The organism is Serratia ureilytica, assembly GCF_013375155.1.
GTDB lineage: Bacteria > Pseudomonadota > Gammaproteobacteria > Enterobacterales > Enterobacteriaceae > Serratia > Serratia ureilytica.
In genome coordinates this window covers 281,008-327,470 of record NZ_JABXOF010000006.1, presented here as the reverse complement: position 1 = coordinate 327,470, position 46,463 = coordinate 281,008, and the positions used below count along the sequence as shown (strand labels likewise).

Sequence of the window (46,463 nt, the reverse complement as noted above, 5' to 3'; positions counted from 1 at the left end):
CCTGACCCCATGCCGAACTCAGAAGTGAAACGCCGTAGCGCCGATGGTAGTGTGGGGTCTCCCCATGCGAGAGTAGGACACTGCCAGGCATCAAACAAAGCCGAAAGCCCTGAACTGACGTTCAGGGCTTTTTGCTGTGCGTAAAACGCAAAAAAGCGCAGCTACGCTGCACTGCTTTCCCCTCCTTATTCTCCATTCTCCGTCAGCGAGCCAGAGAAAAGGCCCCGAAGGGCCTTTGATTAGGGTGTGTTTGCTTTTTTCACTTATTATTCGGTCAATGCGAGCTGCCCTGAGAAATGCCCAGCCCGGTTTGCGAACGAACAAACTGCGCCCGGAAGCGTTCCCGCTCTTGCTGCCCGGCCAGTGAGCTGTCGGTGATCGAGAACAGCCAGGTGCCGACAAAGGCCACGATCATCGAGAACAGCGCCGGGTATTCGTACGGGTAAATCGGTTTCTCATGGCCGAGGATCTGCACCCAGATCGTCGGGCCGAGGATCATCAGAATCACTGCCGTCAGCAGGCCTAACCAGCCGCCAATCATCGCGCCGCGGGTCGTCAAACGCGACCAGTACATCGACAGGATGATGATAGGGAAGTTACAGCTGGCGGCGATGGAGAACGCCAGCCCGACCATAAAGGCGATATTCTGCTTCTCGAACAAAATCCCCAGGGCAATGGCGACCAGGCCTAATACCACGACGGTGATCTTGGAGACCTTCAGCTCATCGCGCTCGGTCGCCTTGCCGTTTTTAATCACGCTGGCGTACAGATCGTGGGACACGGCCGAGGCGCCGGCCAGCGTCAGGCCTGCAACCACCGCCAGAATGGTGGCGAACGCCACCGCCGAGATAAAGCCGAGGAAGAAGTTGCCGCCAACGGCATTGGCCAGATGCACTGCCGCCATGTTGGTGCCGCCCAGCAACGCGCCGGTGGCATCTTTGAACGCCGGATTGGCGCTGACCAGCAGGATGGCGCCGAAGCCGATGATAAAGGTCAGAATATAGAAGTAACCGATAAAGCCGGTGGCGTAGAACACGCTCTTGCGCGCTTCCTTGGCGTCACTCACGGTGAAGAAACGCATCAAGATGTGCGGCAGACCGGCGGTGCCGAACATCAGCGCCAGGCCAAGCGACAGCGCGGAAATCGGATCGGACACCAGCCCGCCGGGGCTCATGATGGCGATGCCTTTCGGATGCACCTTCACCGCTTCGGCGAACAGGGTATTGAAGTCGAAGTTAACCGACTTCATCACCATCAGCGCCATAAAGCTGGCGCCGGCCAGCAGCAGCACCGCTTTGATGATCTGCACCCAGGTGGTGGCCAGCATGCCGCCGAACAGCACGTACAGCACCATCAGGATACCGACCAGGATCACCGCCACATGGTAGTTGAGCCCGAACAGCAGCTGGATCAGCTTGCCGGCGCCGACCATCTGCGCGATCAGATACAACGCCACCACCACCAACGAGCCGCAGGCCGAGAGGGTGCGGATCGGTTTCTGCTGCAGACGGTAAGAGGCGACATCGGCGAAGGTATAGCGGCCGAGATTGCGCAGGCGTTCCGCGATCAGGAACAGAATGATCGGCCAGCCGATGAGGAAGCCGATGGAGTAGATCAGGCCGTCATAGCCCGAGGTATAGACCAGTGCGGAGATGCCGAGGAACGAGGCGGCGGACATGAAGTCGCCGGCGATCGCCAGCCCGTTTTGCAGACCGGTGATGCGCCCGCCCGCGGTGTAGTAGTCCTGACGGGAACGGGTGCGTTTGGAGGCCCAATAGGTGATGTAGAGCGTGGCGCCGACAAACAGGATAAACATCACGATCGCCTGGATGTTCAGCGGCTGACGATGCACCTCGCCGCCAATGGCGTCGGCGCAGGCCAGGCCCGGCAGCAACAGCAGCGCGGCGGCGGACAATAAGCGCTTCATTGTTTCACCTCGCGCAGAATCTCTGCGGTGAGGCGATCGAATTCGCCGTTGGCGCGGAAGACATAGATCCCGGTCAAGACGAAAGAGATCACGATCAGCCCGACGCCGACCGGGATCCCGCGGGTAATGGTCGATCCGGCGGCGATCGGCGTGCCGAGCCATTGGGGATCGAAGGCGATCAACAAGATAAAGCCGACGTACAGCGCCAGCGTAATCAGCGAAAGCAGCCAGGCGAACCGGCCGCGTTTTCTCACCAGCTCTTTAAAGCGCGGGTTTTCTTCAATCCCTTGATAAATGGTGTCATTCATCAGAGTGTCTCCAGTAGGTATTGATAGAGTACGCCGCGCCAGGGCCGCTCAACGGCGCGTTATCCGAATGAGCGGCCTGAAGCGGCGTAAATTATGACGGCACTTTCATTGATTGTTTTTCTTCCAACAGCTTGTCGACTACAGCCGGATCCGCCAGCGTGGAGGTATCCCCCAGGTTGCTGGTGTCGCCGGCGGCAATTTTGCGCAGGATACGCCGCATGATCTTGCCGGAGCGCGTTTTGGGCAGCGAGTCTGTCCAGTGCAGCACGTCCGGCGTGGCGATCGGCCCTATCTCTTTGCGCACCCAGTTGCGCACTTCGGCATAGAGCTCCGGCGTCGGTTCTTCGCCGTGGTTCAGCGTGATATAGGCGTAGATCGCCTGGCCTTTGATGTTATGAGGAATGCCGACCACCGCCGCTTCGGCGATTTTCGGGTGAGATACCAGCGCGGACTCGATCTCGGCGGTGCCCAAACGGTGGCCGGAGACGTTCAGCACGTCATCGACGCGGCCGGTGATCCAGTAGTAACCGTCCTCGTCGCGGCGGGCGCCGTCGCCGCTGAAATACATGCCTTTGAAGGTCGAGAAGTAGGTTTGCTCGAAGCGGTCATGATCGCCGAACAGGGTGCGCGCCTGGCCCGGCCAGGAATCGACGATCACCAGGTTGCCTTCGCAGGCGCCTTCCTGCGGCGTGCCGACATTATCAACCAGCGCCGGCTGTACGCCGAAGAAAGGCCGCGTGGCGGAACCGGCCTTCAGCTCGGTGGCGCCCGGCAGCGGGGTAATCATGAAGCCGCCGGTTTCAGTTTGCCACCAGGTGTCGACGATCGGGCATTTGGCGTTGCCTATCTTGTTGTAGTACCACTCCCAGGCTTCCGGGTTGATCGGTTCGCCGACCGAGCCCATGATGCGCAGCGAATCGCGTCGGGTGCCTTCGATCGCCTTGTCGCCTTCGGCCATCAGGGCACGAATGGCGGTCGGCGCGGTATACAGAATGTTGACCTGGTGTTTGTCGATCACCTGAGACAGACGATTGACGCCCGGATAGTTAGGTACGCCTTCGAACATCAGCGTGGTGGCGCCGCAGGCCAGCGGGCCGTACAGCAGATAGCTGTGACCGGTGACCCAGCCGACGTCGGCGGTGCACCAGTAAATGTCGCCGTCGTGATAGTCGAACACATACTTAAAGGTCATCGCGGCGTACACCAGGTAGCCGCCAGTGGTGTGCAGCACGCCTTTTGGCTTGCCGGTCGAGCCGGAGGTGTACAGGATAAACAGCGGATCTTCCGCGTTCATTTCTTCCGGCGGGCAATCGGCGGAAACGCCCTGGGTCAGCTCATGCCACCACAGATCGCGCCCTTCCTGCCAGTAACCCGGTTTGCCGGTGCGCTGGAACACCACGACGTTGGCCACGCTGACCACGCCGGGGTTTTTCAGCGCATCGTCGACGTTCTTTTTCAGCGGCACGGCGCGGCCGGCGCGCAGGCCTTCATCGGCGGTGATCACCAGTTTGGCGTTGGAGTCGATAATGCGCCCGGCGACCGCTTCCGGTGAGAAGCCGCCGAAGATCACCGAATGTACGGCGCCGATGCGGGCGCAGGCCAGCATCGCGACCGCCGCTTCCGGCACCATCGGCATATAGATAGCCACCACGTCGCCTTTTTTCACGCCGAGCTTTTTCAGCACGTTGGCGAATTGGCAGACATCATGGTGCAGCTGTTTGTAGGTCACTTTCTTGGATTGGGTCGGGTCATCGCCTTCCCAGATAATGGCGGTCTGGTCGCCGCGCTCGGCCAAATGACGGTCCAGGCAGTTGGCCGCCAGGTTCAACGTGCCGTCTTCAAACCAACGGATGCTGACGTGGCCCGGATCGAACGAGGTGTTTTTGACTTTGGTATAGGGTTTGATCCAGTCCAGGATTTTGCCATGCTCACCCCAGAAAGCTTCTGGGTCTTGAACCGACTGTTGATAATACTGTTGGTATTGTGCCGGATTAATCAGGGCGCGTTCTGCAATTGCAGAAGGAATAGCGTGTTTATGCAGTTGGCTCATAGCTTTTCTCCTTGAAGTTGTTAATGATATGTCAACTGAAGGTTAAGTATAGTTTGCTACGATTCTTTGTTTCTTTTTTGCGCGGCAGATCACGCAACAAAGATATTGATTTGTAATAGTTCTGTCGTATTTGCAGTACGTATCTATCTATTTGGCGTTTAAATCATCATAAACCCGCTTTTTTAGCCAAAAACACTTATCTAAAGAACAAAAAAGAATAAACAAAGGCGAGGGTGTTTGCCTCGCGCTTAATAAGGGGGGGAGAGACCGACATTATTTCGCGCTATAAATCTTTTTTGATTATTTTTCGCTATTAATATTCGAAGTTGGTATTAACGCGATATAACGATGGACGGCACATCGTGAAATAACGTTCTATTAACGCTTAATTCCTGATGAAAACTCGGGAAATACCGTGTGGCATTCATCATGCCGAATTGTTCGATTTTTAATCGGAATATAAAACGGCGCTGCATTTATGGGTGAAAATGTCACTCGGTCAATTCCCATTTATTTGACTTTTGAGTAACAAAATATAAACATTTGATGCGGACTAAATATGCAGAATGGACGAAAAATAACGCATTTTAATCGCGTTCAAAAAAACGTCGCTGGCGCGGTTATGTGCTTCATTATATGAAAAATTATGTTTTTAATAACAAGCAATTATGCCATTTGAAATAGTTGCGCGAATTTTTTGTGATTCGATTCAGCGCTCAACCCTGACAAATCAAGGCTTGCAGAGCATGCCGCCCGGATGATACAGATTTATACTGCGTCGCACCCAGGGCAGGTGAACGCTTCCACTGAATTAACATAAGCCTGTAATAAATGATTAAGTATTCTTTTCGCCGTGTTGCGACTTTGTACGGCGCAAAGAGTCTTTGAGGACTTTTTGGGTATGAAAAGTGTAAAAATTAGCCTGGCTTGGCAAATCCTGATCGCGTTGGTGCTGGGTATTATTGTTGGCGCGGTATTGCACAACCAGACCGAATCTCGTGAGTGGCTGGTGAGCAATATTCTCAGCCCGGCGGGTGATATCTTTATTCGTCTGATTAAGATGATTGTGGTGCCGATCGTTATTTCCACGCTGATCGTCGGTATTGCCGGCGTGGGGGATGCGAAAAAGCTGGGCCGCATCGGATTGAAAACCATTATTTACTTCGAAGTGATCACCACGATCGCCATCGTGGTGGGGCTCACCTTGGCCAACGTCTTCCAACCGGGTCACGGCATCGATATGTCGACGCTGACCACGGTGGACATTTCGCAGTATGAGAAAACCACCGAACAGGTGCAAAGCGGTTCGCACAGCCTGGTGGCGACCATTCTGTCGCTGATCCCGTCGAACGTCTTCTCGTCGATGGCCAAGGGCGACATGCTGCCGATTATCTTCTTCTCGGTGCTGTTTGGTCTGGGGCTGTCGTCGTTGCCGAAAGAGACCAAAGAGCCGCTGCTGAAGGTCTTCAAGGCAGTGTCCGAGAGCATGTTCAAAGTCACCCACATGATCATGCGTTATGCGCCGATCGGGGTGTTTGGTCTGATTTCGGTCACGGTGGCGAACTTCGGTTTCGCTTCGCTGCTGCCGTTGGCCAAGCTGGTGGTGCTGGTGTACTTCGCCATCGCGTTCTTCGCCCTGGTGGTGCTGGGGGCGGTCGCTCGGCTGTGCAACCTGCGCATCTGGACGCTGATCCGCATCCTGAAAGACGAACTGATCCTGGCTTATTCCACCGCCAGTTCGGAAACGGTGCTGCCGCGCATCATCGAAAAGATGGAGGCTTACGGCGCGCCCAAGTCGATCACCAGTTTCGTGGTGCCGACCGGTTACTCCTTTAATTTGGATGGTTCGACGCTGTACCAGAGCATCGCCGCCATCTTTATCGCCCAGCTGTACGGCATTGAGCTATCGTTGGGGCAGGAGATCGTGCTGGTGCTGACGCTGATGGTGACCTCGAAAGGGATCGCCGGCGTGCCGGGTGTCTCGTTCGTGGTGCTGCTGGCGACGTTGGGCAGCGTCGGCATTCCGCTGGAAGGCCTGGCGTTTATCGCCGGCGTGGACCGTATCCTGGATATGGCGCGCACCGCGCTGAACGTCGTGGGCAACGCGCTGGCGGTACTGGTTATCGCCAAGTGGGAGCACCAGTTCGATCGCAAGAAGGCGCTGGCCTACGAAACGGAGTTCCTGGCGCAGAAGGTGAAGCCGGCCAATCAAGGCTAATCACCGGCTAGCGGGATATGAAAACCGCCCCGGGCATCCGTGCCCGGGGCGTTTTGTTTTTATGCCCTTTCAGCCTGCCACTTTCTTTTCTCTGCCCCCGCTGCGTCGCTTGCATCCCCGCTTAACAGAATCTAAAGTGTTACCAAATTATTGGAAATGATAATAGATGTTATTATCATTTTCATTTGATGATGTATGGAGACACACAAAAGCCGTTGAACGGCGGGGTATCGCCCGTTCGGCGCTTTTATTCAGGCTTATCAAAGGTAGGTAACATGTCGGACACCGCTTTGGCCTCTGAATGGTTGCCGCTGGCGCCAGCGCAGCTTGATTTCTGGGAAGAATACACCTTGCACCCTGGGCAGACCTTATCCACCGTCGCCCATTGCACCGAACTGTGCGGCGCAATAGAGGAAGCGGCGCTCTGCCGGGCGATCGCCACCACCCTCGCCGAGACGCAGGCGTTTGCCCTGCGCTTTGGCGAACGGCGTGGCGACCATCCTCCGTCGCTACGGCACGAGCCACAGCGCATACCGTCATTGCAACGTATCGATCTGCAAACGCATCGCGATCCCTGGCAGGCGGCGCAAAACCTGATGCACGAGGATATCGCGCAGCACCGGGCGCTGCACCGCGAACCGTTAGCCGCCGCCTGGCTGCTGAAGCTGGGACCGGAGCGTTACCTCTGGTACGTGCGTGCGCACCATATTCTGGTCGACGGTTTCGGCATGGCGCTAATCGAGCACCGCTGCGCCGCGCTCTATGCGCACTACCTCGGCCAGGGGAGCGCGGGCATCCCTTTGGGCGCCTTCGCCCCCTTTCAACAGGCCGAGTTGGCCTATGTCGATTCTGAACGCTGCGAGCGCGATCGGCGCTTTTGGCAGGCCTATCTGCCGCCGTCGCAGGCGCTGCCGACGGTGCGTAAGGGCGGCGGTGAGTATGGCGTGCGACGCCTGAGCGTCAACCGTCGGTTGCCGACAGAAGTCGCGCAACGTCTGGCGCAGCAGTCGGAATGCAGTGGCATCAATTGGCCCGACTTGCTGGTGGCGCTGTCGGCGGTCTGGCTGTTTCAGGTCATGCCGCGCCACGCCCGGCAGGGCGATGCGTTGCCGATGTGGATGCCGGCGATGAATCGCCGCGGGCAAGCCGCCACCAACGTCCCTTCGCTGGCGGTTAATACCCTGCCGCTGCTGGTATCGCCGGCGCCAATGGAGACGCTGGGGAGCTTTCTGACCACCCTGACGCAGCAGCTGCGCGAGCTGCGCAGCCACGCCGGCTATCGTCTGCGTCAACTGGCCGCCGATCGCGGCGTGGATCCGAACTCGCGCTTCTTTATTTCTCCCTTCATCAACGTGCAACCCTTCGATGCGCCCCGTTTTGTCGGCTGTCGCGGCGCCCGGCGCGTATTGGCCGGGGGCTCGGGCGACGGTTTCAACCTGACGTATCGCGGCCGCACCGACGCCCGCGATCTGCAGGTGGATATCGACATTTATCTGGAACAGTTCCCGATGGAGGATGCGCTGGACTATGGCGAGGCGCTGCAAGAATTTCTGCTGCGCGCGCTGCAGCGGGAAGCCTGGGAACAACCGCTCGCGGCCCTGACGGCATTGCCCGCCTGATAACCTGCGGGCGGGGGATATCCCCGCCCGAGTGATGTGGCTTCAGCTGGTCAGTAACGCCGCCACTTCGCGCGCATTCTTGCACGGCAAGAGCGCACTGCTCACCAGCCGGGTGCCGAAAGCGTCATTGAGGCGCTCCGCCACCTGTTTGATATGCGGCAGCTTCAGCCCCATGGCGATAAATGCCGTCTCTTCTCCCCATTCCGGGCGCGGCGTCACGCCGATCGCCTGCCAATAGATGGTCAGGATCTCTGCGCTGCGCGCCAAAGGCGCGTTCGGCGGCGGGGCTGCGCAGGCGTTCAGCGCCGGCGCGGTTTGCCGCTGGCTCAGGTCGGCGCGGATGCGATGGCGGTCGGTTTTGCCGTTGGCAGACAGCGGCAGCGCCTCGGCGTGGATAAAGCGCGTGGGAATATGGGTACAGGGCAGATAGCCGGTGGCGAAGGCGCGGATCTCGGACAGCGGCAGCGGCTTGCCGTCGCGGGTCAGATACAGGGCGCCGAGCGCCGCCTCGTTGTTCTCTCCGCTGGGATAATCCACCACCACCATATCCCGGATCGCCGGATGGCGGCGCAGCACGTCTTCGATTTCCGGCAGCGAGACGCGCACGCCGCGGATCTTCACATAGCCGTTCACCCGGGTGGCGAACATGATGTTGCCGTCCGGACGGTAATAGCCCTGATCGCCGGTACGGAAAGCGCGCAGCGGCTGCCCGTCCGGCCCTGCGAGGGTGACGAAGTCGTGCTGCTTCAGCTCCCCCTGCTCCAGGTAGCCCAACGCCAGGTTGACCCCGGCGGTATGGATGCGGCCGACCACGCCGGCCGGGCAGTGGCTGCCGTCGTCATGGCAGATGAAATAGCGGTTGGCCGGCAGCGGGCGGCCGTAAGGCACGGTGCCGCTCTCCTGCGGGGCGATCGGGTGCCAGATGCTCCAGATGGTGGTTTCGGTCGGCCCGCCGAGTGAGAACAGAGTGAGATCCGGGCGCAGAGTGCGCAGGGTTTGCACCGTCGCTGGCTTTATGTAGTCGCCACCCTGCGCCACCAAGCGCAGCGAGCGCAGGCTGTCGGCCGTTTTACAGGTGAGCAGCATCTCCAGAATGGCGGGCACCGAGCACCACAGGCTGACCCGATGTTTTTCCACCAACTGGTTCCAACTGATGGCGTCTTTTTCCTGATGCGGCGCCGGCAGTACCAGCGTGGCGCCGGCGCACAGCGAACCGAACAGATCGAACATCGACATGTCATGGTGCGGCGGCGTCACGGAAATAAAGACGTCGTCGGCGGTGACTCTCCAGCGCTGTTGGGTTTGGTGCACGACGTTGGCGGTAGCGCGGTTGTTGAGCACCACGCACTTGGGTTTACCGGTGGTGCCGGAGGTATACAGGTAATAGCTCGCGGCCTGGCTGGCGCTGCGTTCCGCCAACGCCTGTTCATCCGGCAGCGCGGGCGCGCGATCTGTCGGCGTCAGCAGGGTAGCCGGCGTCACGCCGATCGGCGTCTCCAGATCGCCGCCGTGCACCACCAGCGTCGGCCGGCAGTTCTCCAGCAGGTAGGCGGTGCGCTCCGGCGGCGAGTTGATGTCGATAGGCACCCAGATCACCCCCTGCAGGGCGCAGGCGAGGCTGAAGATGATCTGTTCCGGGCTGCGCGGCAAATACAGCGCCACCACGTTGCCCGGCTGTACGCCGCGGCTCTGCAGGTTGGCGATCGCCGTGGCGATCTGCTGACCCAGCTCGCGATAGGTCAGCGTCTGCTCGCCACAGATAAGCGCGTTGCCGCCGTTATGCGCGCCGAACAGCCGCTCGGTCAGCTGCGCCAGATAAGGATAAGGCGCGTAATTCGCTTCGCTGTCGTTGTGGCGGTAATGCGCCAGATCGATGAAATCTCGCGGGGCGATCGCCAGATCGGCGCGTTGGCAACTGTGCAGGATGCGCCGCTGCAAGGCCGCCAGTATGGCCGCTACCTGCTCGCCGTGCAGCGCCTGCTCGGCGTAATCCACGCACAGCTGCAGGTTTTTTTCGCTGTCCAGCGTCAGACGGATATCAATGGCGACCTGCGGCGTTTGGGTCAGGCCATCGTGGAAGCGCACCGGCGCCTCGGCCGGCAGCGTTTCCCAACCCAAACAGTTGGTCAGGATCACCGGCAGCGCCGGGCCGCCCTGGCTTTGGCCGAGCAACTGACGCGCCAGATCGACGCCGGAAAACGCCAGGTGATCGAGCGCGCCGAGCACATCGTCCTGCAAGGCTTGCGCGCGCTGGATAAAGTCTTCGCCGTAGCGCGAATAGCGCACCGCCACGAAGCTGGAGGCGTTGCCCAGCGCGCCGTCGGCGGCGGGGAACGCCACCGGCACCCCGACGCACAGCTCCCCGTCGGTGGTCCAGTGGGCCAGCGTATCAAGGATCAGCGCCGAGAGCAGGCTGTTGCGCAGCAGCGCATGCGGCGATCCCAGGCGGCCGAGTTGTTTGACCGTGTCGTGCGGCAGCGTCAGGGTGGCGCGGCGATAGCGTGATGCGGTGAGATTGGCGAGCGGGGCGCGCCACGGCAACGCCGACGGGGTGGTGACATCCTGCAGCTTCTCGCGCCAATAGGCGGCATCGGCCTGGCGTTGCGCCGCCGATGCCGCAGGGGGCGGCAGCGCGGCGGCGGTCGGCGTCAGAGGGCGATCGTCGAACAGGCGCGCGATCACGGCGGAGATCCCCTGGCCGTCGAGAATCAAGGCATCAAAGCTGGTAAAGATCAGCGTATCGTACGGCGATCCCGTCGGATCCTGCTGTTCGGCAAGTTGGATCACGGCGATGCGCCACAGCGGTTGGCTCGGATCGTGGCGCTGGTGGGAGTAACGCTCGCGCAGTTGTTCCGTCTGGCGCTGCGCCGCTTCGTCATCCAGCGAGCGCAGGTCGTGGCGATCCAGATGCAGCGTGATTTCCGGGCGCACGTGCTGCGTGCCGCGCTGCACATCGATGCAGGTGCGCAACGCCGGGTAGTGCTGTACCAGCTCGGCCAGGCGCGCTTCAAGGCGCGGCACATCCCGCTGCCGGGCGCGGTATTCGCGGAAGTCGTGCATCGCCACGCCGCCGAGCGGCCATCGATCGCTGCGGCCGAGAAGATAGGCCTGCTGCAGTGCGGTTAATGGTGTCTCCATGGTGCTTCCCTATAGTCGCTAACCGATTAAAACGTGCCGGACGTCGCGCGCCCGGAAACCGATCTCAGTGCTGCGGCGCCAGCGCGGCGAGCAGCGTTTTCGCATGCCGTCCTGCCTCGGGCGAGCGTTGGCAGATCAATGCCGCCAGCGCCGCCGGAGAGGGATGCGCCGCCAGATCCTGCACCGTCAGCGCCGCCGCCAGATACCTGTTGAGCACCGTTAGCAGCGCGTTCACCCCAGCATCCGGCAGGGCCAAGCGGTGGATATCGTCGTGGTCGTGCAAGCCGGCCTCGGGAGCCACCCGCTCCAGCAGCCGGTGCAGCACCTGGCGCACCGGCGCCTGCTGCGCCAGCGCGTCGGGGGTACACTGCGCCAGCAGTTGCGACAGCGGGCGATCGAACGCCCCCGCTTGCCGCGCGGCCAGGTGCAGCAGCGCCCGGTAACAGGCCAGCAGGCGTGGCAACACGTGCTCGGGAAACGCGTCCAGCCGCACGTCCCAGTTGATCAGAATGCCGTCGTCGACGTGGGCGACCTGCGCATCCAGCGCGACCTGCGGCCCCTGAGAGATGACCCAGCCGAGAGGGCCGAAGGTGTCGGCGACCCGTTCGGAAAACAGCGTCTTGCCGCGGATGCCGAAACCGGCGGTAAACACCACCGGCGAAGGCTGCAGGCTGCCGTGCAGGCGTGACAGATCGCGCATCACGCTGACGCCGGGATAATCCGCATGCTCGATCAGCTCCGCCAGCTGCGCCATCAGGCGTTGGCAGAAGGCGTTCAGGTTTTCCGTCGGGTTCAATTCCACGCCGAGCAATACCAGATTAGAGAAGTCGCCGACGAGGCGATGCGCGTCTTCCCGTTCGCTCTCGCGGTGGAACAGCGGCACGTTGAGCCGGAAGCGCGTCATGTTCCAACCCTGGCCGACGGCCAGCGCGAACAGCGCCAGAAATAGCGTCGAGAGGGAGGTGTGGTGCCGCTTGGCCACGCTCTCCAGCGCGCGGCTTTCTTCTGCATTCAACTGGATGGCCAAACGATCGCTGCGGCAGCGGTCCGGCGTGCGCAGCAGGCGCGGCGCCGGCGGCACCTGCGCCAGGCGAGCACGCCACCAACGCTGGCTGCGTTCGCGCCGCTGGTGCAGCGCCTCGTCGGCGTTGCGTCGTTCGAGGTGATCGAAGTAGGCCGGCGGCGCGTCATGGGAGGGCGCCGCCGGACACTGGTGATAAAACGCCGCCAGATCCTCCATCAGCAGGCGAAAGCTCATGGCATCGCCGGCGATCATGTCGAGATCGACGTGCAAGCGGCTGCGCCCTTCCGGCAGCAGGCTCAGGCTGATATCGCAGGGAACGCCCTGTTCCAGCGGCAGCAGCTGGGTGCTTTTCGCCTGGCGTTTGGCGGCGAGCGCGGCCGCCAGCGTCGCTTCATCGGCGTGTCGCCAGTCGTCGAGATGCAAGGTATGCCGGGGACTGGGGGGCGCGATCGTCTGTTGGCCATCGTCGGTAATGCGCAGGCGCAGCAGCGGATGATGCAGGTACAACATCTCTACGGCCTGGCGCAGACGAGCGGCATCCAGCTCGCCGCCGTCGAACTCCGCATACAGGTGGGCGGCCATGCCGCCCAGAGGGGGAGCGGACTGTCGGCCTACCCAATAGGCGGCCTGCATCGTGGTTAACGCTTTCATCGGGTATCCATTTTGATTAAGCCAACGAGACTGCAAGAATATATCCAAATGTTAATAGGAATGAAAATTATTATTATTTGATCCATTTGGCGCACGGGTGCTATCTATAAGGCGTTTTAGCAATACCGAGCAGAGAGGGCGTTGGGCGTGAATAATTTATCTATATTATTCTTAGCATTGAAATGATTGCTTGTTATTACAGCGCTCGTTTTTCCTGCGAAAGTATAAGGGTTTCTGGCAGTTATCTTGTCAGGCCTCACACCTTTATTGATAATGATTTGCATTAGAAAATGCAAAATATTATCATTCTTAACATTATTTTACGTTTTTATACAAGCTGCCGGCCGGCTCCGCCGGCGGCTTGGCCGTGGACGGGGCCGCGCCCGTTCGGCCGCGAAAGACATGGGTTTGCCGCAGGGATAAGCAACAGCAAGGCCGGGAAGGCCGCAGCGTCATGATCTGTGTGAGTGTCGATGTAGGTTGTGTAAAAAAAAATCAAATTTTGTGCACCTCTGGGATGAAAGGAGAAGACATCTATGGGCAAGCATTTTGCGGCTCAACGGCATGAAAGCGTAGGAAACGGGGAAAAGGCGGGGTTGAAAGCCATTGGGGCATTTTCCTCCGTATTTTTAGGGGTTTGTTCACTGGCGATCGGTAACGTCAACGCGGCGGAAACGAAGAGCAACGAAACCTACCAGGACGCGGAAACGCTGCTGGTCACCGGTGAGAAGATCAAACGGTCCATTTTCGACACCGGCTCCAGCGTGCAGGTGTTCGACAGCAACCGCATCGCCTCGATGCCCGATGCGGTGCAGATCCCCGATCTGCTGCGCATGACCCCCAACGTGGTGGATCTGGGCATCGGCAACGAACTGCCGACCGTGCGCGGCATCGACGGTTCCGGCCCGAACGTCGGCGCCAACGCTTTCCTTAGCGGCACCCGCCCGCGCCTCAATCTGTCATTGGACGGCCGTTCGCTGACTTATAACGAACAGGCGTTCGGTCCGCAGTCGCTGTGGGATCTGGATCGCGTCGAAGTGTTCCTCGGCCCGCAAAGCTACATCCAGGGGCGCAACGCCATCGCCGGCGCCATCGTCATGGCCAGTAAGGATCCGACCTTCGAGTGGGAAAGCGCCTTCAAGGGCGGGGCCGGCAACCAGCACTCTTCACAGTTGGCGGCCATGGCGTCCGGCCCGCTGGTGGAAGATCAGCTGGCGTTCCGCGTCAGCGTCGATCGCCAGCGCCGCCGCAGCGAAGCCGATCTGCCGGCCTATGCGCCGGTGGGCGATCCGCGCGAAGTGGAAGCCACCACCGCCCGCGCCAAGCTGTTGTTCAACCCGGCCGGCCTGCGCGATCTGACCACCAAGCTGACCTTCAACCACTTCGGCAGCACCGCGCCGCAGAACGAAAGCCTCAACCCGCAGCCACATCCGACCAATCCGCGCCACGATCCGCGCCGCGCCGTGTTCAAAAGCAACATGAACAGCACCATCTGGGATCTGGCCTGGGAGCAGTCCGACGCACTGACGTTGGAAAACCGCGTTATCTACACCGATTTCAACATCAACCGTCCGACCGCTTACAACATCCAATACGCCGAGATCGACGGCCAGGAAGTTCACGTGGAGCCGGTAGTGCGCTTCGGCGGCGCGGACAGCCGCCTGCACGGGCTGGCGGGGCTGCGTTACTTCCACGGCACGCAGGATGAGTTCGTCAACATCTTCGGCGGCTCGACCTTCAAGGATAAGACCGATACCCATTCGGCGTTCGCCGAGCTGACCTATGCGCTGACGCCGCAGGTGGACGTGACCGCCGCCAGCCGTCTGGAGCGCGAACATCGTCGCCGCGACGGCGGCAGCCAGGCGGTGCGCATCGATTTCGATGAAACCTACACCGTGTTTCTGCCGAAGCTGGACGTGGCCTGGAAACCGACGGATACCCAAACCTACGGCGCCAAGATCGCACGCGGCTATAACGCCGGCGGCGGCGGCATCACGATCGGCACGCCGGTGGTCAGCTACACCTACGGTTCCGAGTATGTCTGGAACTACGAGCTGTACACCCGCCATCACCTGAAAGACGCCAATGTGGTGCTGACGGGTAACATCTTCTACAACGATTACAAGGATATGCAGCTGCCGTACTCGCTGGGCGAGAACTCCAGCGTGATCCGCAACGCCGACAAGGTGGAAACCTACGGCGCGGAAATCGGCGCTACCTGGCAGCCGCGCTGGGATTTCGAACTGTTCGGCAACCTCGGCCTGTTGAAAACCGACATCAAGAAGTTCTCGGGCAGCGGCGTGGAAGGGCATGAGCTGGCGCGCGCGCCGGCTTACACCGCCAACATGGGCGCCAAATATCAGTTCCTGAAAGGGTGGGAGCTGAGCAGCAATGTGGCGTTTACCGACTCCTACTATTCGCAATACGACAACGACTCGCGCGGGCGCATCGGCTCCTATTGGACGGCCAACGCCCAGCTGGCTTACACCTTCGACTACGGTCGCGCCACGCTGTATGCGAAAAACCTGTTTGATTCCGACCGCCGCGAGATGGTCAGAAGCAATGACATTTACACGGCGACGCTCCAGCGAGGCCGCCTGGTCGGCGCAGCGGTTGAGCTGACTTTCTAACGCTATCGCGGTGACGGGGGACGAATGTCCCCCGTTTTATGCGCTATCCCGGCACGGCCGGGCAAAGGAGATAACGCAGTGATCGGTGATTTTGACAGCATTCTGAGCGATGAAGAGGCCCAGCGGCTGGAGAGCGCGTTTCAGGCGCTGGGCGCGGGGGCGGCGAACGGCGAGCGGCCGGTAAGCGAAGCCGAAGAACGGGCATGGTTTGCCCATCTGCAGCAGGGTGACGCGCGCGGGCAGCGGGCGCTGGCCTGGCGCCTGACGGGAGAGGTGGATATCGCCCAACTGACGGCGGCGCTGCAGGCGCTGGTGCGGGAAACGCCGGGCGTGAACGTGCATTACGTTTTTGATGACGAAAACGGTCTGATTAAACGCGCCGCCGATTCGGCGCCGTTGTCGGTGAGCCTGCGTCAGGTGGCGGATGAACAACACGCCATGGATTGCCTGCTCCAGGCGCAGGCGGCGCCGTTTGAACTGGAAAGCGAAGCGCCGCTGCGCTTCCTGCTGTTGCTCACGCCGGGCGGTGACGTGATGTTGGGCGCGGTCTTGCATGACATCCTGGCGGAAACGCTGCCGTGGCGCCACCTGCCGGCGATGTTGTCCGCCCGTTATAACGGAGATGCGATGCCTCTGCCTTTCGCGGCGGAGCCGGTCGAGCCGCCGGAAATCCCTGAGCCACAGCTGCCCTGGGCGCGCCAGGCGGTTTCGCTGCAGGATTACCGCAGCCCGGCGCAGCGTGCTGAAGCCTTGCCGTCGGTGGGCGCGCGCGTGGTCACGCGCATTGCGCGCTCGCTGTTGCCCGCCAACGACACGCCGCGGGCCTTGCTGGCGGCGGTGGCGGCGCGGTTTGCCGAGTTCGTCGCCGCGCAGGCCGGTGGCCAAGCGGTCCAGCTGTGCGTGCCGGCCGCAGAAACGGCGGAGTGCGTCGGTCTGGAGCTGGGCCTGACGGCGGCGCCGCTGATGCGCCTGACCGTGCAGCATGGCGAGGGCGACATCGGGCAGCGGCTGCTGGCGCAGGCCGTGGCTGAACAGCCGGATCCGCAACGGGCGCAGCTGCTGGTGGCCTGGCGCGACGAGCTGGCCGCAGAGTGGCGGCTGGAAGGCGTTCATGCCGAGCGCCTGTTGCTGCCGCCGCTGCATACGCCGTTTGAACTGGCGCTGCTGCTGGGCTTGCCCGAGGCGGAAGCGCTGACGCTGGAGCTGGTCACCGACCCGCGCCTGTCTCCGCACGCGGCGCCTTTCCTGCTGGAGCAGTTCAGCGCTTTCCTGGCCGGGCAGCGAATTGCCGTCGCATTGCCGGTGGCTGAGTCCGCTTCCCCGGCGATGGCCGCGCCGGTGGCGAACGGCGACGCCGACGAAAGCGTTGCGCCGCTGATTTTGCAGGAGTTCCGTGAGGCGCTGGTGGCCCCGGAAATGACCCTGGATGAAGACTTCTTCGATCGCGGCGGCCATTCGCTGGTCGCTACCCGGGTGATTGGCCGCTTGCTGAGCCTGCATCAGATCGAAATCAACATTAACGATCTGTTCAGCCATCCGACGGCGCGCGGGCTGGCGGGCTACGCCAAACGCCTGAACGTCGCGCAGCCGAATGCCTCGGTAGCCATCGCTGACGATCATGATCGGGCGCAGGCGCCGCTGTCGCTGGCGCAGGAATCGCTGTGGAAGGTGTATGAAGCCTTCGGCCATGACGAGATTTTCAACCTGCCGTTCTCTCTGCGCTTCTTCGATGCGGTGGACGAAACGGCGCTGCACCAGGCGTTTATCGACGTCATGACTCGCCATACCGTGCTGCGTTCACGCTTTGTCGAGCAGCAGGGGGAGGTGGTACAGGTGGTGGTGCCGGCCGCAGAACTGCCGGATTATCAGTGGTTCCGCTTCTCTCACGAGACGCCAGCGGGTAATGCCGCCGCCCTGTTGGCCGACGCCGGCCAGCACCGGTTCGATCTGGCCGCCGAGCTGCCGCTGCGCGCCACGCTGCTGCGCGATGCGGACAACGGCCAACAGCTGCTGTCGTTGCTGTTCCACCATGTGGTGCTGGATGAATGGTCGCTCAACCTGATGATGGACGAGTTGGGCATCGCCTATCGCCATCGCGTCGTCGGCCAGGCGCCGCAGTGGAGCGGGCAGCCGCCGCAGTTCCACACTTTCGCCCGGCAGCAGCGGGCCTCCGGGGTGCAGCAGCAACATCTGGACTACTGGCTCGATGCGCTGCGCGGCGCGCCGGTCGGCCAGCCGATCTTCCGGCAAGAAGCGTCCACCCATCCGGCGGTGCCGGCACCGGCGGACGTCAACGGCGGCTGGCTGGAGTTCGAGGTCGATCCTGCCGTGGCGGAAGGCTTGTATCAGCTTGCCCGCCGCAACAACGCGTCGCTGTTCAACGTGGTGTATGCCGGGATTACCTCGGCGCTGCGTCTGCTGGGCGGCCCGGCGGATCTGCTGGTGGGCACCTCAACCTCTGGCCGTAACGACGCCGAGTTCTTCGATACCGTCGGCTATTTCACCACCGTGGTGGTGCACCGCGTGCGCTTTGACGAAGGGCTGACGGTGGCCGGGTTGGTCAGCCAGGTGAAAAACACCATCAATGGCTCGCTGCCGTACACCGACATTCCGATCGATCTGGTGGAAGAAGGGCTGTTCGGCGTGGACGCCGACCGCAAGAACCACATGTTCGAAGTGTTCATCCAGATCCACAGCCGCATCAAGCTGAACGGCGAGTTCCGGCTGCAGGACGGCAGTGCGATCGCCTACCGTCAGGTGGAGCCGGAGAAAGCCGAATCGCTGCTCGGCCTGCAGTTTGAGGTGATGGAAGACGATCTGGCCGGGAAGAAATCCCTGCGGGTGATGATGACCTACCGTCAGGACCACTACAGCCGGGAGCAGGCCACTCTGATCGCCGACGGCGTTCAGCATGTCTTTACCCAGTTTGCGCAGCACATCGCTGGTGATATCGCTCTGGCGGCGCTGCCGCCCGGGCCGCAGGCATGACGTTGTTTCACTCTAACCGAAAGCATGATTTTCAAGGAGATAAAAGGATGTCTGGAACCCTAGCAACCCCGCGCGCGTTACTGTCGCTGCTGGTGGCGGCCTCTCTGGTGGTCGCCGGCGCCGCGCAGGCGGACGATGCCGGCATCAAACCGCAGGACATCAAGCGCCAGGCGCTGTCGTCGGCGGTGGTGGAGATGGCCTACAGCACCTCGCAGCAGGCGCTGTTCGTCAGCGCGCCGGACTGGAAGGAAGAAGCGCGCTCCCGCGTGCTGCGGCTGGATCCCAACACCCTGGCGATCAAGGCGGAGATCCCGCTGAAGGTGAAAGGCTTCGGCGTGGCGCTGAACGATGCGGGCAACCGTTTGTACCTGACGCAGGCCTTCAACGGCGAAGTCGGGGTGGTGGACACCACCACCAACCATGCGCTCGACAGCATCAAGCTGCTGGATAAAGCGGTGCTGGAGCAGGCCTACAAGCAGGCGGGCATCAGCGGCAAGCGCCTGGATTTCCTGCTGGCGGAGCTGAAGAAGTTCAAGATCACTGAGGACTACCTGTACCGCATCCGCGAGATTAAATATGACGCGCAAAGCGGCCGCCTGTTCCTGCCGGGGCTGGGCTTCGGCGTCGACAGCGTGCTGTACGTGGTCGATACCAAGGCCGGCAAGCTGGAGAAAGTGATCCCGGGCTTCGGTTACAACGCGGTGGGCATCACGCTGGATGAGAAGGGCCGCAGAGTGTTCGTCTCCAACATGCAGGGGCAGGTGATCACCCTGAACGCCGACACGTTGGCGATCGCCGCCACGCACGAGGTGCAGGCCGATCAGTTGCTGAACCTGGTGTATGACCCGGCGAGCAACCGCCTGTTGGGCGTCGATCAGGGCATCGACCGCGACGACTACCGCAACCATCATCTGGGGCGCGACTACGTGAAGCGCAGCAGCGGCCACCGGGTGTTCGCGCTGGATGCGGACAGCGGCAAGGTGCTGGCCAGCGAACTGACGGATGAAGTGCCGATCGGTCTGCTGCTCGACGAGCGCAGCCAGCGGCTGTATGTCGCCAACCGCAAGGGCGTGCGCGTGGATCACGGCGCCGGGACGCTGACGGTGTTCGACGCCAAGACCCTCAAGCGCCTGCAAACCGTAGACCTGCCACCGCACCCTAACAGCCTGGCGTTGGATCCGAAAGGCGATGCGCTGTTCGTAACGGTGAAAAACGACGGCGCTGCCACCAAGGCCGGCAAAGCTGAAAGCGTGGTGCGCATTCAGCTACACACCAAATAACCGAATGGAAAGATAAAAAAAGGGCGCCGCGGCGCCCTTTCTCGTGGCTGACAAAGGAGGAAAAAGCGTGGTTTTTCCTCCTTTGTGGTTATCAGCCGAAAATCAATGAATTGATTTTCCTTGTTTTCTATCTGTCGCCTAATGAAAGCCCGGCAACGTCATCCGCTTTGTCATTTACCTCAAGGGGGGCTGAGCACCCCTTTGTCGTTGGTTCATGTCATCAGAAGTGGGTGTTGATGCTCATGTAGTAGGTGCGGCCCGGTTCGTTGTAGGTGGCCGCGCCCGCACCGGCGATGTTGATCGCACCGGTGTTCGGATCGCCGACGTTCTGCGCGTTGCCGGCGCGGAACTGGCGTTTATCGAACAGGTTGTCGATGCCGGCGGTGAGGCTGACGTTTTTGGTCAGATCATAGGTCGCACTGGCGCCGACGACGGCGTAAGGGCTAACCTCGCGGGTTTCGCCGCCGGTGGCCGGTTTACCCTGGTAGTTGTACTTCTTCGGCTTCTGCCGGCCGTACCAGGTCAGGGTGGACTGCATCGACAGATCCTGCGTGGCCTGCCAGCTGAGGGTCGAGTTGACGGTGAACTTCGGGATCACCGACAGGTAATCGCCGGTGGTCTTGTTCTTGTTCTCGATCATGTAGGTGGCGTTGTTGCTCCAGGTGACGGTCTCGCTGACCGGCACGTTCAGCGAGCCTTCCAGCCCTTGCACCACCGCCTTCGGCACGTTTTCCCACTGATAGACCGCCGTGCCGGTGCTGCTGGTGGCGATGCGGGAGTTACCCGCTTCAATCTTGTTGTGGTAATCGTTGCGGAAGTAGGTCACGCCGGCCAGCCAGCCGTCGTTATGGAACTCCAACCCGATCTCTTTGTTGACGCTGGTTTCCGCCTTCAGATCGTCGTTGCCGAGCAGGTAGCAGCCGTTTCTGGTATCGCTACCGGCGCATCCCTGGCCTTTGCTGTACAGCAGATAGTTGCCGTTGGTCTGGAACAGGGTCGGGGCTTTATAGGAACGCGCGATGCCCATCTTCAGCGTGAAGTAGTCGCCCAGTTCCTGCGACAGGTTCAGCGCCGGGCTCCAGTTGTTGCCGGATTCCGAATGCAGATCGTAGCGCAGACCCGGCGTCAGCATGGTGGTGTCGGTCAGTTCAATGTTGTCTTCGGCGAACAGCGAGAAAATATGCGCGGAAGCGTAAGGGCTGCGCGTACCGGTCGTCATGCCGGGAATGGTGCCGCCCATCAGCGTTTGGCTGGTGGAGGTGCCGTCCTTCATGCGTTGTTGGCTCCACTCGGTACCCAGCGTAGCGGTTTGCGCGACGCCCAGCTCGAACGGCACGCTGACTTCGCTGTGCGCCAGGAAGTCATCCAGCTTGGTGGTGCCGAAACCGGTGTTCTTGGTATCGAAGATGCCTTCGGTGCCGCCGGCCAACCCTTCGTTTATACGGGTGTTGCGGGTGCGTTCGAACTGCACGTAGTTGTTGGTGCTCACGCCGTTGTCCCAGGCGCCGCGGTGGGTCAGGCCGAAGGTTTCACGGTAGATGCGGTTGGTCTCTTTGCCGTAGTTGCTCTGCACCAGGGCGTTGGTGTTGGTGTTCTGAGTATCGCCGGCGTACAGGTTGCCCTGGCGGCCATAGGCGTATTCGAACTCCAGCGACTGCAGATGGGCGAAATCCCAGTGCAGCAAGGCGTCGATGTTTTTATCGACCACCCCTTCGCGCCCGGCGGGCACGCTGTTGGCGTAGGCGCCGACGCGTTCGGATTTGTGCGATTCGTTAATGTCCCAGGCGTCGGCCTGCGTTTTGCTGTAGCCGCCGAACAGGCGGAAGCTCAGGGAATCGCTCAGCGGGCCGGACAGGCTGAAATCGGTACGCTTGGTGGCGCCTTCCTGCTTGTGCTGCGGCACGTTGAAGTAGCCGTTCAGCGAGCCGTGCAGCGCATCGCCGGCCTTCTTGGTGATGATGTTGACCACGCCGCCCGCGGCGCCGTTGCCATAGCGCGCCGCAGCCGGGCCGCGCAGCACTTCGATGCGTTCGATCATTTCCGGCGGCACCCAGGCGGTATCGCCGCGTGAGTCACGTTCGCCGCGCCAGCCCTGACGCACCGAGTTGCGGCTGGAGGCCGGTTTGCCGTCGATCAGAATCAGGGTATTTTCCGGGCCCATGCCGCGGATATCGATCTGGCGGTTGTTGCCGCGCTGGCCGCTGGTGGAGTTGCCGGTCAGGTTAACCCCGGGCATGGTGCGGATCAGTTCGCTGATGTCGCGCGCCGGCGGGCGTTTCTTGATCTCGTCGGCGGTGATGGTGGATACCCCCGGCGCCTGCAGGTTCTGCCGGGCGGCGGTCACGACGATGGTGTCTTCGCCGCGCGGCTTTTTATCCGCTGTGCCGCTGTTTTCTTCCGTGGTGGGGGTGTCGGTCTGCTGCGCGGCGTTGGCGAACGCGGACGCGCCCAATCCCAAGCCGATAAGAGTGGCCAAAGAATAACGTGATAGCTTGCTTTTCATTTGAGTGTCCTACCTTGCTGCCCTCCCTCGCCGAATGGGGGAAAGGCGGTTGTAGTTTTTGTGTAGTCGGAATAGAAAATCGGCTGCGGCAAGGGATGCCATTGATGTATCCCCGATCCCTGTCCGTTGCGCGCAATACCAGCACGATCTCCAAGCCTTACACACTATTGCAAATGCAAATTATTATCAATAGTATTTGGCCTACAGTGTGTTCGGGCGGTGGCCGGCGATAGGGAAAAGTCGACGTTCCCGGTGCCGCCAACTACAAAATGGGTAGGCGTTGTGAATACAGAACTAGAGTCAGAAAGCAGCAGATTATTGGCCAGCAGCAATGCGGGCAGTCCAGGGTGGTGGTTGACGGTGGCACGACGCGGTACGCCATGGGTAGAACCGGCGGGTAACGGCCGGTGGCGAACCACCTTTTTCTGGCGCGATCCGCAGGGATGCGAATTGACTTCCGCCTACCGCCGGGTGTGGATCAACATCAACTGCCTGACCGACCACCATCAGCCGAATCCGCCGCAAAGCCTGCTGCGTTTGGCCGGTACCGACGTATGGTACTGGCAGACCGAGCTGAACGGCGCCTGGCGCGGCAGCTACTGCTTTATTCCTTGTTTTGACGAGCGGCCGCCGGCGTTCAGCGACGACGACGCGCACGCCAACATGCACAACCTGCGTCACTGGTGGCACCAGGTGTTCGCCTGCGCCACTCCCGATCTGCTCAACCCCTATCGCTCCTGGCAAAGCACCAGCGGCCACAGCGTTTCCGGTCTGCACATGCCGGATGCGCCGCCGCAGCCGGTGTGGCGCTCGTTCGATGAGTATGAGATCGCCAGCGGGCGCTGCACGCCACCGCTGCCGGCGCGTTTGCAGCGCCATACCTGGCAGAGCGAGCGTCTGGGCAACAGCCGCGATGTCTGGGTCTACACCACCGGCGACAGCAAGCCGGCCGAACGCCCGCTCGCGATCCTGCTCGACGGCCAGTTCTGGGCGAAGCAAATGCCGGTCTGGGCGCCGTTGATGCAACTGACCCGCGAGGGGGCGTTGCCGGAAGCGGTGTATGTGCTGATCGACATCATCGATCTGCCGCACCGGGCGCGTGAGCTGACCTGCAAGGACGATTTCTGGCTGGCGGTGCAGGAAGAACTGATGCCGCAACTGGCCGAATGGGCGCCGCACAGCGACAATCCGGCCGAGACTGTGGTGGCGGGGCAAAGCTTTGGCGGCCTGGCCTCTCTGTACGCCGGGCTGCGCTGGCCGCAGCGCTTCGGCGCGGTGATCACCCAGTCCGGCTCCTATTGGTGGCCGCGGCGCGACATGCTGCAGCTGCCGAGTATTCCCGACGACGCCTGCTGGCTGATGCAACAGGTCGAACGCCACGGCCTGGGCAACCACGGCGCGCTGAAGGTATTTATGGAAGCCGGTACGCAGGAAAAGCTGGTGCATCAGGTCAGCGGGCAAATGGCGGCGCGCCTGAGCGAAGCCGGCCATCGGGTGCACTACCGGGTGGTGGAAGGCGGGCACGACGCGCTGTGCTGGCGCAGCGGCCTGACCGACGGGCTGCAGGCGGTGTGGGCTTCCGCTTTCGCCACCGCTTATCCGGCATCGGTAACGACGGCGGCACAAGGAACGCAGGATGGAAAGCCTGAATCCGTTCGATGATCAACAGCAGCGCAGCCTGGTGCTGCGCAACGTACAACAACAATACAGTTTGTGGCCGGATTTCCGCGCCATTCCACCCGATTGGACGATCGTATTTGGCCCGGCGGCGCGCACCGAGTGCGCCGAGTGGCTGGAACAGCATTGGCAAGATATTCTGCCGGTCGCAGCACGCAAGGCGTGACCGGCGCCTGGTAATCACGGGAGCAATAAGCAGTGTCACACACCCCTAACTCTCTCAGCGGCCCGGCGCTTGCGGGCGAATGGCCGCTGGTCGCGGCGCAACCCGGCATTTGGGTCGCCGATCAAATCTCCCCGCATCGCAATGCTTACGCGGTGGCGCATGCCATCGAACTCAACGGCCCCGTCGCCGTGGAGCCCCTGCTGCAGGCCATCACCCAGGGCCTCGGCGAGGTGGACATGCTGCGGCTGCGTTTTGCGGAACGCGACGGCGTGCCGGTGCAATGGCTGGATGACTCGCTGGCGGTGCACGCGCCGGAACTTGTCGATCTGACGACGTCGCCGGATCCCGAAGCCGCCGCGCGCGCGCTGATGGATATCGATCTGGCGAGCGATCTGCGCGCCGGCAGCGGCGCACCGCTGTATCGCCATGTGGTGATGCGCCTGGCGGACGATCGCTGGTTCTGGTATCAGCGTTATCACCATCTGCTGGTGGATGGTTTCAGCTTCACCGCCATCGCTCGCCGCGTGGCGGCGATTTATACCCATCTTTGCCGCGGCGACGCGCTGGAGCCGACGCCTTTCACGGCGTTCAGCGACGTGGTGGCGGAATACCAGGCTTACCGGCAGGCGCCGGCCTGGCAACGCGACGCCGATTTCTGGCGCGAAAAAGCGCGGCAGCTGCCGCCGCCGGCCACGATCTGCCCGCAGCCGCTGGCCGGGCAAACGCCCACGCCGCGCATCCACCGGCTGGAACAGCGCTGCGAGCCGCAGGCCTTCGCCGAACTGGTGCAGCGTGGCGCGCAGCAGAAGCTGAACGCCGCCGATATGGCGGTGGCGCTGGTGGCGCTGTGGGTGTCGCGCCTGAGCGGCCAACCGAGCTTCAGCGCCGGTTTTATCTTCATGCGCCGTACCGGCTCGGCCGCCCTGTGCGCCGCCGGCCCGGTGATCAACGTGCTGCCGATGGAGATGCATCTCGAGCCGCAGGCCACGCTGTATGAGGCCGCCGCACGCATCAGCCGCGAGCTGAAAACGGTGCGCCGCCATCAGCGCTACGACGCCGAACAGGTGCAGCGCGATCTGGGGCGCATCGGCGACGGCGAACCGCTGTACGGCACGGTCTTCAACTTCAAAATGTTCGATTACCAGCTGGATTTCGCCGGCATCGAGGGCATTACCCACGATCTGGCCTCCGGGCCGGTGCGCGATCTGGAGATTGCGCTGTTTATCGATGAACACCGCCAATTGAAGGTGGAGCTGCTGGCCAATGCCGAACGTTACAGCCGCCAGGAGCTGCAGGCGCACCTGCAACGGTTGCCGCTGCTGCTGGCGCAGTTCGCCGCGCAGGCAACGTTGCCGATCGGCGAGGCCGATATGCTGACCGCCGACGATCGCGCGCTGCTGGCGCGGATCAACGACACGGCGCATCCGGTGCCGGCGACCACGCTGAGCCAATTGCTGGCGCAGCAGGCGCAAGCCACGCCGGACGCGCCGGCGTTGGCGGATGCGCATTTCAGCTTCACCTACCGCGAAACGCGCGAGCAGGTCACGGCGCTGGCGCGCCAGCTGGTGGCGCAGGGCGTGCGGCCGGGCGACATCGTGGCGGTGGCGCTGCCGCGCTCGGTGTTCCTGTCGCTGGCGTTGATGGCGATCGTCGAAGCGGGCGCCGCCTACCTGCCGCTGGACACCGGTTATCCGGACGAGCGGCTGGCGATGATGCTGGAAGACGCCGCGCCCCGCTTGCTCATCACTCACCCGGCGCAGCAGGCGCGTTTCGCCGATAAGGGCGACATGTTGCTGTATGACGCGCCGCTGGCGGCCGATCACGCCGCCGGGGTGGCGATCGCGGGCCCGACGCCGGACCATGCGGCCTATATCATCTTTACCTCCGGCTCCACCGGGCGCCCGAAAGGCGTGCTGGTCGGCCATCAGGCGATCGTCAACCGCCTGCTGTGGATGCAACACCAGTATCCGCTGGGGGCGGACGACGCGGTGCTGCAGAAAACGCCGTGCAGTTTCGATGTCTCGGTGTGGGAATTCTTCTGGCCATTGATGGTCGGCGCCCGGCTGGTGATGGCGCCGCCGGAGGCGCACCGCGATCCGCAGCAGCTGCAACAGCTGATCGCTCAACACCGCATTACCACGATGCACTTCGTACCGTCGATGCTGGCGGCTTTCGTTGCCGCCCTGGACGACGACGCGGCGGTGGCGAGCTGCGCCGCGCTGCGCCAGGTGTTCTGCAGCGGCGAAGCGCTGCCGGCGGAGCTGTGCCGCCTGTGGCAAAGCCGCACGGCGGTGCCGCTGCACAACCTCTACGGCCCGACCGAAGCGGCGGTGGACGTGACCTGGCATCCGGCCTACGGCGAGGCGCTGGCGAAGGTGACCGGCGCCAACGTGCCGATTGGCCTGCCGGTGTGGAACACCGGGCTGCGCATTCTGGACGCGCGTCTGCGGCCGGTGCCGCCGGGCGTGGCGGGCGATCTGTATCTGACCGGCGTCCAGTTGGCGCACGGCTACCTTGGCCGGCCGGATCTGACCGCCAGCCGCTTTGTCGCCGATCCGTTCGGTGAGGGGGGGCGCATGTACCGCACCGGCGACGTGGCGCGCTGGCTGCCGGACGGCGCGGTGGAATATTTGGGCCGCAGCGACGATCAGCTGAAGATCCGCGGGCAGCGTATCGAGCTGAGTGAAATCGACCACGCCCTGCTGTCGCTGCCGGGCGTGCGCCAGGCGGTGACGCACGCGCGGGTGCTGCAGGGCACGCCGGTGGACGCCGGCGGCGATGCGCGCCAGCTGGTGGGTTATCTGGTGATGCAGCCTGGCGCGAGCTGGGATGCGGAAGCCCTGCGCGCGGCGCTGGCCGACCGTCTGCCGCCGCACATGGTGCCGGTGGCGTTGGTGGAAATGCGCGATTTGCCGCTGAGCGCCAACGGCAAGCTGGATCGCAAGGCCCTGCCGCAGCCGCAGGGCGGTGAGCGCAAGGCAGGGCGTCCGCCGCAGGCCGGGGTGGAAAGCGAGATCGCCGCAGTATTTGCCCGCCTGCTGCAGCGCGAGCAGGTGTTCGCCGACGACGATTTCTTCGCGCTGGGCGGCCATTCGCTGCTGGCGATGCGTCTGGCGGCCGAGCTGCGCCGCGATCTGGGCAAGGCGGTGTCCGTCGGCCAGGTGATGGTGGCGTCGCGCGTCGAGCAACTGGCCGCCTTGCTGGCGGAAGATCGCACGCAGGAAGAGGCCGATCGCAGTGGCTTCGACAGCGTATTGCCGCTGCGCGTCACCGAGGGGCCGACGCTGTTCTGTCTGCATCCGGCGTCCGGTTTCTCCTGGCAGTTCAGCGTATTGCCGCGCTATCTCGATCAGCACTGGTCGCTGGTCGGCATTCAGTCGCCGCGGCCGGACGGCCCGCTGGCGCTGAGCGAAGACATGGACCAGGTGGTGGAGGCGCACCTGCAGACGGTGCTGCAGGTGCAGCCGCACGGGCCGTACCACTTCATCGGCTACTCGCTGGGCGGCACGCTGGCCCAGGGCATCGCCGCCCGGCTGCAGGCGCGCGGCGAGCAGGTGGCGTTCCTCGGCCTGCTGGATACCTATCCGCCGGAGACCCAAAACTGGGACGTAATGCTGGACGACAACGTGTTGAAGGAAGTGCAGCGCGAGCGCGAACAGTTCCTGGCGGTGTCGCAGGATACGCTCGATCCCGTACTGGGCGAGACGCGCACCCTGATGTTCGACAACATCGAAGCCAACTACGCCGATTCGGTGCGGTTGCTGTCGCACACGCGGACCGCCCGCTTCCACGGCCAGGCGACGCTGTTCGTCGCCAAACGCACGTTGCAGGCAGGGATGGACGTGCAGCAGACCTGGTCGCAGTACGTCGATGCGCTGCAGGCGCACGAGCTCGACTGCGCGCATGTCGATATCGTTTCGCCGGCGTCGTTCAAAGTGCTGGGGCCGCTGCTGAATCGGATTTTGCGCACGCTGTAATGACGCCCGTCATCTCGCCGCCAGGCACGGGGATTGCCCCGCGTTTGGCGGCGTTTCTTGCGTCCGCTCACAATTGAATATCAATGATTTCTATTATCATTATTGATTTCGTTATCTGTGCTAGCATAGCGCTCCGCAACTGCAGAATCCCCGTTTAAAGATGTGGTGAACAACCGATGAGTAGCAAACCCTCCATCCTGCTTGATTTTAGCCTGCTGAAAACCCACCGGGCCTTTCGCGCGGTATTCTGCGCGCGTTTCATCTCCATTGTGGCGCTGGGGCTGATGGCGATCGCCATCCCGGTGCAGATCCAGGCGCTGACCGGTTCCACCCTGCAGGTCGGGTTGGCGGTGACGCTGGCCGGCGGCGGCATGTTCGCCGGGCTGCTGATGGGCGGCGTATTGGCCGATCGCTATGAGCGGCGCCGGTTGATCCTGTTCGCGCGCTCCACTTGCGGCATCGGGTTCGTCGGCCTGTGCCTCAACGCCCTGTTGCCGTCACCTTCGCTGGCGGCCATTTATCTGCTGGCGGTGTGGGACGGTTTCTTCGGCGCCGTGGGGGTGACGGCGCTGCTGGCGGCCACGCCGGCGCTGGTGGGCCGCGAAAACATCGTGCAGGCGGGCGCCATCAGCATGCTGACGGTGCGCTTCGGCTCGATTCTTTCCCCGGCCATCGGCGGCCTGGTGATCGCCCATATGGGCATCGCCTGGAACTACGGCCTGGCGGCGTTCGGCACTCTGCTGACGTTGCTGCCGCTGCTGAGCCTGCCGCAGCTGATGCCGCCGCCGCAGCCGCGGGAACATCCGCTGCGCGCGCTGGCGGGCGGTTTCGCCTTCCTGTTCCAGAACAAGGTGATCGGCATGGTGGCGCTGATCGGCGCGTTGCTGACCATGGCCAGCGCGGTGCGCGTGCTGTACCCGGCGATGGCGGAAAGCTGGCGCATCGATGCAGCCCACCTCGGTTATATGTACGCCGCCGTGCCGCTCGGCGCGACTATTGGTGCGTTCACCAGCGGGCGCGTGGCGCACGTGGCGCGCCCCGGTTGGGTGATGCTGCTGACGGCGATCGCGGCTTTCGCCTCTATTGGCCTGTTCGGCCTGATGCCGTGGTACAGCCTGGCGTTGCTGTGCCTGGTGGCGTTTGGCTACCTGAGCGCGCTGAACTCGCTGCTGCAATACGGCCTGATCCAGGGCCTGACGCCGGACAATTTCCTTGGCCGCATCAACGGTCTGTGGACGGCTCAGAACGTGGTGGGCGATGCGCTGGGCGCGTTGCTGCTGGGGGCGATGGGCGCCTTTATGCTGCCAGCGATGAGCGCCAGCGGTTTCGGCTTCGGCGCGGCGCTGCTCGGCATCCTGTTGCTGTTCGCCATGACCGGTTTGCGCCAGGTTACGCTGCACAAACCGGAGCCGCAGCCCGCCACAGAAAAGTAGTCGAACGCGTTAAAACAACGCTGTGGGATCAAATAGCAATGCTTATCATCGGCATGCGTAAAACCCACAGCGTTTATGTCATGATTTCGAAATGAAAGAAGTGCTTACGTTTATTGACATAGCAAATATCGGCGAGTAATTTAGCGCGGAATCAACTCAAATGATAATCATTATTATATTGGTTATCACTTCAAATTCTTGAGGGCGAAGCGATGGTTACTGCCGTGAACGACATCAATCGAAAGGAAATGCAGGAGCGCGAAGAACACCGGTTCGCCGCTGATTTTTCTCCGGCGTCGGGCTTCTTCTTTACCTCCCCTTACCGCAGCTTGACCACCACCGGTTGTTTCAGCCGCATTCGCCTGCCGGCCGCGGACGGCGCAGATCTGAACGGCGAGTTCCAGCGCCGCGTGCGGCAGGCGTTTGCCGAGGCCCGTCAGGCCGGCATCAAAAAGCCGCTGCTGTGTGGCGCCATTCCGTTCGATACCCGGCAGCCTTCGGCGCTGTTTGTTCCCCAGCAGAGCCGCTGGTTCGACCGCGCCGCCTTTATGGCCGGCGTTCGGCCTTCGGCGAACGGCCCTGAACTGGCCGGGGTGACGGAGCTGCCGCCGCAGCAGACGTTCATGAACATGGTCAGCGACGCCGTTGCCGCGATGAAGGCCGGTGAGCTGGATAAAGTGGTTTTGTCGCGCCTGCTGGAGATCGAAACGCGTCAGCCGGTGGATCGCCATGCGCTGATGGCGCGCGTGATCGCCCAGAACCCACACGGTTTCCACTTCCATGTACCGCTGGAGCAGGGCGCGCTGTTGGGTGCCAGCCCAGAGCTGCTGCTGCGTCAGGACGGCGGCCGTTTCTATTCCAACCCGCTGGCCGGTTCCGCCCGGCGCGAGGCCGATCCGCAGCGCGATCGCGAAGTGGGGGAGCGGCTGATGGCCTCGGCGAAAGATCGCCACGAGCACCGCATCGTCACCGAAAGCATGCGCGACGTGCTGGCCGGCCGCTGCCGCTACCTGAACGTGCCGCACACCCCTGAACTGCTGACCACCACCACGCTGTGGCATCTCTCCACGCCGATCGACGGCGAGGCGGCGTCTCCGGACGAAAACGCCCTGTCGCTGGCCTGCCTGTTGCACCCGACGCCGGCGCTGTGCGGCATGCCGACGGCCGAGGCGCACGCCCTGATCGGCAAGCTGGAGCCGTTCGATCGCGGCCTGTTCGGCGGCATCGTCGGCTGGTGCGACGACGAAGGCAACGGCGAGTGGGTTGTGACTATCCGCTGTGGCACCGTTGACGGCAACCGGGTACGGCTGTTCGCCGGCGCCGGCATTGTGGAAGACTCTTCACCCGAATCTGAATGGCATGAAACAGGTACCAAACTCAGCACCATTCTGCGTGCCTTTGGTATGAATCAAGGATAACGACAAGATGAGCATTGCCTTTACCCCCTGGCCGGCGGAGTTCGCCAGCCGCTATCGCGAGCGCGGCTACTGGATTGACAAGCCGCTGACCGAGATCCTCGACCGCCAGGCCAACAACGACGCTCCGGCGATTATCGACGCCCAGGGCAGCCTGACCTACCGCGAGCTGCAGCAGCGCTCCGATCGCCTGGCGGCCGCTTTGCTGCGCCGCGGCGTGAAATCCGGCGACACCGCGCTGGTGCAGCTGGGCAACGTGGCGGAATTTTATATCGTGTTCTTCGCGCTGCTGAAAATTGGCGTGGCGCCGGTCAACGCGCTGTTCAGCCATCAGCGCAGCGAGCTGAACGCCTATGCCGAGCAGATCAAACCGGCGCTGCTGATCGCCGACCGCCGGCACGCGCTGTTTGCCGACGATCAATTCCTGAACGCCTTCCGCGATGCGCATCCTTCGCTGCGTGCCGTGGCGCTGCGCAGCCAGCCCGAGGGCGAGCTGGCGCTGGCCGCCTGGCTGGACGAAGCCAGCGACGGTTTCGTCGCGCAGCCTTCCGCGGCCGATCGGGTGGCGTTCTTCCAGCTTTCCGGCGGCAGCACCGGCACGCCGAAGCTGATCCCGCGCACCCACAACGATTACTACTACAGCATTCGCCGCAGCGTGGAGATCTGCCGTTTCGACGCGCAGACCCGTTATCTGTGCGCGCTGCCGGTGGCGCACAACTACCCGATGAGCTCGCCGGGCGTGCTGGGCGTATTTTATGGCGCCGGGCGGGTAGTGTTCGCCGCCGATCCTGATGCCGGGCAGTGCTTCCGCCTGATCGAACAGCATCAAATCAACGTGACGGCGCTGGTGCCGCCGGCGGTCACGCTGTGGCTGCAGGCGATCGAAGAGTGGGGCGGCAATGCCCAGCTTGCCAGCCTGAAACTGCTGCAGGTGGGCGGCGCCAAGCTGGGCGAAACGCTGGCGGCGCGCATTCAGAATGAAATCGGCTGCCAATTGCAGCAGGTGTTCGGCATGGCGGAAGGGCTGGTGAACTACACCCGGCTGGACGACGACGAACGCCACATCCTGACGACGCAAGGGCGGCCGATGTCGCCGGACGACGAAGTGTGGGTGGCGGATGACGACGGCAATCCGTTGCCGGCGGGTGAGATCGGGCGGTTGATGACGCGCGGGCCTTACACCTTTCGCGGTTACTACCAGAGCCCGGCGCACAACGCCGATGCCTTCGACGCCGACGGTTTCTACTGCTCCGGCGATCTGATCAGCATTAGCGAAGACGGTTACATCACCGTGCAGGGGCGGCAGAAAGACCAGATCAACCGAGGCGGAGAGAAGATCGCCGCCGAGGAGATCGAGAACCTGCTGCTGCGTCATTCGGACGTGATCAACGCCGCGCTGGTGTCGATGCCGGACGCGCTGATGGGGGAGAAGAGTTGCGCCTATATCATCGCCAACGCGCCGCTGAAGCCGGTGGTGCTGCGTCGCCACCTGCGCGAACAGGGCGTGGCGGACTTCAAACTGCCGGATCGCTTTATTCAGGTGAACAGCCTGCCGCTGACCCCGGTCGGCAAAGTGGACAAAAAACGGCTGCGCGAGCAGCTCGACGCGCAACTACAGACTCAGGCTCAGGGAGATTAATTGATGGCCATTCCAAAACTTAATGATTACGCGCTGCCGACGGCGGACGAACTGCCGCAAAATAAAGTCACCTGGCAGGTAGAACCGCAGCGCGCCGCGCTGCTGATCCACGACATGCAGCAGTATTTCCTCAATTTCTGGGGCGAAGACAGCGCGCTGATTAAACAGGTGGTGGAGAACATCGCCAACCTGCGTCGCTACTGCAAACAGCATGGCATTCCGGTGTTCTATACCGCTCAGCCGAATCAGCAGAGCGATGAAGATCGCGCGCTGTTGAACGACATGTGGGGGCCGGGCCTGAACAAACACCCCGAGCAGCAGGCGGTGACCGCTGCGCTGGCGCCGGACGAAGACGACACGGTGCTGGTGAAATGGCGCTACAGCGCTTTCCACCGCTCGCCGCTGCAGGAGATCCTGCAGGAGTCCGGCCGCGATCAGCTGATCATCTGCGGCGTGTATGCGCACATTGGCTGCCTGACCACCGCCATCGACGCCTTCATGCGCAACATCCAGCCTTTCATGGTGGCCGACGGCCTGGCGGACTTCTCGCGTGACGAACACCTGATGGCGCTGCGCTACACCGCCGGCCGCTGCGGCCGGGTGGTGACCACCGCGTCTCTGCTGCCGGCGGCCGGCATCGCCAGCATCGACGCGTTGCGTCAGCAAATCCTGCCGCTGCTGGACGAAGACAGCGAAGACATGGGCAACGATGAAAACCTGATCGATTACGGTCTGGATTCGGTGCGCATCATGGAGCTGGCGACCCGCTGGCGCAAGATCCGCGGCGATATCGACTTTATCGCGTTGGCGCGCAACCCGACCATCGACAGCTGGTGGGCGCTGCTTTCCGAAGAGAAAGCCTGATTTTAATAATGAAAAGAGGGCGGCCGCGCGGTCGCCCCGTTAGCTCTATAAGGAAATTTCGATGAATGCTTTGATCACCAAGGGAAAACGGGCGGCATTTCCGCTGATGCTGCTGTCCACGCTGCTGTTCTCCAACACCTTGCAGGCGCAGACCGCGCCGGACGTGCTGCGCAAACCGGTCGGCAAGGGCGCTTATGAAATGGCCTACAGCCCGAGCGAGAACGCGCTTTACCTGGCGACGTCGCAGAGCCGCAAGCTGGATAAGGGCGGCATCGTCTACCGCCTGGATCCGACCACGCTGGACGTGACCCAAATTATCCATAACGACATCAAGCCGTTCGGCGCCGCCGTTAATGCTAAAACCGGCACGCTGTTCTTCGGCAACACGGTCAATAACTCGGTGACCGCCATCGACGCCAAGACCGGCGACGTGAAAGGCCGCTTGGTGCTGGACGCGCGCAAGCGCTCCGAGACCGTCAAACCGCTGGCGCCGCGCGAACTGGTGGCGGATGCCGACAGCGATACCCTGTACATCACCGGGCTGGGTGAATCCAGCGTGGTGTGGGTGGTGGACGGCAAGGATCTGACCCTGCGCGCCACCGTAACCGACACCGGCAAGTACGGCACCGGCCTGGCGTTGGACGCCGCCGCCAAACGTCTGTACGTCACCAACGCCGACGGCGAGCTGGTGACTATCGATACCCAGAGCAACAAGGTGCTGTCACGCAAGAAGCTGGATGAGACTAAAGAGCACTTCTTCCTGAACATCAGCCTGGATACCGCCACCCATCGCGCCTTCATCACCGATTCCAAGCAGCCGCAGGTGCTGGTAGTGGATACCCGCAGCGGCAACATCCTGAGCAAGATCGACGTGCCGGAATCGCTGGCGGTGCTGTTCAACCCGGCGCGCAATGAAGTTTACGTGACCCATCGCCAGGCGGGTGAAGTGAGCGTGATCGACGCCAAGAGCTACAAGGTGCTGAACACCATCAAGACGCCGACCCACCCGAATAGCCTGGCGCTGTCGCCGGACGGCCAGACGCTGTACGTCAGCGTCAAGCAGGCTTCCAGCCGCGAGAAAGAAGCGACCGCGCCGGACGACGTGATCCGCGTAGCGCTGAAGTAATCCCGAGCAGGGTAAGCACCCCTCGAACAGGCGAAGCGGCGACGCTCCGCCTGTTTTTTTTCGCCGTGCGATCTGCGGTATAAAGAGGGGATTGCCCTATTGACCCGAAGGAACGTTGGTTATGCCCGTCTCACGCACGCCGTTGTTGTTGTCCGTTATTACCCTGCTGCTGCTGGCCGCGCTGATCCACAGCGGCATCAGCCCTTACGATCGCACCACCTGGCTGATGGAGGTGGCGCCGGTATTGATTGTTTTGCCGCTGCTGTGGCTGACCCATCGCCGTTATCCGCTGACGCCGCTGCTCTATACGCTGATTTTCTTCCACGCGCTGATCCTGATTTTCGGCGGCATGTACAGCTACGCCCGCGTGCCGCTGGGGTTTGAGGTGCAGCAGTGGCTGGATCTTGGCCGCAACCCGTACGACAAACTGGGGCATTTCTTCCAGGGGCTGGTGCCGGCGCTGGCGGCGCGCGAGATCCTGCTGCGCGGCGGTTATGTGCGGGGCCGCAAAATGCTGGGCTTCGTGGTGTGCTGTATCGCGCTGGCGATCAGCGCGGTGTATGAGCTTATCGAGTGGTGGGCGGCGCTGGCGCTGGGCCAGGGCGCCGATGAGTTTCTCGGCACCCAGGGCGACCCGTGGGACACGCAGTCCGACATGTTCTGCGCCTTGCTTGGCGCGATAGCCGGTCAATGGCTGTTCGGTGGCTGGCAGGATCGGCAACTGCGGCGTTTAAAGGCGTAAGCCCGGCGGCGGTTGAGCCTGGTGAAAATGGATATTTCTCGTGCCGCCCGGTATTTGCCGGGCGGCATTTTTAATATCGACATGATAAAAATCGACAATCATCAGTTAAATGTTTGGCGCCCTGTGAGACAGCGCAATGTTATTTCCTATATTTATGTTTATTTAGCTTTTTATGCGTTTTTCTAGGAATTTTCTTAACTCATGCCGTGTGCTACTATTCTCATGTTTAACAAGGGCTAATTATTATTAATTAGTTTTTTGAGCGGGGAACAATGAGATACGTAATTAATAATAAGATTAAATATCATGAGGATAGATCAGAGTTGGTGGATCTCAACGCTGAGCTGCCGCCTCAACCGCTCACCGCTACCCTGAACCGCCTGCTGTCCGCCTTGGTCAGAAACAATAACCTGGTGCTCTCCCGCGATACCCTGCTGACGCAGGTGTGGGAAGCGCACGGTCAGGTGGCCTCCGGCAATAATCTCAATAACACCATTTCCATTCTGCGCAAGATGTTTGCCGCCCTGGGCGAGGACGACATTATCGTTACGTTGCCGCGCCAGGGATTCATGTTCACCGCCGCTTCATTGAAAACGACGGACAGCCTGGCGGAGAGTTTGCCGGAGATGCCGCTCCCGGTGGCTGCAGACAACGCCTTGCCGACCAGGCCGCTGCTAACGTTGCGATTTAAGCGCCTCGGACTAGCCGCGTTGTTGTTGCTGGCGGCGGGGAGCGGCCTGTGGGCCTGGCAGGACGCCGGCTATGCGCCGATCAGCACGGTAAGCGTAGGCAACATCGGCAGCTGTGAGGTGAAGTTTGTGGCTTCTTACCATAAGGTGGGACCCGGTGAGGCCGATCTGGCGCATTTGAAAAATATGTTGGCGCAAGATAAGTCGGTTCGGTGTACGGAACCGGCGACGCTGCTGTACTACGATAGCGGATCGGTGTTGTCGGGGGCCGTTGGGCGAGCCCGGGCTTCTTATTACTTCTATTGCCCACAAGCGGAAATGGCCGCGGGCAAAGTGCAATGTGAGAACTATTATGAAAGCCGGGTTAAGTAAGCGCCTCTGGCGCTACCGTTACGCGCTGTTAGGCGCGATGGCGATCGCAGGCTGCGGCGTTTCCGCCTATTTCTTGTTTTTCAAACCGCAAATCCCGGAGTGCCGTGCGGTACTGCGTTCAACCGATCAGTTGCCTGACCAATTGATGCAGCGTGTCTTGCTGGTGAGCGTTGTACCCGAAGGCGCGCGGAGCGTGACCCTGTTGCTGAGCGGCAGCTTTTTTGACGGCGATACGCGTTATACCATCGAGCGGGCAATGATCATGGACTATCAGCGACAGGGGAGTAATTACACGCTGCGCCGTAAGGAAGCGGTCAGAAAGTCGCAAGACAATTTGGATAATGAAGCGCTTAACCGCCGTTTGCCTATGTCGGCGCCATTGATCCATTGGCGAATTGAAAAAGTCGATGAGCGTCACTATCTGTTCAGTGGTAACCATGCGCCGCTGTTCGTGTGCACCACGGCCTCCTGAGCGGAGAATGTCCCCGGCAACGCCGGGGGATTGTTTTTCGTTGGCCCTGGGGATAAATGGCGCAATGTTATGGTTGTTTATTATTGATGTAATTGTTAATGCAGGGGCTATTGCTCGCCCGCGGGCAATAGGTTAACCACTGTTCGTCCTTTTCTGCGCCCTCATTGCGAATGTTGTCATAGTAATAGATATCCGCCCGGTATTGGCAGTTGAAGCCGGCTTGCCGTATCTCTCGCTTAATGTTTGCCAACTCACCGCTGCCTAACCGCATGGTGTAAATTTGGCAATTTTGCTCATTGCCCAACGGATAAACGCTGATGCGCGTGCTGTTTTGGTAAAGCACAATCGCGGCAAACGGCACTAAACAAGCGGCCATAATCATAATTAAGCGCTGAACAGAGCGACGAAAGTTCGGCGTTCGTGCAACCGGTGGCGGCGTTGAAGCTATTTCGGTTTCGCTATAATCATTATTATTAACTTCATCGGTATTTATATCCATCAGCTGAATGCTTGCGGCGCTAAATTTAAACCCCTGACGGGGATAGGTAACAATAATATCTTCCACGCCGAACTGCGCCAATGACTTACGCAGGCCGGAAACGTAATTATTCAGGTTGTTATTGGAGGCTTTGAGCCCATGTTCAACCCAGACGTCATTAAGCAACCTCTCTCGCAGCAGCAGCTTATCATTATTGCGAATAAACAACGAAAGCAATCTGCTGGTCGGTTTAAGTAACGCTATTTTATTACTGGCATTATCGACATGCGACAGCGTGCCCTCATCCTCATTAAAGAGGATGTCTTCATTTATGATAAAAATCATTTCATTTACCCATCAACTTTCCTGTCGAGGGATTATTCTGAGACCTGATGCGGCTTTTTTCAATCCTTCACTCTGTATGTAAATAGGATTTTTCTCTCTATCCGTATAATTGACATGAAATGTTTATATGTTTACAAGTTTTTTTATATAAATAGTGATAATTAATTCCTATTTGTTGGCTTTATAATCTATTTAATTATTATTTTATCGATAATAATCCTGTGTTTTTGTCTTTTTGCGACATAACGTTTCAAACGGAGCTCGGGGAGTGTAAATTTGTTCCCACTGATACGGAACGCGGAAACGCAGCGTATTAGCCACGGATACAACGCTCAGGAATAAAGCTGTGGCATTGCATGCGTGACTTAAGGATTTAATTTACTCCACTACTTACTAAGGAATGTAAGGGATTTCTATGAAACTGAATAAAATTATGCTGGCCGCCGTTATGGCATTTGGTGTTTCTTCTCTGGCGCACGCTGCTGACCAGGGCCACGGTAAAGTGACCTTCAGCGGTTCTATCATTGATGCTCCTTGCTCAATCGCGCCTGATTCTCTGGATCAGACCGTTGAACTGGGTGCGATTTCCAACGTGGCGCTGAAAAGCGGCGGTAAATCTACCCCGCGCAACTTCCAGATCAAGCTGGAAAACTGCGAACTGTCTGATAATAAGAAAAGCGTTGCGCTGACCTTCAGCGGCGCGAAGTCTGAAGCTAACGACAAGTTGCTGGGCATCACCGGTTCCGCCAAGGGCGCGGGCATCGCCATCACTGACGGCGCTGGTGCCAACATTGAACTGGGCACTGCTTCTAAAGCGCAAGCGCTGCAGAACGGCGCCAACACCCTGACCTTCTCCGCCTACCTGCAGGGCGCCAGCGCTTCTACCGCGGAGATCACCCCGGGTGAGTTCCAGTCTGTAGCCGACTTCACGCTGGCGTACCAGTAAGTCGTTACCTGACGAAATACGTGTGATTATCGGGCATGCGGGGCAACCCGCATGCCATTTTGAGGAAACATGATTTCACCAGGGAATGGCAATGAATGAACAGCTAAAAAAGACAGGGGCTTTTTGCCTATTGCTGGTGCCGTATTTTATTTCCCAGCAGGCAATGTCTGCCGGGCAAGGTGAAGGGCGCGTCAATATGCAAGGGGCTATTATCGATACGGCCTGTGCCATTGCGACTGAAAGCCGAGAGCAAATTATCGATATGGATATTATCCCCATTTCAGATATTGCACGAGATGGCAGAAGCCGAACGGTGCCATTCAGCATTGAGTTAGTAAATTGCGTACTCGAACGCGTTGATAAGCATTTACCGGACTGGAAACAGTTTCGGATTACGTTTGATGGCCACGTGGACGGTGAGATGTTTGGTATCAACGGCCATGCCTCCGGTATTGCGCTGAAAATTACCGATGCCGCCGGCAATATTGCCACGCCAGGGAAATCATTGCCGCCGGTGAATATATTGCCGGGGAATTACCGCCTGAATTACGCCATGACGTTAATCAGCAATCAGCGGCCATTGAAGGCCGGGGACTATTTTTCATCGGTGCGTTTCAAAATGGATTATTACTGAGCGGCTGATGAATCAGGGAAGTTAATAAATTAAAAGGTCTTGGAAATGATGTTTTTACCTGCCGGAAAACCGTTTCGTTTGCATATTCTCAGCGCCTGCGTGGCGCTGGTGCTGGGCAGTTTGACGAGTAACGCCGGCGCGGTGGAAGACATTCAGTTCAACACCGACGTGCTCGACGTAAACGATCGTAAAAACATCGATCTGAGCCAGTTTTCGCGCGGTGGCTACATTATGCCCGGACAGTACAGCATGGTGGTGCGCGTCAATAAAAGCGACCTGCCGGAACAACCGGTGGCATTTTATGCGCCGGACGGGGACGCTAACGGCAGCCGCGCCTGCCTGACGCCGGAATTGGTGGCGCAGTTGGGTATCAAAGATGAGGCCGCGAAAAAACTGACCTGGTGGCGAGAAGGCGCCTGTCTGGACGAGGCCAGCCTACCGGGCATGGAAGTGCGGGGTGAGTTGGCCACGTCGGCGCTGTATCTGAGCATCCCCCAGGCCTATCTGGACTATGTCTCGGAGGATTGGGATCCGCCGGCCCGCTGGGATGAGGGGATACCGGGGCTGCTGTTCGACTATAACCTCAACGGCCAGGCGCAGCGCCAGCAGCAGGCGGGCACTCAGAACTACAGCCTGGGCGGCAACGGCACGGCGGGAGCCAACCTGGGCGCCTGGCGGCTGCGCGCCGACTGGCAGGGGCAGTGGAACCGGCAAGGCGGCGGTGAATCCACCCGGAACCTGGACTGGAGCCGCTATTACGCCTATCGGGCGATCCCGGCGCTGCGATCCAAGCTGACGCTGGGTGAGGACTACCTGGATTCCGGGCTGTTCGACAGCTTTCGCTTCGGCGGCGTCAGCCTGCGCTCCGACGACAACATGCTGCCACCCAACCTGCGCGGTTACGCGCCGGAAGTCAGCGGAGTGGCCAAGAGTAACGCCAAGGTGACCGTCAGCCAGCAAGGGCGGGTGCTGTACGAAACCACCGTCGCCGCCGGGCCGTTTCGGATCCAGGATCTCAACGATGCGGTCACGGGCGATCTGGACGTGCGGGTGGAGGAGCAGGACGGCAGCGTGCAGGAGTTCAAAATGAGCACCGCCAGCATCCCGTACCTGACGCGCCCCGGCTCGCTGCGCTACAAGCTGGCGGCGGGCAAGCCGTCGGATATGGATCACCGCTACCAGGGGCCGATGTTCGGCACCGGTGAGTTTTCCTGGGGGGTGAGCAACGGTTGGTCGCTGTTCGGCGGCGCGCTGTTGGGGGGCGACTATAACGCTGCGGCGCTGGGTATCGGGCGCGATTTGCTGTTGCTGGGGGCGCTGTCGTTCGACGCGACCCAGTCGCGCGCCAAACTGCCGTACAACGGTGAGACGCTGAGCGGCGGCTCGTACCGCCTCAGTTACTCGAAAAGCTTCGACGAGCTGGACAGCCAGGTGACCTTCGCCGGCTACCGCTTCTCTGAGCGGAACTTTATGAGCATGAGCGAGTACCTGGACGCGCGCCAATACGGGCAGCGGTACGGCAACAGCAAGGAGATGTACACCATCACCTACAACCAGCAGCTGCGTGATATCGGGTTGAGCGCTTATCTCAACTTTAGTCATCAGACCTACTGGGAGCGGCCGGCCAACGATCGCTACAGCCTGACGATGTCGCGCTATTTCGACCTGGGCAGGTTTAAAAACATGAGCCTGTCGCTGTCGGCGTACCGTAACCGCTACAACGAGACCAACGACGATGGCATGTATTTGGGGCTCTCGGTGCCGTGGGGCAACGGTGCGACGCTGAGCTACAACACCACGTTCAACCGTAACGACAATACCCACCGCGTGGGCTATTACGAGCGACTGGACGATCGCAGTAACTATCAGCTCAGCGCCGGCAGTTCGCGCAGCGGCGCCAACCTGAGCGGCTATTACAACCGCGACGGCGATATCGCGCGTATAAGCGCCAACGCCAGTTATCAACAGGACAGATACAGCGCGGTCGGCGGTTCTCTTCAGGGCGGGATGACGCTGACCGCCGAAGGCGGTGCGCTGCACCGCAGCAATATGGCGGGCGGCACCCGGTTGTTGTTGGATACCGAAGGCGTAGCCGGGGTACCGGTACGCGGCTACGGCAGCGCGGTGGCGACCAACCGCTGGGGCAAGGCGGTGGTGGCGGACGTCAACAGCTACTACCGCAACAAGGCCAGCATCGATCTGGACACGCTGGGCGATAACGCCGAGGCCACCACCTCGGTGGTGCAGGCGACGTTGACCGAAGGCGCTATCGGTTACCGCAAGTTTGCGGTGATCGCCGGGGAGAAGGCGATGGCCGTAATTAAGCTGGCGGACGGCAGCGAGCCGCCGTTTGGCGCCACGGTGCTGAACGTCCGTAAACAGGAGACCGGCATCGTCAACGACGGCGGCAGCGTTTATCTGAGCGGCATCAACGCCGGGGAGCGGATGACGGTGCGCTGGAACGGCGCCGAACAGTGCGAAGTGCAGATGCCGACGCCACTGCCGGCCGAGATGCTGACAGCCAATTTACTGCTGCCGTGCCGGGCGCTAAGCGCCGGTGTGGATAGCAAAGAACAATGAATTAAGGAGTTTTTTATGATGAACACGATGCGTAAACCTGGCGTTTTATTGATGACGGCGGCGCTGCTGGGCGGCGCGCTGGCGCCAACCGCGCAGGCGGCCATTGCGCTGGATCGCACCCGGGTGATTTTTGATGGCAGCGTGCAGTCGGTGAGCCTGAGCGTGAGTAACCAGAACAAGCAATTACCGTACCTGGCGCAGGGCTGGCTGGAAGACGAACAGGGCAACAAGATCCAGAGCCCGCTGACGGTATTGCCGCCGGTGCAGCGCATCGAACCGGGCAAGCCGAGCCAGGTGAAGATCCAGGCGCTGCCGGCGGCGAAGATGCTGCCGCAGGACAGGGAGACGCTGTATTACTTCAACCTGCGCGAGATCCCGCCGAAGAGCAACAAGCCGAACTCGCTGCAGATTGCGCTGCAAACGCGTATCAAGCTGTTTTACCGCCCGGCGGCGATCGCCCCGGAACGTGGCGCGGCGCCGTGGCAGGAACAGCTGACGCTGAGCAAGCAGGGCGACAAGTATGTGGTGAACAACCCAACGCCGTACTACGTCACCATCATTGATGCCGCCAGCCGCAAAGGCATTGACGGCGCCAAGGAGTTCGAACCGTTGATGGTGCCGCCGAAGGGCAACCTGCCGTTGACGGTGAGCGCCGGGAGCCTCGGCAATAGCCCGGTGCTGACCTACATCAACGACTACGGCGGCCGGCCGCAGCTGAGCTTTAACTGCGCAGGTGCGGTCTGCAAAGTGGTGGCGGAGAAGAATACGGCGTCTTAAAGGCCGGTGCGAATACGCTACCGCCAGCGGCGATTAAAAATTAACAGACAGCTAAATGGATATGCTGAAGGAGAGAACAGGCTATTTTTCTATCGCCGTTTTCGATTGCAAAGGGATAATTGAATTTTTATTCATATCAGGGATTACCCTATGTTAAAGCGGTTTTTTTTTCCTTTTTTAATTTATTTATATTCTGTTGATGCCTTTTCTGTTGCGTGGGAAATGAAAACGGAATATCGGCCGGTTAATGCGACCTACGGCTATTTTGTCGCTAAAATTGTTGCCTGGGATACGGAGGATAAAGCGCCTAATCCTTTATATGGCTGTGTTGGCGGGCGCGAATACTGTTATCTGGCGTTCACTGTGAATAATTTCACTTTCTTAAATGATGTTTTAATACCTAATGATACAACAAGCAAAACATTAGGTGAGTTGGGGGCGAATTTTATCCGGGCTGGCCTTCTCAATCGGGAGTATCGCAGTAGAGACTATTATTATCCTGGTAAACCCAGTTGTATTTACTTTGGTTATAACGGGCAGGGAAGCAATGGCTCATGGACTGTCTATTGGTTTCCCGGTGGCGAACAGTGCCGAGTGCCGGAGATCGTACCCAACGTTTGCGAATTGCGTGAGCCGATGGTGGAGCTGGATCATGGCATGTTGCGGGCTGAAATGATTAATGGCAATACGGTAGAAGCTAAATTGACGGTGGCTTGCACGTTTAATTTCAAGATAAGAGTGATGAGTTCTGATGAGTCTGGAACAGTTTATTTCAACGATAAAAAGCAGTTCCGTAGTGAGTTGAAGCTAGACGGCGTTAATGTGGGAAACGGGTTGCTGGTTACGGCGCCACCCGAAGGAAAGACTTTAACATTGACGTCAACGCTGGCGGGATATGACGGCAGCGTGGGGGAGTTTCACGGTTCTAAAAGCATCATTATTTCCTTGCCTTAATGGGGGAATTATATCACCGGCAGAAGCGTGTTATGGCGTTCCCTGGGTAGCATTCATAGCGCTATTTTGTAACAGGGCGGGATATATCGGGTTAAGAAGAACGGGGGAGGCAAAGTGAATATTATACCGAATTTAGCATGCGTTCTTTACCTGGCCGGCGCGTCCTGCCTGTTGACGATGGGGGCGGCGCAGGCCGCCACTACGGTGTCGGTCAAGGTGACCGTGTTGGCGCCGCTGCCCTGCGTGCTCAACGGCAATCGGCCGATCGAAGTGAACTTCGGCGACGAGGTGCTGACGACGCGTATCGATGGCGAAAATTATCGTACGCCAGTCGACTATGAATTCACCTGTACCAAGCCGGAAAAGAACGGCATGCGGTTGCTGCTCGCCGGAACGGGGGCGGGGTTTGATGGCAAATTGCTGCAGACCAGCGTCGACGGCCTGGGCATTGCATTTTTAAACAACAGGTCGCGCATCGCGCTGAACAGTTGGCAAACATTCACCTTTCCCGATATGCCGACGCTGGAGGCGGTGCCCGTGAAGCAAGCGAACGCAGCGCTGCCGACGGGGGAGTTTACGGCGTCCGCCACGTTGCGCGTCGATTACCAATGAACCGGGGGGCGAACATGAAACAGGGTATTGCCGTGATGCTGTTGTGTGCAAGTGGCCTGGTCAGCTATTCCGTTCCGGCGGCTGAAGAGGTCGCCATGCACCTGAAAGGGACGCTGCGTGCGCCGCCGCCGTGCCGCATCAACGATGGCGGCGTTATCGAAGTGGCGTTTGGTCAGCGTGTCGGTATCAACAAGGTTGATGGCGTCAACTACCGGCAGGCGGTGAACTACCTTATCCAATGCGATTCGCCCGGTGCCTTGCCGTGGGAACTGACGTTGACCTTTAAAGGCAACGCCGCGTCCTTTGATAACGCCGCGTTGCAAACCGATAACAGCAATCTCGGCATCCGAGTGTACCGGGATGACAAACCGTTCGCGCCGAACAGCAGCATCAAAATCGATCCTGCCAATCCGCCGCGTTTGGAGGCGGTGCCGGTTGCCAAAGCGGGCGTTCCACTGACGGAAGGCGCGTTCGCTGCAACGGCGACGCTGCAGGCGGATTACCTGTGAGTGACAGGGACGGCTGGGAAAGGGAAAGGAAAAGCGCATGAAGAGGATAAGTAAAGCGGCGGCGTGGCGAGGGGTTATCGGCGCGGGGTTGTTGGTCAGCGCGAGCTGGAGTTGGGCCGCCGCCGACAATATGCATTTTAGCGGCGCACTGGTGGCCGAGCCTTGCACGCTGCGCCCGGGAGATGAGGATATTCGCCTGGAGTTCGGCACCGTGATCGATAAATACCTGTACACCCATGGCCGCACCGCCGGCAAGGCGTTCAGCCTGGTGCTGCAAGACTGTGACATCAGCCTGGGCAACTCGGTGAAAGTGACCTTCAAGGGGGCCGAGAGCGCGACATTGCCCGGCCTGCTGAGGCCGGACGGAGGGAGTCTGGCGCAGGGCATCGCCCTGGGGCTGGAAACGGCGGCGGGCGCGCCGCTGGCGCTGAACAAATCGAGTGAGGGATATGCAATCGGCAAGGGCAGCAACAGCCTGCAATTGCAGGTTTATGTTCAGGGAGAGCCGGAGGCGATAGCGCAGAAAAGCATCGGCCTGGGGACATTTTCTGCCGTGGCAACCTTCGGTTTGGAATATGAGTAGGTGTAGTTAGCGCTACCGCTAATGAAAATAACGGATGGATTTATCTGGAGAGAAACATGACCGGGAAACGAACGGCGCGCGATTGGGCGTACCTTTGCGGCGAGCTGCGCTATTACGCCGTGTTGGGCGGGCTGGCGCTGATGGCGCCACTCAGCTTGACAGCCCTGCTGTGGCTGCTGCCGACGGCGAACGCCGTGGATAACTGGCAGGTGGATGGCGCCGGCGGCGTGCTGGAAATTCGCGGCGCCATGACCGAGAGCGCGTGCCGGCTGGAGATGGACAGCCTGCGGCAGGAGATCTGGCTGGGGGAGGTCGCGACCGGCAGGTTAGAGCAGCCGGGCGCTCGTGGTACGCCGGTGGCGTTTGAGTTGCGGCTGCGCGATTGCCTGCGCGGTTCGGCGGCTAGCCGGGATGAACGCACCGGCGCGCGGAGCTGGGCGGCGGATCAGCCTGCGGTGCGGGTGAGCTTCCGGGCGCCGGCCGATGCGGACAACCCGCAGCTGGTGAAAGCGCAGGGCGTAAGCGGCATGGGGCTGCGCCTGCTGGGGGCCCAGGGTGAAGACATTCGCTTAGGCAGCCGCGGCAAGCCGCTGTGGCTGACGCCGGGCAGCAATGTGTTGAACTACAGCGTTATGGCGGAACGTACCGGTGCGCCTTTGTGGGTGGGGAGTTTTGATGCTGTGGTGGATTTTAGCCTTAATTACGATTAAAAGCGGTATGCCTGAAAGTTCCTCCCCAGCAATGGGGCAATATTATAACACCGAAAGTGGAAATTGATCATGGTACTCTTTCTATTAAAGAAGCAGAGAGCTCCATAGAGGAAGGCAAGGATTCAATTCAATGTAGCACGGGAACAAAATTAAGGGTGCGATTAATTAATGATGAATCCTATATTAATCTCTCACCTGCGGGGCTTACGTATATAAGCGTAAATGGTTATGCGATTGGTGGATTATTTAATCTGCTGGCAGGTGTTAATGTGCTTGGTTTAATAACGAAGTCATTGGGCGTGAATAATGTCGGGAGTTATTGCGGCAACGCCATTATGGTTATAGAACCCGTCTGAGAATTATTTTAGTAAGGTACTCAGTGCGAATAAAAAAGAAAATAAGTGGCCGATATATTGGCACCGCACAG

The 46,463-nt window shown here is 60.6% G+C and carries 33 protein-coding genes and 1 rRNA gene; 27 read left to right on the top strand and 7 right to left on the bottom strand.

What is annotated here, in order from left to right:
- Positions 1 to 89 (top strand): 5S ribosomal RNA (gene rrf / locus HWW83_RS13705); the annotation flags it as partial.
- Between the two features lie 185 nt (positions 90 to 274).
- Here the strand turns inward: rrf and actP are convergent.
- From actP to acs, 3 genes are all read right to left on the bottom strand, one after another.
- Positions 275 to 1,927, bottom strand: a complete 1,653-nt coding sequence (gene actP, locus HWW83_RS13700; protein WP_004930048.1) for a cation/acetate symporter ActP — start codon at positions 1,925 to 1,927, stop codon at positions 275 to 277.
- Positions 1,924 to 2,235, bottom strand: a complete 312-nt coding sequence (locus HWW83_RS13695; protein ID WP_004930047.1) for a DUF485 domain-containing protein — start codon at positions 2,233 to 2,235, stop codon at positions 1,924 to 1,926. The genes actP and HWW83_RS13695 overlap by 4 nt, the downstream gene beginning before the upstream one ends.
- A gap of 91 nt (positions 2,236 to 2,326) precedes the next feature.
- Entirely contained in the window at positions 2,327 to 4,285 is a 1,959-nt protein-coding gene (gene acs / locus HWW83_RS13690; RefSeq protein WP_033641574.1) for an acetate--CoA ligase, read from the bottom strand.
- Positions 4,286 to 5,186: 901 nt separating this feature from the next.
- Here acs and gltP point away from each other — a divergent pair.
- Both gltP and HWW83_RS13680 read left to right on the top strand, forming a co-directional pair.
- Positions 5,187 to 6,503, top strand: coding sequence for a glutamate/aspartate:proton symporter GltP (gltP, locus tag HWW83_RS13685; protein ID WP_033641576.1), 1,317 nt, complete (start codon positions 5,187 to 5,189; stop codon positions 6,501 to 6,503).
- Positions 6,504 to 6,778: 275 nt separating this feature from the next.
- Positions 6,779 to 8,122, top strand: a complete 1,344-nt coding sequence (locus HWW83_RS13680; RefSeq protein ID WP_176589365.1) for a condensation domain-containing protein — start codon at positions 6,779 to 6,781, stop codon at positions 8,120 to 8,122.
- A gap of 42 nt (positions 8,123 to 8,164) precedes the next feature.
- Here HWW83_RS13680 and HWW83_RS13675 read toward each other — a convergent pair whose 3' ends face one another.
- On the bottom strand, positions 8,165 to 11,260 hold the full coding sequence (locus HWW83_RS13675; RefSeq protein WP_176589364.1) for an amino acid adenylation domain-containing protein: 3,096 nt from the start codon (positions 11,258 to 11,260) through the stop codon (positions 8,165 to 8,167).
- Between the two features lie 64 nt (positions 11,261 to 11,324).
- Positions 11,325 to 12,935 (bottom strand): condensation domain-containing protein, encoded by a 1,611-nt coding sequence (locus HWW83_RS13670; RefSeq protein WP_176589363.1) that lies wholly within the window; start codon positions 12,933 to 12,935, stop codon positions 11,325 to 11,327.
- 536 nt (positions 12,936 to 13,471) lie between these two features.
- On the opposite strand from HWW83_RS13670, the gene HWW83_RS13665 reads away from it, so the two are divergent.
- The 3 genes from HWW83_RS13665 to HWW83_RS13655 all read left to right on the top strand — a co-directional run bounded on the left by HWW83_RS13665 (position 13,472) and on the right by HWW83_RS13655 (position 19,833).
- Entirely contained in the window at positions 13,472 to 15,565 is a 2,094-nt protein-coding gene (locus HWW83_RS13665; RefSeq protein WP_033641581.1) for a TonB-dependent receptor, read from the top strand.
- A 78-nt stretch (positions 15,566 to 15,643) separates the two neighbouring features.
- Positions 15,644 to 18,553, top strand: coding sequence for a condensation domain-containing protein (locus HWW83_RS13660; protein WP_060660060.1), 2,910 nt, complete (start codon positions 15,644 to 15,646; stop codon positions 18,551 to 18,553).
- 47 nt (positions 18,554 to 18,600) lie between these two features.
- Positions 18,601 to 19,833, top strand: a complete 1,233-nt coding sequence (locus tag HWW83_RS13655; protein ID WP_033641583.1) for a YncE family protein — start codon at positions 18,601 to 18,603, stop codon at positions 19,831 to 19,833.
- 220 nt (positions 19,834 to 20,053) lie between these two features.
- Here the strand turns inward: HWW83_RS13655 and HWW83_RS13650 are convergent, their stop codons facing one another.
- A complete protein-coding gene (locus tag HWW83_RS13650; RefSeq protein ID WP_033641584.1) occupies positions 20,054 to 22,336 on the bottom strand; it encodes a TonB-dependent siderophore receptor in 2,283 nt (760 codons plus the stop codon).
- 282 nt (positions 22,337 to 22,618) lie between these two features.
- Here HWW83_RS13650 and fes point away from each other — a divergent pair, with 282 nt between their 5' ends.
- From fes to HWW83_RS13595, 11 genes are all read left to right on the top strand, one after another.
- Positions 22,619 to 23,998 carry an enterochelin esterase gene (gene fes, locus HWW83_RS13645; protein ID WP_089195372.1) on the top strand — a complete coding sequence of 460 codons (1,380 nt, stop codon included), beginning with the start codon at positions 22,619 to 22,621 and terminating at the stop codon, positions 23,996 to 23,998.
- Positions 23,973 to 24,179, top strand: a complete 207-nt coding sequence (locus tag HWW83_RS13640; protein WP_033644173.1) for an MbtH family protein — start codon at positions 23,973 to 23,975, stop codon at positions 24,177 to 24,179. Before fes ends, HWW83_RS13640 begins: the two co-directional genes overlap by 26 nt.
- Before the next feature lie 32 nt (positions 24,180 to 24,211).
- On the top strand, positions 24,212 to 28,156 hold the full coding sequence (locus HWW83_RS13635; RefSeq protein WP_176589362.1) for an enterobactin synthase subunit F: 3,945 nt from the start codon (positions 24,212 to 24,214) through the stop codon (positions 28,154 to 28,156).
- A 176-nt stretch (positions 28,157 to 28,332) separates the two neighbouring features.
- Positions 28,333 to 29,589, top strand: a complete 1,257-nt coding sequence (entS, locus tag HWW83_RS13630; RefSeq protein ID WP_033641586.1) for an enterobactin transporter EntS — start codon at positions 28,333 to 28,335, stop codon at positions 29,587 to 29,589.
- A 212-nt stretch (positions 29,590 to 29,801) separates the two neighbouring features.
- Positions 29,802 to 31,007 (top strand): isochorismate synthase, encoded by a 1,206-nt coding sequence (locus HWW83_RS13625; protein WP_046688082.1) that lies wholly within the window; start codon positions 29,802 to 29,804, stop codon positions 31,005 to 31,007.
- Positions 31,008 to 31,014: 7 nt separating this feature from the next.
- Entirely contained in the window at positions 31,015 to 32,643 is a 1,629-nt protein-coding gene (locus HWW83_RS13620; protein ID WP_069100929.1) for a (2,3-dihydroxybenzoyl)adenylate synthase, read from the top strand.
- A gap of 3 nt (positions 32,644 to 32,646) precedes the next feature.
- The gene (locus tag HWW83_RS13615) at positions 32,647 to 33,507 is read left to right on the top strand and encodes an isochorismatase (RefSeq protein ID WP_069100928.1); all 861 of its coding nucleotides are present in this window, start codon (positions 32,647 to 32,649) and stop codon (positions 33,505 to 33,507) included.
- 106 nt (positions 33,508 to 33,613) lie between these two features.
- Positions 33,614 to 34,633, top strand: a complete 1,020-nt coding sequence (gene yncE / locus HWW83_RS13610; protein WP_371326835.1) for a 7-bladed beta-propeller protein YncE — start codon at positions 33,614 to 33,616, stop codon at positions 34,631 to 34,633.
- A 121-nt stretch (positions 34,634 to 34,754) separates the two neighbouring features.
- Entirely contained in the window at positions 34,755 to 35,375 is a 621-nt protein-coding gene (locus tag HWW83_RS13605; protein WP_069100926.1) for a DUF2238 domain-containing protein, read from the top strand.
- Between the two features lie 326 nt (positions 35,376 to 35,701).
- Complete coding sequence (locus tag HWW83_RS13600) at positions 35,702 to 36,436, top strand: winged helix-turn-helix domain-containing protein (protein ID WP_226772930.1); 735 nt, start codon at positions 35,702 to 35,704, stop codon at positions 36,434 to 36,436.
- Entirely contained in the window at positions 36,417 to 36,908 is a 492-nt protein-coding gene (locus HWW83_RS13595) for a FidL-like protein (protein ID WP_046688087.1), read from the top strand. Before HWW83_RS13600 ends, HWW83_RS13595 begins: the two co-directional genes overlap by 20 nt.
- Positions 36,909 to 36,975: 67 nt before the next feature.
- On the opposite strand, the gene HWW83_RS13590 is transcribed toward HWW83_RS13595, so the two are convergent.
- The gene (locus tag HWW83_RS13590) at positions 36,976 to 37,731 is read right to left on the bottom strand and encodes a winged helix-turn-helix domain-containing protein (RefSeq protein ID WP_033641594.1); all 756 of its coding nucleotides are present in this window, start codon (positions 37,729 to 37,731) and stop codon (positions 36,976 to 36,978) included.
- A 415-nt stretch (positions 37,732 to 38,146) separates the two neighbouring features.
- Between HWW83_RS13590 and HWW83_RS13585 the strand changes: the two genes are divergently transcribed.
- The 10 genes from HWW83_RS13585 (at position 38,147) to HWW83_RS13540 (ending at position 46,392) form a co-directional block, all read left to right on the top strand.
- Positions 38,147 to 38,677: a fimbrial protein gene (locus HWW83_RS13585; protein ID WP_069100925.1), complete on the top strand. Its 531-nt coding sequence runs from the start codon at positions 38,147 to 38,149 to the stop codon at positions 38,675 to 38,677.
- A 91-nt stretch (positions 38,678 to 38,768) separates the two neighbouring features.
- The gene (locus HWW83_RS13580; protein WP_083223829.1) at positions 38,769 to 39,311 is read left to right on the top strand and encodes a fimbrial protein; all 543 of its coding nucleotides are present in this window, start codon (positions 38,769 to 38,771) and stop codon (positions 39,309 to 39,311) included.
- Positions 39,312 to 39,356: 45 nt separating this feature from the next.
- Positions 39,357 to 41,891: an outer membrane usher protein gene (locus HWW83_RS13575; protein WP_069100923.1), complete on the top strand. Its 2,535-nt coding sequence runs from the start codon at positions 39,357 to 39,359 to the stop codon at positions 41,889 to 41,891.
- A 15-nt stretch (positions 41,892 to 41,906) separates the two neighbouring features.
- The gene (locus HWW83_RS13570) at positions 41,907 to 42,668 is read left to right on the top strand and encodes a fimbria/pilus periplasmic chaperone (protein ID WP_129993850.1); all 762 of its coding nucleotides are present in this window, start codon (positions 41,907 to 41,909) and stop codon (positions 42,666 to 42,668) included.
- Between the two features lie 150 nt (positions 42,669 to 42,818).
- On the top strand, positions 42,819 to 43,622 hold the full coding sequence (locus tag HWW83_RS13565; protein ID WP_129993851.1) for an MrpH family fimbial adhesin: 804 nt from the start codon (positions 42,819 to 42,821) through the stop codon (positions 43,620 to 43,622).
- A 114-nt stretch (positions 43,623 to 43,736) separates the two neighbouring features.
- The gene (locus HWW83_RS13560; protein WP_230358753.1) at positions 43,737 to 44,234 is read left to right on the top strand and encodes a fimbrial protein; all 498 of its coding nucleotides are present in this window, start codon (positions 43,737 to 43,739) and stop codon (positions 44,232 to 44,234) included.
- Between the two features lie 14 nt (positions 44,235 to 44,248).
- Positions 44,249 to 44,743, top strand: coding sequence for a fimbrial protein (locus HWW83_RS13555; RefSeq protein WP_069100920.1), 495 nt, complete (start codon positions 44,249 to 44,251; stop codon positions 44,741 to 44,743).
- Positions 44,744 to 44,780: 37 nt separating this feature from the next.
- Positions 44,781 to 45,326, top strand: a complete 546-nt coding sequence (locus HWW83_RS13550) for a fimbrial protein (RefSeq protein WP_069100919.1) — start codon at positions 44,781 to 44,783, stop codon at positions 45,324 to 45,326.
- Between the two features lie 56 nt (positions 45,327 to 45,382).
- Entirely contained in the window at positions 45,383 to 46,036 is a 654-nt protein-coding gene (locus HWW83_RS13545; RefSeq protein ID WP_069100918.1) for a fimbrial protein, read from the top strand.
- 56 nt (positions 46,037 to 46,092) lie between these two features.
- A complete protein-coding gene (locus HWW83_RS13540; protein ID WP_139120366.1) occupies positions 46,093 to 46,392 on the top strand; it encodes a hypothetical protein in 300 nt (99 codons plus the stop codon).
- Positions 46,393 to 46,463: the final 71 nt, after the last annotated feature.

Bases quoted from the DNA above. Each gene is read 5' to 3' on its own strand.
- HWW83_RS13580 (WP_083223829.1), top strand. From the start codon at position 38,769: ATGAATGAACAGCTAAAAAAGACAGGGGCTTTTTGCCTATTGCTGGTG.
- HWW83_RS13665 (WP_033641581.1), top strand. From the start codon at position 13,472: ATGGGCAAGCATTTTGCGGCTCAACGGCATGAAAGCGTAGGAAACGGG.
- HWW83_RS13590 (WP_033641594.1), bottom strand. From the start codon at position 37,731: ATGATTTTTATCATAAATGAAGACATCCTCTTTAATGAGGATGAGGGC.
- acs (WP_033641574.1), bottom strand. From the start codon at position 4,285: ATGAGCCAACTGCATAAACACGCTATTCCTTCTGCAATTGCAGAACGC.
- HWW83_RS13670 (WP_176589363.1), bottom strand. From the start codon at position 12,935: ATGAAAGCGTTAACCACGATGCAGGCCGCCTATTGGGTAGGCCGACAG.
- HWW83_RS13605 (WP_069100926.1), top strand. From the start codon at position 34,755: ATGCCCGTCTCACGCACGCCGTTGTTGTTGTCCGTTATTACCCTGCTG.
- HWW83_RS13675 (WP_176589364.1), bottom strand. From the start codon at position 11,260: ATGGAGACACCATTAACCGCACTGCAGCAGGCCTATCTTCTCGGCCGC.
- HWW83_RS13680 (WP_176589365.1), top strand. From the start codon at position 6,779: ATGTCGGACACCGCTTTGGCCTCTGAATGGTTGCCGCTGGCGCCAGCG.
- entS (WP_033641586.1), top strand. From the start codon at position 28,333: ATGAGTAGCAAACCCTCCATCCTGCTTGATTTTAGCCTGCTGAAAACC.
- HWW83_RS13575 (WP_069100923.1), top strand. From the start codon at position 39,357: ATGATGTTTTTACCTGCCGGAAAACCGTTTCGTTTGCATATTCTCAGC.
- HWW83_RS13565 (WP_129993851.1), top strand. From the start codon at position 42,819: ATGTTAAAGCGGTTTTTTTTTCCTTTTTTAATTTATTTATATTCTGTT.
- actP (WP_004930048.1), bottom strand. From the start codon at position 1,927: ATGAAGCGCTTATTGTCCGCCGCCGCGCTGCTGTTGCTGCCGGGCCTG.
- HWW83_RS13620 (WP_069100929.1), top strand. From the start codon at position 31,015: ATGAGCATTGCCTTTACCCCCTGGCCGGCGGAGTTCGCCAGCCGCTAT.
- HWW83_RS13655 (WP_033641583.1), top strand. From the start codon at position 18,601: ATGTCTGGAACCCTAGCAACCCCGCGCGCGTTACTGTCGCTGCTGGTG.
- gltP (WP_033641576.1), top strand. From the start codon at position 5,187: ATGAAAAGTGTAAAAATTAGCCTGGCTTGGCAAATCCTGATCGCGTTG.
- HWW83_RS13695 (WP_004930047.1), bottom strand. From the start codon at position 2,235: ATGAATGACACCATTTATCAAGGGATTGAAGAAAACCCGCGCTTTAAA.
- HWW83_RS13595 (WP_046688087.1), top strand. From the start codon at position 36,417: ATGAAAGCCGGGTTAAGTAAGCGCCTCTGGCGCTACCGTTACGCGCTG.
- HWW83_RS13555 (WP_069100920.1), top strand. From the start codon at position 44,249: ATGAAACAGGGTATTGCCGTGATGCTGTTGTGTGCAAGTGGCCTGGTC.
- HWW83_RS13550 (WP_069100919.1), top strand. From the start codon at position 44,781: ATGAAGAGGATAAGTAAAGCGGCGGCGTGGCGAGGGGTTATCGGCGCG.
- HWW83_RS13615 (WP_069100928.1), top strand. From the start codon at position 32,647: ATGGCCATTCCAAAACTTAATGATTACGCGCTGCCGACGGCGGACGAA.
- HWW83_RS13650 (WP_033641584.1), bottom strand. From the start codon at position 22,336: ATGAAAAGCAAGCTATCACGTTATTCTTTGGCCACTCTTATCGGCTTG.
- HWW83_RS13585 (WP_069100925.1), top strand. From the start codon at position 38,147: ATGAAACTGAATAAAATTATGCTGGCCGCCGTTATGGCATTTGGTGTT.
- yncE (WP_371326835.1), top strand. From the start codon at position 33,614: ATGCTGCTGTCCACGCTGCTGTTCTCCAACACCTTGCAGGCGCAGACC.
- HWW83_RS13625 (WP_046688082.1), top strand. From the start codon at position 29,802: ATGGTTACTGCCGTGAACGACATCAATCGAAAGGAAATGCAGGAGCGC.
- HWW83_RS13545 (WP_069100918.1), top strand. From the start codon at position 45,383: ATGACCGGGAAACGAACGGCGCGCGATTGGGCGTACCTTTGCGGCGAG.
- HWW83_RS13570 (WP_129993850.1), top strand. From the start codon at position 41,907: ATGATGAACACGATGCGTAAACCTGGCGTTTTATTGATGACGGCGGCG.
- HWW83_RS13640 (WP_033644173.1), top strand. From the start codon at position 23,973: ATGGAAAGCCTGAATCCGTTCGATGATCAACAGCAGCGCAGCCTGGTG.